The organism is Streptomyces sp. NBC_01551 (genome assembly GCF_026339935.1).
Lineage (GTDB): Bacteria > Actinomycetota > Actinomycetes > Streptomycetales > Streptomycetaceae > Streptomyces.
Genome location: NZ_JAPEPX010000001.1, coordinates 1,222,501 through 1,276,973 on the forward strand (window position 1 = coordinate 1,222,501; position 54,473 = coordinate 1,276,973).

Sequence of the window (54,473 nt, forward strand, 5' to 3'; positions counted from 1 at the left end):
CGCCGTTTCCGGTTTGGATTTGAATTCGGTGGCCGTTGGGGGCCTTTGCCTTTCGGCGCTCCACCACATTAGCGCTTATCCCGTGCGGCTCATAATCGGCCGCTTGGAATCGAATTCGGGCATGCCGAATAAGACCCCGCCAGGGGTAAGTCGTAGGTAGTGGGTTGGCCGCTCTGGGGGTCTGCTGATGGCAGTGCCCCGTTCAAGCGGCTCGGGCTACGTTAGGCGTCCGTCACAGCCGAGTCAAGTTGAGCGACGGCGTGGCGCGTGGGCGCGGTACGGGCTCACCGTCGGGTCGTGAGTGATCCAGTAGCGGTACGGGTGGGCCGCGCCGGCGCCGCCGACTCCGGTGCGGGGGCCCGAGCTCACCAGGTCGGGCGAGGTCGGCGTGCCCGCGAGCAGGGACAAGGGGGAATCGGGGCCACCGCAGAGATCGGTGCCGTCCAGGGAGCGGTCCACGTCCAGCGCGGTGGCCAGGCGAGCGGGACCTTTGGCCAGTTCCCGGTCCGATCTGGCGGAAATACGACGTTTGCGGGCGAGGTCCGCGCCCGTGGTGATCTCGCCCGCGCGCAGCAGGACCCCGCTCGCGTGCTCCGGCGGGCCGCACACCAGGTTGAGGCTGAACCACATGCCGTAGATGAAGTAGACGTACGCGTGTCCGGGCGGACCGAACATCGACGCGTTGCGGGCGGTGCGGCCCCGGTAGGCGTGGGAGCCGGGGTCGGCCTCGCCCTCGTAGGCCTCGACCTCCGTGATGCGGAGTTCGAGGGGGCCTTCCGGAGTACGGCGGACGAGGGTGCGGCCGAGGAGGTCCGGGGCCACGGTGAGGACCGGCCGGTCGAAGAAGGACCGGGGCAGGGGCGTACGGTCGGGGCGCGCGCTCATCCGGTCGAGCGTAGTGGAACCGGGGCGACTCCCCAGGTGGTGCAACCGGGACCTAAGGTTCCGCGTTTGTAAGGGGTAGTCGCACAACAGTCCTTCAGCAGTCCGTTTAGGGGAGTCAGAGCATGGGGTTCAGGAAGCTGTTCGCGAGCCTGGGTGCCGGTGGTGCTTCGGTGGACACGATCATCACCGAGCCGAACGTCGTTCCGGGCGGGATCGTCCAGGGTGAGGTGCGGATCCAGGGCGGATCCGTGGAGCAGCAGATCGAGGGCCTGTCCGTCGGCCTGCAGGCCCGGGTCGAGGTCGAGGGCAACGACGGCGAGTACAAGCAGGACATCGTCTTCAACAAGCAGCGCCTCGGCGGTGCCTTCCAGGTGCAGGCGGGCGCGCTGCACGTCGTCCCGTTCGGGCTGGAGATCCCGTGGGAGACGCCGATCACCCACTTCGGCGGCCAGCACCTGCACGGGATGAACATCGGGGTCAGCACCGAGCTGGAGATCGCCCGTGCGGTGGACGCCGGTGACCTCGACGCGATCAACGTGCACCCGGTGCCGGCGCAGCAGGCGATCCTGGATGCGTTCCGTCAGCTCGGCTTCAGTTTCCGCAGCGCGGACATGGAGCGCGGACACATCCGCGGGACGCGGCAGACGCTGCCGTTCTACCAGGAGATCGAGTTCCTGCCGCCGTCGCAGTACCGCGGGCTGAACCAGGTGGAGCTGACCTTCGTCTCGGACGGCAACGAGATGGACGTCGTCCTGGAGATGGACAAGAAGCCCGGTCTGTTCAGCGAGGGCAGCGACACGTACCGCTGCTTCCAGGTGGGGCTGCAGTCGTACCAGAGCACGGACTGGGCCGCGTACCTGAACCAGTGGATCGCCTCGGTCGGTTCGCAGCGCAACTGGTTCTGAGCGGATCTAGGCTCGGGCCGTAACGGTTCGCGATCAGGAGGTTCAGCAGTGGCCGAGCAGAACAGGGCGCCTCTTCCGCACGACTTCCACCCCGAGGTGCACGCCTTCTCCGTGGTGAGTTCGGACGTCACGCACGGGGCGGACCTGGGTGACGCCCAGGTGCTGCGGGGCGGGAACCTTTCGCCGCACCTGCGGTGGGAGGGCTTCCCGGAGGGCACGAAGAGTTTCGCCGTGACGTGCTTCGATCCGGACGCGCCGACGGGCAGCGGGTTCTGGCACTGGGTGCTCTTCGATCTGCCGGCATCGGTCACCGAGCTGCCCGCCGGTGCGGGCAGCGGGAAGTTCGAGGGGCTGCCGGCCGGCGCGGTGCAGGTACGGAACGACTACGGCACGAAGGACTTCGGCGGGGCGGCTCCGCCGGCCGGGGAGCGGCACCGCTACGTGTTCACCGTGTACGCGGTGGATCAGGAGAAGCTCGGTCCGGGCGATGACGTCTCGCCCGCCGTGGTCGGGTTCAATCTGCGCTTCCACACGCTGGGTCGTGCCCAGCTGATCGCCGAGTACGAGGCTCCCGCGGGCTGATCGTTCGCCGAGCGTTTGCCCGGTCCTGGTCTAAAGGCGACCAGGACCGGGCATTTTTATTGCGTTGTCCCGCGTGGCGCGCGCGGCCAGAGTGGTTGCGGGCCTTGCCGCCAGGGTGGTCGCGGGCCTGCACACGGGAGGTGGGCGAGATGCGGGACACGCTGGTGCTGAATGCGAGCTTCGAGCCGCTGTCGACGGTGACGCTGAACCGGGCTGTGGTCCTGGTGCTCCAGGACAAGGCCGTCGTCGAACAGTCGCACCCCGAACTGCGTGTGCGCGGTGCCTCCATGGATCTTCCGATGCCCCGGGTGATCAGGCTCTGCCGGTACGTCCGGGTGCCGTTCCGAAGACATGCGCCCTGGTCACGGAGGGGGGTGCTGGCCCGGGACCAACACCGGTGCGCGTACTGCGGGAAGCGCGCCACGACCGTGGACCACGTACTGCCGCGGGCCCAGGGGGGTGGGGACACCTGGCTGAACACGGTGGCCTCCTGCGCCGAGGACAACCACCGCAAGGCGGCCCGGACTCCGGAGGAGGCGGGGATGCCGCTCCTCCGGAAGCCGTTCGTGCCGTCCCCGGCGGACGCGATGCTGCTCGCTCTGGGGGTGGGCGCCCGGGAGGCGCTGCCGGAGTGGCTGGAGCGCTCCGCCTAGACCGCACCCTTTGACGGTCCGGCCGCTCCGCTGGGCGACGTAACTTCGCTACGTCGGTCAGCGGAGCAGCAGCTGGACGATCGCGAGGATGCCGACCACCACGATGACCGCGCGGAGCACGGTCGGCGGGAGGCGGCGGCCGACCTTGGCGCCGATTTGGCCACCGATGGTGGAGCCGACGGCGATCAGGAGGACGGCCGTCCAGTCGAAGTCGGCGACGAAGAGGAAGAAGACGGCCGCGATGCCGTTGACGAGGGCCGCGATCACGTTCTTGACGGCGTTGATCCGTTGCAGGTCGTCGCGGAGCAGCAGGCCCATGAGGCCGAGGTAGAGCACGCCCTGGGCGGCGCCGAAGTAGCCTCCGTACGCGCTGGAGAACAGCATTCCGGTGAGCAGGGCCGGTCCGCCGTCGGGGTGTCCGGTGTCTCCTCCGGCGGCCTCCTGGCGCTTGCGCAGGGCGGCGGCCAGCCGGGGCTGGAGGACGACGAGCACGAGGGCCAGTCCGATGAGGATCGGCACGATCGTGTCGAAGGAGTCGGACGGCAGGGTGAGGAGCAGGATCGCTCCCGCGAGTCCGCCGACGAGGGAGACGGCGCCGAGTCGGATGACGCGGGCGCGCTGGCCCTTGAGTTCCTTGCGGTAGCCGATGGCTCCGCTGATGGAACCGGGCACCAGGCCGAGGGTGTTGGACACGTTGGCGGTGACCGGGGGCAGGCCGGTGGCGAGGAGCACCGGGAAGGTGATCAGGGTGCCGGAGCCGACGATGGTGTTGATGGTTCCGGCGCCGATGCCGGCGGCGAAGACCGCGAGTGATTCCCAGATGGACATGGACATGGACTGGGCCATCCCCTTTGCATGAGTGAGTCGCCTCCCCGCCATGAAGGTCGAGGGGCCTCACTGATCATGCAGGAGGGGACGGGCCGTTCAGTCGATGGGGGGCTGTTCGCGGCGGTCGGCCGCGCCCGTGTCGCCGGCGGTCTTGCCGGGGTTCTGCGGGTTGAAGCCCGAACCGCCGCCCATGGGGCCGAAGTTGCCCATGGCGCCGGAGAGGCCCTTGAGGGCGTCGCCGATCTCGCTGGGCACGATCCAGAGCTTGTTGGCGTCGCCCTCTGCGATCTTCGGGAGCATCTGGAGGTACTGGTAGGCCAGGAGCTTCTGGTCGGCGTCCCCGGCGTGGATGGACTCGAAGACCGTACGGATGGCCTGCGCCTCGCCCTCGGCACGCAGGGCGGCGGCCTTGGCGTCACCTTCGGCGCGCAGGATCGAGGACTGCTTCTCGCCCTCGGCGCGCAGGATCTCGGACTGGCGGACACCCTCGGCCTGGAGGATCGCGGCGCGCTTGTCGCGGTCGGCGCGCATCTGCTTCTCCATCGAGTCCTGGATGGAGGTCGGCGGCTCGATGGCCTTGAGCTCGACGCGGTTGACGCGGATGCCCCACTTGCCGGTGGCCTCGTCGAGGACACCGCGCAGCGCGGCGTTGATCTCCTCGCGGGAGGTGAGGGTCCGCTCCAGGTCCATGCCGCCGATGATGTTGCGCAGGGTGGTGACGGTGAGCTGCTCGATGGCCTGGATGTAGCTGGCCACTTCGTACGTCGCGGCGCGGGCGTCGGTCACCTGGTAGTAGATGACGGTGTCGATGTTGACGACCAGGTTGTCCTGGGTGATGACCGGCTGCGGCGGGAAGGGGACGACCTGTTCGCGGAGGTCGATCCGGTTGCGGATCGAGTCGATGAACGGGACGACGATGTTGAGGCCCGCGTTGAGGGTGCGGGTGTAGCGGCCGAACCGCTCGACGATGGCGGCGCTGGCCTGCGGGATCACCTGGATCGTCTTGACCAGTGCGATGAAGACCAGAACCACCAGAATGATCAGGACGATGATGATCGGTTGCATGCGGTTCCCCGTGCCCTTCCGGCTGTCTGTGCTGCCCCGTTGAGCGGAGTCTCGCAGACCCGGGGGCCGCGAGTCGGCTGCTTAACGCACAAGCTCTTATCGGCTCACATCACGATCGCGGTGGCTCCGTCGATCTCCACGACGTCCACCTGCTGGCCCGGTTCGAAGATGCTGTCCGCGTCGAGCGTGCGCGCCGACCAGATCTCGCCGGCGAGTTTGATGCGGCCGCCGCTGCCGTCGACGCGTTCGAGCACGACGGCGCTTCTGCCCTTCAACGCGTCGATTCCGCTGCGGTGTTGGGGCCGCTGGTCGCGGTGCCGGTTCGCGATGGGCCGTACGACGGCGATCAGCGCCACCGACACGATGACGAACACCAGGACCTGCGCCACCACTCCCCCGCCGAGCGCGGCGGTGATCGCGGCGGCGACGGCGCCCACGGCGAACATGCCGAACTCCGGCAGTGCCGTCAGGACGAGGGGGATGCCCAGTCCGACCGCGCCGATGAGCCACCACACCCATGCGTCGATGTTCACATGGTCATGGTAGGTCGGGCGGGCGCGGTCCGGACAGGGTGCGGGGCGCGCGTACCGCTCGTACGAGCCGTCCTAGCGCAGGGGGAGGCCCTGGGCGGTCCAGCGGTCGTGCTCGGTGCGCTCGACGACGAGCGGGAGGCCGAAGCACAGGGAGAGGTTCCGCGAGGTCAGTTCGAGGTCGATGGGACCGGCGGTGACGACCTTGCCCTGCCGGATCATCAGCACGTGGGTGAAGCCGGGGGCGATCTCCTCGACGTGGTGCGTGACCATGGCCATCGACGGCGCGAGCGGGTCGCGGGCGAGGCGGCCGAGGCGGCGTACGAGGTCCTCGCGGCCGCCGAGGTCCAGGCCGGCGGCGGGCTCGTCGAGGAGCAGCAGCTCGGGGTCGGTCATCAGGGCGCGGGCGATCAGGGTGCGCTTGCGCTCGCCCTCGGAGAGGGTGCCGAACTTCCGGTCGAGGTACTCGGTCATGCCGAGGCGGTCGAGGAAGGCGCGGGCGCGCTGCTCGTCGATCTCCTCGTACTCCTCCTGCCAGGTCGCCGTCATGCCGTAGGCGGCGGTGAGGACGGTCTGGAGGACGGTCTGCCGCTTCGGCAGCTTGTCGGCCATGGCGATGCCGGCCACGCCGATGCGCGGGCGCAGCTCGAACACGTCCACCTTGCCGAGGGTGCTGCCGAGGATGGTGGCGGTGCCCTTGGTGGGGAAGAGGTAGCTGGAGGCGACGTTGAGCAGGGTGGTCTTCCCGGCGCCGTTGGGGCCGAGGATCACCCAGCGTTCCCCTTCCTTGACCGACCAGGAGACCTGGTCCACCAGAGCCCGGCCCTCGCGGACCACGGATACGTCCACCAGCTCCAGAACATCGCTCATGAGCGTGTTGTCTCCCCTTGCAGTCTCGGTTCGCTGTGTGCACCTGTAGGCGCAGCCCCAGGGGAAAACCTACGCCACTCGCGGAGCGGTCCGGGCGCCAGGCCGGGTGCCGGGGGCCGCGGGGGCCGATCCGTAAAGTGGGGGGATGCTTTTCGAACCACGTTCAGGGCGGCTGGCCGCCTGGGGGAACGCGCTGCTGGCAGGTCTGGTCTCGCCCGACGAGGCCGTGTTGTCGATCGTGGGCGAGGACGCCGTGCACCGTGTGGCGGGGCTGCCGGGGGAATCGGGTCCGGTGGGGCTCACGCTCGCGCTCGGGCGGATGCGGGCGCTGGGGGTGACGGGGCTGCGGGTCGCGCTGCCGGCGCCGGGGCATCCGCTGGGGCTGAGCGGGCCGCCGGAGTTCAACGCGCGGGCGCTGGAGGCCGAGGAGGCGGTGGTCGCGGTGGGGGCGGCGCTGGGCCTGGTGCCGGAGGTGGCCGAGGCCGGGCCGGAGGGGGACGTGCACATCTCGGTGACGTGGCACGTACTGCCGGTACGGGAGGCTCCGCCGGCGGACGTGCCGTCGCTGAGCGAGGCGGAGCGGGAGCTGGCGGAGGCGCTGCGCGAGGCGACGGTGGTGCTGACGCGGCTGGACGTGGCGGCGTCGGGGCCGGTGGCTGAGGCGGCGCTGTCGGCGTACCGGGCGCGGGCGGAGGCGGGGCGGGAGGCGTTGGCGCCGGGGTATCCGGCGCGGGCGGTACGGGTGCTGGCGCTGGCGCAGCGGGTGGACCTGATGGTGTCGCTGGCGTACGAGAACGGGCACGGGGGTGCGGTGGCCGCCTCGGAGATGGCGGCGCGGGCCGAGGCGTTGCGGCCGGTCGAGCGGGTCGCCCGGCGGGCGTTGGTCGCGGCGTACAACTCGGCCGTGGAGGAGCGGGAGCGGGGTTAGCGCCGACCCGGCCCGGCCCGGACCGCGGCCCCGGGCTGCGAGCGGCCCCGGGCTGCGAGCGGCCCCGGGCTGCGAGCGGCCCCGGGCTGCGAGCGGTCTTCCTGGGGCTCCGCCCCAGATCCCGTCCGGGGGTACCCCCGCGCCTCGAACGCCGGCGGGGCTGGGTCGTGCCGCGGCCCCGCTTCCCGGGGAGAGGTGGGGGGAAGCGGGGCCGCGGGTGTTGCGGGCCGGGCTCGGTGCGACGGGGGTCGGCGGCGGGCGTCTCGTGGACGGTCCGACGCGGTGGGCCCGGCGTCCGGCGCGGCGGGGGTCCGGCCGGTTAGGCGTTCACGCCCGTGTTGCCCCAGACGCCGTTCAGCAGGCCGATCACGGTGACCGTGTTGCCGACCACGTTCACGGGGACGTGGACCGGGGCCTGGATGAGGTTGCCGGAGACGACGCCCGGGGAGCCCGCGGCCTCGCCCTCGGCCGACGCGCCGCCGTGCGCCGAGGAGACGCCGGCGCCCGCGGCAAGGAGGCCGCCCGCGATCATGGTGACGGCAGTGGCCTTCTTGATGTTCTTCACGTTCTTCGTCCTCCAGTACGTCCGCCGCGGCCAGCCGCCGCGGCACGCACTGGAGAACGGTCGCCGCGCGGTCGGGATACGCCATGTGGGCGACATACACCCGACCGTATGAATCTCGGATCGGAACTGGACGGAACCGGATGGTCCAGGATGGTCCGGTCTGGTCCGCGATGATCCGGGATGGTCCGCTTCGGACCGGGTCAGTCTCCGATGCCGTGTCTGACCGCCCACAGCGCCGCCTGGGTACGGTCCGCCACGTCCAGCTTCATCAGGATGTTCGAGACGTGCGTCTTGACGGTCTTCTCCGACAGGACGAGCGCCCGGGCGATCTCCCGGTTCGAGCGGCCGTCCGCTATGTGCGACAGCACCTCGCGCTCGCGGTCCGTCAGCGTGCCGCCGCGGCTCGACGACGGGGACTGGTCGTCCTGCGTGAGCAGGGCCACCGCCACCTCCGGCTGGAGCAGGACGTGGCCCGCGTGGACGGAGCGGATGGCACCGGCCAGGGCGTCGGGGTCGATGTCCTTGTAGACGTACCCGGCCGCGCCGGCCCGCAGGGCGGGAACCACCGTGCGCTGCTCCGTGAAGCTGGTGACGATCAGCACCCGCGCCGGGTTCTCCAGCTCGCGCAGCCGCCGCAGCGCCTCGATGCCGTCGGTGCCCGGCATCTTGATGTCCATGAGGATCACGTCGGGCCGCAGTTCCTCGGCGCGGGCGATGCCCTCCTCGCCGTCGGAGGCCTCGCCGACCACCTCGATGTCGTCCTGCACCTCCAGGAAGGTGCGCAGGCCGCGCCGGACCACCTGGTGGTCGTCGACGAGCAGGACGCGGACCTTGCCGGGTGTGTCAGCCACCGGGGACCTCCATCTCGATCGTGGTGCCCGTTCCGGGCTCCGAGTGCACGGTGAGCCGGCCGCCGACGCCGCTCGCGCGGTCCCGCATGGAGACCAGGCCGAGGTGGCGCCCCGCCCGGCGGACCGCGGAGGGGACGAAGCCCTTGCCGTTGTCCGTCACGCGGAGGGTCGCGCCGCCGGCCACGCGGGCCAGGGTGACCTCGACGAGGTCGGCGTCCGAGTGGCGCAGGGCGTTGTGGAGGGCCTCCTGGGCGACCCGGAGCAGCGCCTCCTCCTGGGTCGCGGGCAGGGCCCGTACGCCGTCACAGGTGAAGGTGACGCGCGCGGTGTGCGCCCGGTCGAGTACGCGTACGTGGTTGCGCAGGGTCGCCACCAGCCCGTCCTCGTCGAGGGCGGTGGGGCGCAGCTCGGTCACGGCGGCGCGCAGTTCGTCGGCGGCCTCCGCGGCGAGGGCCGCGACCTGCTGGAGCTCGCCCTTGGCCCGGGCCGGGTCGCGGTCCACGAGGGCGGCGGCGGCCTGGGCGGTGAGGCGGAGCGAGAACAGCTTCTGGCTGACGGCGTCGTGGAGCTCGTGGGCGAGCCGGGAGCGCTCCTCGGCGATGGTGAGCTCGCGGCTGCGCTCGTAGAGCCGGGCGTTGGTGAGGGCGATCGCCGCGTGCTGGGCGAGGAGGCCGAGGAGGTCCTCGTCCTCGTCGGTGAAGCCGCGGCCGTCGCCCCTCTTGTTGGCGAGGAAGAGGGCGCCGAGGGTCTCCTCGCCGTCCCGGACGGGTACGCCGAGGAAATCGGACATCTCGGGGTGGCCGGGGGGCCAGCCCTCGAAGCGCGGGTCCTGGCGTACGTCGGCCAGTCGCTCGGGGCCGTCGTCGTGGAGCATCGCGGCGAGGATGCCGTGCTGGCGGGGCAGCGGGCCGATGCGGCGCCACTGCTCGTCCGTGATGCCGTCGACGACGAACTGGGCGAAGCCGCCGTGGTCGTCCGGGACGCCGAGGGCCGCGTACTCGGCGTCCAGCAGCTCTCGGGCCGAGACGACGATCGTGCGCAGGACGTCGCGGACCTCCAGACGGCGGCTCATGGCGAGCAGCGCCGTGCTCACGGCGGCGAGGCCGGTGCGGGGTCCGTGTCGTCCGGTGTGCATGGGATCACCGTACCGGCGGGGTTGATCACGCGGATCGGACCGCAGGCGTAGGGCGAAGGGCCCGGTGGGAGTGGGGCGGGCGGCCGAGGCGGCGGGGCGGGGCGCCTTCCTAGGTTGGGGGCATCTGCTCATGAGGACGAAAGGTGGGGGTGCGGTCATGTCGGTGGCGATGGTGACGGGGGCTTCGCGGGGGCTGGGCCGGGCACTGGCCGGGGAGCTGGCGGCGCGCGGCTGGGACCTGGTGGTGACCGCTCGGGGCGCGGACGCCTTGGCGGACGCGGCGCGGGAGCTGGCGCGGACGGCGGGGGTGCGGGTCACGGCGCTGGCCGGGGACGTGTCCTCGGCGGAGCACCGGGCGGCGCTGGTGGCGGCGGCGCGGGGGCTCGGTGGGCTGGACCTGCTGGTGAACAACGCGGGGGTGCTCGGGGCGGAGCCGCTGGTGCCGTTGGCGTCGCACTCGCTGGAGGGGTTGCGGGAGGCGTTCGAGGTGAACGTGGTGGGGCCGCTGGGGCTGGTGCAGGAGGCGCTGGCGCTGTTGCGGGCCTCGGAGGCGGGCGCCGTGCTGAACATCAGCTCGGACGCGGCGGTGGTGGCGTACGAGACGTGGGGGGCGTACGGGGCGACGAAGGCGGCGGGGGACCTGCTGTCGGCCGCCTTGGCGGTGGAGGAGCCGGGGCTGCGGGTGTGGTGGGCGGACCCGGGGTCGATGCGGACGCGGATGATGGCGGCGGCGGAGCCCGGGGAGGACCTGGCGGGGCTGCCGACGCCGGAGGAGGTGGCTCCGGTGCTCCTGCGCCTAGTGGCGGACGGCCTGCCGAGCGGCCGCTACACGGCCGAGGGCCTGGCGGCGGCTCGCGTGGGGGGTGGGCGATGAGCGGGGGTCGGGGGGCTCGGGAGACGAGTCTGTATATAAAGGACATTCCGCCGGATCTGGTGGCCCGGGTCCCCGCCGAGCAGCGGGGGCCCGGCCGCGGGCGGGATTCCGTGCGGCTGCTGGTCTCGCCGGGCTCCGGCGCGGTGTCGCTGCACGCATTCCGGGAGCTGCCGGGGCTGCTGCGGGCCGGGGACGTCCTGGTGGTGAACACCTCGGCCACACTGCCGGCCGCGCTGGACGCGCGCTTGGGCGGCGAGGACGTGGTGGTGCACTTCTCGACGCGGGGTGAGGACCGCCGCTGGGCGGTGGAGCTGCGGGACCGGGCCGCAGGGGGGACGACCCGGCCCCGCGCCGGGGGGCCCGCCGGGGCGGTGGTGGAGCTGCCGGGCGGGCGGGCCCTCGTACTGGAGGAGCCGCTCGCGGCGGGGGCGGAGCGGCTGTGGTGGGCGCGGCCCTCGCTGGACGACGTACCGGGGCTGCTGCGGGCGTACGGGCGGCCGATCCGCTACGCGTACACGGAGCGGGACCAGCCGTTGTCGGCGTACCAGACGGTGTTCGCGGTGCCGGCCGCCGACGGGTCGGGGTCGGCGGAGATGCCGAGCGCGGCGCGTCCCTTCACGGCGGAGCTGGTGGCGACGCTGGTGAGCCGGGGCGTGCAGTTCGCGCCGCTGACGCTGCACACCGGGGTGGCCTCGCAGGAGGCGCACGAACCGCCGTACCCCGAGCGGTACGAGGTGCCGGGGACGACGGCGTGGCTGGTGAACGCGGCGCGGGCGGCCGGGGGCCGGGTGATCGCGGTGGGGACGACGGCGGTGCGGGCGCTGGAGTCGGCCACCGGGCCGGACGGGGTGGTCCGGGCGGCCGGGGGCTGGACCGGCCTGGTGGTCACGCCCGAGCGCGGGGTACGCGTGGTGGACGGGCTGCTGACCGGGCTGCACGAGCCCGAGGCCTCGCACCTGCTGATGCTGGAGGCGGTCGCGGGGGCCGACGCCGTACGGCGCGGGTACGCCGAGGCGAGGGCCCGTCTCTGCCTCTGGCATGAGTTCGGGGACGTCCATCTGCTACTCAAGGATGAGAACAGTGACTGATTGCATTGCGTACGCAACGCATGGTGAGACCGTTACGTGGCCGATGTGAGCCCGCGCATAGGACCCACGTCACTTACGAAGTTCCCTAGTGGATAAATAAAGGCTGTGTCAGCGCTGCTGCGCCTAGAGCCATGCCCCGAAATCGGTCTTCTTCGGGCGGCCCTGATCCACTAAGCAGGATCGTACGTCACACCTTTGCCAGGCGATTTTGCCACCGCTAAGAATGGCCGTCGTCGCACAGCGCCGCAGATCCCGGATCATCGCGGCGCTTTCCTGCGGCTCCCGCTATTCGAAGAGGTTGCCACTCATGACCGAGACCACCACTCCCGGCCACAGTCGTCGTCTGACGAAGGCGCACAAGCTGTCGATCGCCGGTGTCGCCACCCTTGGTGCCGCCGCGCTCGCCTTCTCCCTCGTCCCCGGCACGGCCGGCGAGCAGAGCGGGACGGCCATCTCCGCCGCCCCCGTGGCCTGGACCCAGGTCGTGAACGGCACGCAGACGAAGGCCGTGCAGGCGCACCTCGGTGCCCAGCACGCCATCGCCGACAAGGTGGCGAAGGCCGACGCCAAGGCGAAGGCCGACGCGGACGCCAAGGCCAAGGCCGCCGCGGCCGCGAAGAAGGCGCGCGACGAGAAGGCGGCCGCCAGCCGCTCCGCCGTCCGCACCCCCGTCTTCGCGAACAACCTGGACGGCTGGATCAAGGAAGCCCTCTCCATCATGAAGAAGGAGGGCATCCCCGGCTCGTACGCGGGGATCCACCGCAACATCATGCGCGAGTCGAGCGGCAACCCCCGCGCGATCAACAACTGGGACATCAACGCCCAGAACGGCATTCCGTCGAAGGGCCTGCTCCAGGTCATTCAGCCGACCTTCGCCGCCTACCACGTCAAGGGCACGAAGTTCGACCTGTACGACCCGGTCGCCAACATCGTCGCCGCCTGCAACTACGCGGCCGACCGCTACGGCTCGATGGACAACGTCAACAGCGCCTACTGAGAGCGGCTGACGTCCTCGCCACGCGAAGACCCCCCATGCGCCTCAGGGCGGCACCCGGTATCCGGGTGCCGCCCTGAGGCGTTTCGTGCGTACGCGGCCTTGCCCGCGGGCCGCTGCTTGCGGGGCCGTTGCTCGCGGGCCGTTACTTGCCGGCGCGCATGACCTCGGGCTCGTGGCGGCGCAGCAGGCGCTGCACCAGGAAGCCGCAGGCGATGCCGAGGAGCACCAGGATGGTGATGTTCAGGCTCCACTGGCCGACCGTGGCGTCCCAGAGCGGGTCGGTGTTGGTCGGGTTGTCGGCGTCCCACGGCGGCATGAGCACGCCGAGGTTCAGCGTGGTGCCGGCGGCCGCGATGGCCCAGCGGGACGGCATCAGCCAGGCGAACTGCTCCAGGCCCGGGGAGTCGTACACCTGGAAGAGGATGCCGGTGAAGACGACCTGGACGATCGCGAACATGACGAGCAGCGGCATGGTCTTCTCGGCGGTCTTCACCAGCGAGGAGATCACCAGGCCGAACATCATCGAGGTGAAGCCGAGCGCGATGACCGACAGGCAGATCTCGACGGCCGGCGGCATGAGCAGGCCCTCGGCGGGCAGGTCGCGCGGGTAGAAGCCGATCCCGCAGATGATCACGCCCTGGACGGCCGTGATGACACCGAGGACGATCACCTTGGACATGAGGTACGCCGAGCGGGACAGGCCCGTCGCGCGCTCACGCTCGTAGATGACGCGTTCCTTGATCAGCTCACGGACCGAGTTGGCGGCGCCCGAGAAGCACATGCCGACCGCGAGGATCAGCATGATCGTGCCGGCGTCACCGTTGAAGCGGGACGGCGCCACGGGCGGCGCGAGGCCGAACTTGGCGGGGATGACCGTGGAAACCACGCCCAGGACCGCGGGCAGGATCAGCATCAGGCCGATGAAGCCCTTGTCGGACGCGATGACCGAGACGTAGCGGCGGATCAGCGTCCAGAGCTGCGAGCCCCAGCCCTGCGGCTTGGGCGGCATCATCTGCTGCGGCGAGGGCATCGCGACGGACTGCGGGGCGACCGCGTCGATGTCGGCGGCGTACATCTGGTAGTGCCGCGAGCCCTTCCAGCGGCCGGCCCAGTCGTAGTCGCGGTAGTCCTCGAACGCCGAGAAGACGTCCGCCCACGTGGCGTAGCCGAAGAAGTTCAGCGCATCGTCCGGCGGGCCGAAGTAGGCGACCGAACCGCCCGGGGCCATCACCAGAAGCTTGTCGCAGATGCCCAGCTCGGCAACCGAGTGGGTGACGACGAGGACCGTGCGGCCGTCGTCGGCGAGGCCGCGCAGCAGCTGCATGACGTCGCGGTCCATGCCCGGGTCGAGGCCGGAGGTCGGCTCGTCCAGGAAGATCAGCGACGGCTTGGTCAGCAGCTCCAGGGCCACGGACACGCGCTTGCGCTGACCGCCCGAGAGCGCGGTGATCTTCTTGTCCTTGTGGATGTCGAGCTTGAGCTCGCGCAGCACCTCGTCGATGCGGGCGGCGCGCTCGGACTCGGCGGTGTCGCCGGGGAAGCGGAGCTTGGCCGCGTACTTGAGGGCCGTGCTGACCTTCAGGTCCTTGTGCAGGATGTCGTCCTGCGGGACGAGGCCGATGCGCTGGCGGAGCTCCGCGAACTGCTTGTACAGGTTGCGGTTGTCGTAGAGGACGTCACCCTGGTCGGCGGGCCGGTAGCCGGTCAGCGCCTTGAGGAGGGTCGACTTGCCGGAGCCGGAGGGGCCGATGACGCCGATGAGCGACTTCTCCGGGACACCGAAGGTGACGTCCTTGAGGATCTGCTTGCCGCCGTCGACGGTGACCGTGAGGTGGCGGGCCGAGAAGGAGACGTCACCGGTGTCGACGAACTCCTCGAGGCGGTCACCGACGATCCGGAACGTCGAGTGGCCGACGCCGACGATGTCGTTCGGGCCGAGCATCGCGCTGCCGGACTTGGCGAGCGGCTGACCGTTGACGTAGGTGCCGTTGTGGCTGCCGAGGTCGTGGATCTCGAAGCGGCCGCCGGGCATCGAGCGGAACTCGGCGTGGTGGCGGGAGACCTGGAGGTCGGAGACCACCAGTTCGTTCTCCAGCGCACGGCCGATCCGCATGACGTGGCCCAGCGAGAACTGGTGGAACGTCGTCGGGCTGCGGTCGTCGTAGCCGGGGGTCGCGCCGTGCGCGGGGCGGGGCGCGGCCTGGCCGCCGCCCTGCTGGTGCGGGAGGTGCGGCTGCGGCGGCTGCTGGTGCTGCTGCGGGGCCTGCTGCTGCCAGGCCTGCTGCGGGGCCGGGGCTTCGTAGCCCGGGGCCTGGTAGGCGGGGGCCGCGGCCTGCGCCTGGTGGGCCACGGGCTGCGGCGCGGCGGCGGCGCTCAGATTCAGCCGCGGGCCGTCGGTGGCGTTGCCCAGGTGCACCGGCGTGCCGGGCACGAGCTCGGCCTGCTGGACCCGCGCTCCGTGCACGTACGTGCCGTTGGTGCTGCCGTGGTCCTCGATGCCCCAACCACGGCCGTTCCAGCTGATGGTGGCGTGTCGCCACGACACCCGTGCGTCATCGATCACCACGTCTCCCTGGGGGTCACGCCCCAGGGAGTACGACCTGGACGGATCGAGCGTCCAGGTCCTGCCATTCAATTCCAGTACGAGTTCCGGCACTCCAGCCCCACTTAAGTCCCCCGAGAATCCCCCTGATGCCAGGGAGTCTAGGGATGGCGAACATCCGGGGGAACTATTTCAGGCCTGCGCCCACATGTGGAATCGGGGCTGCTGGGTGGCGTCTACGTCTGCCCGTTGACGGGGTCGAAAGTCACCCGGAGAGTGAGATACGGGACTTCTCGCCCGGTGTCCCACCCACAGACGGGGGGCACGCATGCGCCGCATTCGCTGGGGAGACGTGGTCCTGTCCGGGGTCTGCGCCGTGGGCTGGTCCCTGATCGTGATGGCGGCGGTGGCCGCGCTCGGGCTGCGGCTGCTGGGCGCCGACGCGGCGGGGGGCTCGCTGGGGGCGATGACCGCGGCGGTGGTGGTGCTGGCGGTGGGCGGAACCGTGACGCCCTCGGGTGACGTCTCGGCCTTCGGGTCACCGGGGAGGCCGCCGAAACCTCCCTGGACGTCATGCCGTTGGGAGTCGCGCTGGCCGGGGCGCTGGTGCTGGCCGGCGTCTTCCTGCGCTCGCTGCGGGCCGGGGCGCCCGCCGGTGAGCTCGTGGCGCGGGCGGGGGTGGTGGCGGCGCTGTTCGTCGCCGCGGCGGGCGGGCCGGCGTGGGCCGGGCACGACGTGGTCACCCTGGACGGGGCCCGGCTGCCGGGAGCGGCGAGGGTGCCGGAGAAGGTGGAGATCCCCGGGATCGGGGACATCGGCGGGCTGCTCCCGGACCGCATCGGGGACCTGATCGAGACCCGGGCCCGGGTGGGGTTCTCCGTGGAGGCCGGGCCGACCCTGCTGGGCGCGGCGGTGTGGGTGGTGGCCGTACTGGCGGTGGCGCTGCTGGCCTCGCGGCGCGGTCCGGCGGCGTTCGCGCGGGTGCGGCCGGCGGTGTCGGCGGTGGTGGCGCTGCTGCTGGTCGCGGTCGCGGCCGGGCTCGCGGCGGCGGGGTGGGCTGCGGCCGGGGACGAGCGTCCGGGGCGGGTGCTGGGAGCCGCGCTGCTCGGGGCGCCGAACGGGAGCTGGACCGGGGTGCTGCTGGGGGCGTTCGTCCCGCTGTCCGGCCGGGCGTGGGGGGAGCCGGCGCGGCTGCTGCCGGATCCGCTGGACGACGTACTGGGGGTGGCGGGGCGGGAGCCGGTGACGGTGGCGCGGCTCGCGGAGTACGACGAGCGGGTCTGGCTGCTGGTCGCGGGCGTGGGCCTGCTGATGCTGTACGCGGGGGTGCTGGCGGCCGTACGGACTCCGGGGCGCGGGATCCTGGGGTGCGCGGGGCGCCTCTCGGCGGTGACCGGCGTGACGTTCGCGGCGCTGGTGTGGCTGACGGGCCTGTCGGCGGACGCCGCCCTGACGGTGCTCGGGGTGGACACGGTGGACGCCGGGGTGGAACTCCGCGGGGACCCGGTGACGGCGCTCCTGACCGGCGCGGCGTGGGGCGCCGCGGCGGGGGCGACGGGCGCGGCCCTGACCCGCCGTCGCCGCCGGGCGGCCTGGTCGGCGCGGTCAGCCCCGAGCCCGGCCGCCTGGCCGAACCCGGCCAACCCACCCGCCCGTGGGCCGTACGGGCCGCCGCCGCCCGAGTGGGATCCTCCGCCCCTCGATCCGGACGGGTCCTGGGACGTGACGATCACGGGCCTGCCGCCGAAGCCGCGTCGGCCCGCCCGACGCCCGCCCTTCACCCCGCCACCTCCCCCACCTCCGCCTCCCCCACCGCGTCCGCCGTCCTGACCACCGCGTGACCGCCCCGACGGGGGCAGCGGCCGCCCTGGGCCAAGACGCGCGGGCGGGGCGGCGGGGAGGGTGTGGAGGCTCGGGCGTTCGCAGGGTGGGACGGGGGTCCGCCGCCGGGGGCGGGGAAGATACGGTGAGGTCACCATGAGCGCTTCGCAGACCTCCGACGTCCCCACCCTCCTCGTCAAGATCTTCGGCAAGGACCGTCCCGGGATCACCGCCGGGCTGTTCGACACCCTCGCCGCCTACTCCGTCGATGTCGTCGACATCGAGCAGGTCGTCACCCGCGGCCGCATCGTCCTGTGCGCCCTCGTCACCCAGCCCACCGCCAGCACGGAGGGTGAGCTGCGGGCCACCGTCCACAGCTGGGCCGAGTCGCTCAAGCTCCAGGCCGAGATCCTCTCCGGTACCGGCGACAACCGGCCGCGCGGCAGCGGCCGTTCCCACGTCACCGTGCTCGGCCACCCCCTGACCGCCGAGTCCACGGCGGCCATCGCCTCCCGGATCACCTCGACCGGCGGCAACATCGACCGTATCTTCCGGCTCGCGAAGTACCCGGTGACGGCGGTCGAGTTCGCCGTGTCCGGCACCGAGACCGGGCCGCTGCGCACCGCGCTGGCCACCGAGGCCGCGCACATCGGCGTCGACGTGGCCGTGGTGTCGGCGGGGCTGCACCGCCGGGCCCAGCGGCTCGTCGTGATGGACGTGGACTCGACCCTGATCCAGGACGAGGTCATCGAGCTGTTCGCGGCGCACGCCGGCTGCGAGGCCGAGGTCGCCGAGGTGACCGAGCGGGCCATGCGCGGCGAGCTGGACTTCGAGCAGTCGCTGCACGCCCGTGTGGCGCTGCTGGCCGGGCTCGACGCCTCCGTGGTGGACAAGGTGCGCGCCGAGGTGCGCCTGACGCCGGGCGCGCGGACCCTGATCCGTACCCTCAAGCGGCTCGGCTACCAGGTCGGTGTGGTCTCCGGCGGGTTCACCCAGGTGACGGACGACCTCCAGGAGCGGCTGGGGCTGGACTTCGCCTCCGCCAACACGCTGGAGATCGTGGACGGGAAGCTGACCGGCCGGGTCACCGGCGAGATCGTGGACCGGGCGGGCAAGGCCCGGCTGCTGCGCCGTTTCGCGGCGGAGGCCGGGGTGCCGCTGGACCAGACGGTGGCGATCGGCGACGGCGCCAATGACCTGGACATGCTGAACGCGGCCGGTCTGGGCGTGGCCTTCAACGCCAAGCCGGTGGTCCGCGAGGCCGCGCACACCGCCGTGAACGTGCCGTTCCTGGACGCGGTGCTGTACCTGCTGGGGATCACCCGGGAAGAGGTCGAGGCCGCGGGCCTCACGTGACCCGCAGCCCCCGCGTCCCGCGCGCGTACAGAGGACGGGCCCCGGCGGATCATCCGCGCCGGGGCCCGTCCTCGTAGGCATGCGCTAGGCATGCGGTGGGCATCCGTCGGTGCCGGTCAGTGTTCCTTGGGCGTCCAGTAGTCCAGCAGCGTGCCGACCCCGTGCTCCAGCGACTTCCACGAGCCGGTGAAGGAGACGATCGCGAGCGCCGCGGTCGGGAAGCCGGTGCGGTGCATTCTCTTCGCGGTGTCCGCCTCGGCGCGCCCGGCCAGGGCGTCGGCGAGGGCGTGCATGCCGGGGTTGTGGCCGATGACGAGGAGGTCGCGGACCTCGTCCGAGGTCTCGTTCAGCAGGGCGATGAGTTCGCCCAGCGAGGCGTCGTACAGCCTCTCCTCGTAGTGGGTCTTCGGCCGGTGCGGCAGTTCCTGGACGGCGAGCTTCCAGGTTTCGCGGGTACGGGCGGCGGTGGAGCAGAGGGCCAGGTCGAAGGCGATGCCGGTCTCGGCCAGCTTCAGACCGACGGCCGGCGCGTCCTTGCGGCCTCGCTCCGCCAGCGGGCGTTCGTGGTCGGCCACCTCGGGCCAGTCGGCCTTGGCGTGCCGGAGGAGGACGATCCTGCGGGGTGTGTCGGCGCTCATGACCCCCAGCTTCGCACGAATTGAGCCACGGGGCCCGGGGTGTTGGGGTGCTCGTACGGCGGGATCCGGAGCGGATCAGCCGACGACGCGGAGCAGCTGTTCGGTGACCTGGAGCAGCGCGGAGACCTCGCCGGTGGCGGCGTGGGCCTCGGTCGATCCGGCGAGGAGGAGAAGCAGGAGCCCGAACGCGAGCGCGGGCAGGGCCAGCGCCCACCAGTGCAGCCGGGCGTTCGCGCCGGCGGCGGCCGGGCGGTGGCGGGAGGGGACGGCGGTCGGGAAGTGGCGGGTGTGCGTGGGGGCCGACATGGCCGCCTCCGTGGGTGTTCGGGCGGGACTGGCTCGCTGGCTTCGAATCTATGGATTCGAAGCGGCGGCTCCCATCCGGGGGACACCCCAGTTCTCCCTGAGCCTTGCCCCCTAGGGGTTGGTGGGGTTAGCCCTACCAACCCCGGGGGGCCTTCCGTCAGGGGGAGGCGAGCGTCGCGATGACGGAGATGATCACGGTCACGACGAGCATCGCGCCGAGCACGAGGCTGAGCTTCTTGTGGCTGTCCTGCGGGTTCGGATCAAGTACGGGCGACATGTTCCTCAGTCTCGCACGCCGCATTCGCCCTCGATCGTGCGGTCCCGGCCCGCGAGCACACCGAGCGCGATCTGCGGGACGAGCAGGCAGGCCATCACCACGAGGGGCAGGTCCCAGCCGCCGCTGTGCTGGTAGAGGGTGCCGATGAGGATCGGTCCGGGGATGGAGATGAGGTAGCCGGTGCTCTGGGCGAAGGCGGAGAGCTTGACGACGCCGGCCGGGGACTTGGCGCGCAGCCCGATCATCGTGATGACGAGGGGGAAGGCGCAGTTGGAGATGCCGAGGAGGAGCGCCCAGGCCCAGGCGCCCGCGGCGGGGGCGAGGTAGAGCCCGAGGTAGCCGGCGAGGCCGAAGAGGCCGAGGGTGACGGCGATGGGGCCCTGGTTGCGCATCCGGCCGGCGAGGCCCGGGATGACGAAGGCCAGGGGCACGCCCATGACCATGGTGACGGCGAGCAGGACGCCGGCCGTCCCGGCGGAGACGCCCGCGTCGCGGAAGATCTGCGGGAGCCAGCCCATGGTGACGTAGGCGCCGGTGGCCTGGAGGCCGAAGTAGCAGGCCAGGGCCCAGGCGGTACGGCTGCGCACGACGCGCGGGCCGGAGTCCGCCCGTACGGCCGGGGCCGGGGCGGCGGGCGAAGCGGCCTCGGCGGCGGCCCGCTCGCGGCGGCTCACCGCGGCGACGGGCAGCCACGGCAGTACGGCGGCCAGCGCGAGGACGGCCCAGATCAGCAGGCCGGTGCGCCAGCTGCCGCCGAGGGCGGAGGTCAGCGGGACGGTCGCGGCGGCGGCGAGCGAGGTGCCGGCGGCCAGGGCCATGGAGTAGAGGCCGGTCATGGTGCCGACCCGGTCGGGGAACCAGCGCTTGACGATGACCGGGAGCAGCACGTTGGTCAGGGCTATGCCGGCCAGGGACAGGGCGCTGGCGGCGAGGAACCCCGCGGCGTTGGACGCGAACGGCCGGATCAGCAGGCCGGCGGCGATCGCGGCCATGCCGGCGCAGACGACGGCGGCCGGGCCGAAGCGGCGGGAGAGCCGGGGCGCGGTGACGCCGAAGACGGCGAAGCAGAGCGTGGGGACGGAGGTGATCAGTCCGGCGACGGTGCCGCTCATGCCGAGGCCGGTGCGGGTCTCCTCGAAGAGCGCGCCGAGGCTGGTGATGGCGGGCCGCAGGTTGAGGGCGGCGAGCACGATGCCGACGATGAGGACCGGGCCGAGCCACGCGGGTTGCCGGGCCGCGGCGGCGGGGACGGGGACGCGGGCGGGCCGCGAGGGCTCCGTGCGCGGGGCCCTCGGCCGGTTCAGTGTCTGGATTTCATCGTCGAGCATTCAGCCATCATAGAATCATGGGATGATTGGTTGTCCAATCGTCTGACGGTTCCGGAGAGGACCCGCACCCATGCCGCTGACCTCGCCCCGGCGATCCGCGCTCGTCGACCAGGTGATCGCCCAGCTCAGGAATCAGATCACCTCCGGCGAGTGGCCGGTCGGCTCCCGCATCCCCACCGAGCCGGAGCTGGTGGAGCTGCTGGGCGTCGCCCGCAACACCGTGCGGGAGGCCGTCCGGGCCCTCGCGCACAACGGGCTGCTCGACATCCGCCAGGGCTCGGGCACGTACGTGCTGGCCACCAGCGAGCTGGCCGGGGTGATGCACCGCCGTTTCGCCGGGGCCGATCCCCGCGACATCGCGGAGCTGCGCTCGACGCTGGAGTCCTCGGCGGCGCGGCTCGCGGCCGAGCGCCGCAGCGCGCGGGACCTCGTACAGCTGGACGCGCTGCTGGCCCGGCGCGAGGAGGCGTGGGAGAGCGGGGACGCCGAGCGGTTCGTCGCGGCGGACGTGGCGCTGCACATGGCGGTGGTGGCCGCCTCGCACAACGAGGTGCTGATCGAGCTGTACGCGGACCTCGGCGACCTGGTGGCGGACTGGCTGCGCACGGACGTCGGCACGGTGCTGGATCCCGCCTCACACGTGGACCACGCCCGGCTGATCGAGGCGGTCCGGCGCGGGGACGCGGACGCGGCGGCCTCGGAGGCCGCGGGCTACCCGTTCGTCTGCCTGGGCAGGGGCTGAAGGAGCCTCAGGGCCGCTCGTGGGTCACCCAGGCCGAGCGGACCTCCTTCCAGCAGCGGCCGGTGAGCTCGACCCGGCCGGCGGGTCCGACGGCGACGGCGGCGCCGTCCCCGTCCACGTCCCACCAGCGGTCGCACTCCACGTGCAGCCGGATCAGGTCGGTCTCGGGGTAGCTGTTGTGGCAGTACGACGTCACCCGCGAGCCCTCGATCTCGGTGTCGCAGTCGGCGCCGAAGAGCTCCCGGGCGGCGCGCGGCGCGGGCTGTACGGGCGGCTCGGCGGGAATCTCCGCCAGGTCCACGACGGCCCGGTCGCCCGCGACCCGGTCCCCCGCCACCCAGTCCCCCGCGATCCGGTCGCCCGCGGCCCGGTCCCCGGCGGCCCAGTCCCCAGCCGCCCGGTCCCCCGGGGCCTGCGCGACGGCTCCGGGGATCAGGAATCCGGTGAGAACCATCGAGGTGACCAGCAGCGATACCGCCCGGCTCCGCCTCGCGCGCACTCCCGTACCTCCTCCCCGCAGGAGCCGGGAAGATCCCGACGAGGTCAGTTTGCAGGCAAATGTCCGCCATTTCGACTCGGGAAGATCCCGTCGGGCGGCGAACATCCGATCGACCGTTCGGGCTCGCTCCCCGAAAACGGCGGCGGCCGCGCCTCCCGGAAGGGGAAGCGCGGCCGCCGCCGTACGGAGTCGGGGCCCTGGATCAGGCACCCATCGCGTGCAGGCCGCCGTCCACGTGGACGATCTCGCCGGTGGTCTTCGGGAACCAGTCCGACAGCAGGGCCACGACGCCCTTGCCCGCCGGCTCCGGGTCGCTCATGTCCCACTCCAGCATGGAGCGCGAGTTCCAGACGTCCGCCAGCTCCGAGAAGCCCGGGATGGACTTCGCGGCCATCGAGCCGATCGGGCCGGCCGAGACCAGGTTGCAGCGGATGTTCTCCTTGCCCAGGTCGCGGGCGAGGTAGCGGCTGGTGGCCTCCAGCGCGGCCTTGGCCGGGCCCATCCAGTCGTACTGCGGCCAGGCGAACTGCGCGTCGAAGGTGAGGCCGACGACGGCCGCGCCCTCCGCCGGGAACAGCGGCTTGCAGGCCATGGTCAGCGACTTCAGCGAGAACGCCGAGACGTGCATGGCGGTGGCCACGGACTCGAACGGGGTGTTCAGGAAGTTGCCGCCGAGGGCGTCCTGCGGCGCGAAGCCGATCGAGTGGACGACGCCGTCGAGGCCCCCGAGCTCGTCACGGACGAGACCCTCCAGGCGGGCCAGGTGCTCGTCGTTGGTGACGTCGAGCTCGATCACCTTGACCGGCTTGGGCAGCTTCTTGGCGATGCGCTCGGTCAGCGTCGGGCGCGGGAACGCCGTCAGGATGACCTCGGCGCCCTGCTCCTGGGCCAGCTTGGCGGTGTGGAAGGCGATGGACGACTCCATCAGCACACCCGTGATGAGGATGCGCTTGCCGTCGAGAATTCCGCTCATGGTGATCAGTGACCCATGCCCAATCCGCCGTCAACGGGAATGACGGCTCCGGTGATGTACGCGGCGTCGTCGGACGCCAGGAAGCTCACGGCTGCCGCGATCTCCTCGGGCTGCGCGTAACGGGCCAGCGGCACCTGGGCCACGATGGCCGCACGCTGCTCGTCGGTGAGCACCTTCGTCATGTCGGTGTCCACGAACCCGGGGGCGACCACGTTGAACGTGATGTTGCGGGAGCCCAGCTCACGGGCCAGCGAACGGGCGAAGCCGACCAGCGCCGCCTTGGAGGCGGCGTAGTTGGACTGGCCGCCCGCGCCCAGCAGGCCGACGACCGAGGAGATCAGGACGACGCGGCCCTTCTTGGCACGGAGCATGCCGCGGTTCGCGCGCTTGACCACCCGGAAGGTGCCGGTGAGGTTGGTGTCGACGACCGACGCGAAGTCCTCCTCGGACATGCGCATCAGCAGCGTGTCCTTGGTGATGCCGGCGTTGGCCACCAGCACCTCCACCGCTCCGTGCTTGTCCTCGATCTCCTTGTAGGCCTGCTCCACCTGCTCGGAGTCCGTGATGTCGCAGCGGACGGCCAGCACACCGCGCTCGGTGAGCTCCTGCGGCGGCTCGCCGGACCGGTACGTGATCGCGACCTTGTCTCCGGCCTCCGCGAAGGCTCGGGCGATGGCGAGGCCGATGCCCCGGTTTCCTCCGGTGACGAGAACCGAGCGGCTCAACAGATCACCCTTTCGCTTGGCGGTATGAGTACCGAAAACCTATAGGTCTTGTCCGCCATACAAAGAATCCGGCTCCGACAGGGCCTCGCGACGGGCTCTGTCGAGTCCCTACAGAAAGATGTAGGCACAAAGCCCCCGAGCGCGACATGATCGGGGCGACCGGCCCCGACCCCGGGAGGAACTCCGTGCCCCATTCCATCGACGCGGCCTTCACCGCGCTGCCCTTGCGGGCGCTCGCCGACGCGGCGCTCGCGCGGGCCCGTGCGCTGGGCGCCGACCATGCCGATTTCCGGCTGGAGCGGATCCGTAGCGCCTCCTGGCGGCTGCGCGACGCCAAGCCGTCCGGGGGGTCGGACACCACCGACCTCGGTTACGCGGTCCGGGTGGTGCACGGAGGCAGCTGGGGGTTCGCCTCCGGCGTGGACCTCACGATGGACGGCGCCGCCAAGGTGGCCTCGCAGGCCGTGGCCATGGCGAAGCTCTCCGCCCAGGTGATCAAGGCGGCCGGCTCGGACGAGCGCGTGGAGCTCGCCGACGAGCCGGTGCACGCCGACAAGACGTGGATCTCCGCCTACGACGTGAACCCGTTCGAGGTTCCCGACGCGGAGAAGGCGGCGCTGCTCGCCGACTGGAGCTCCCGGCTGCTGGCGGCCGACGGAGTGGCGCACGTGGACGCCTCCCTGCTCGCCGTCCACGAGAACAAGTTCTACGCCGACACCGCGGGCACCGTGACCACCCAGCAGCGGGTCCGGATCCACCCGCAGCTCACCGCCGTCGCCGTGGACGCCACCACCGGCGAGTTCGACTCTATGCGCACCGTCGCCCCGCCGGCCGGCCGCGGCTGGGAGTACCTGACGGGCACCGGCTGGGACTGGAACGCCGAGCTGGAGCAGATGCCCGTACTGCTCGCCGAGAAGATGCGGGCGCCGAGCGTCGAGGCCGGGCGCTACGACCTGGTGGTGGACCCGTCCAACCTGTGGCTCACCATCCACGAGTCCATCGGCCACGCCACCGAGCTGGACCGGGCGCTGGGCTACGAGGCGGCGTACGCGGGCACCTCCTTCGCCACCTTCGACCAGCTGGGCACGCTCAAGTACGGCTCCCCGATCATGAACGTGACGGGTGACCGCACGGCGCCTCACGGACTGGCCACCATCGGGTACGACGACGAGGGCGTCGAGGCGCAGAGCTGGGACCTGGTCAAGGACGGCACCCTGACGGGCTACCAGACGGACCGCCGGATCGCGAAGCTGACCGGCCTGGGCCGCTCCAACGGCTGCGCGTACGCCGACTCCCCCGGGCACGTCCCGGTGCAGCGGATGGCGAACGTCTCCCTCCAGCCGGACCCGGGCGGGCTGTCCACGGAGGACCTGATCGGCGGGGTGGAGCGCGGGATCTACGTGGTCGGCGACCGCTCCTGGTCGATCGACATGCAGCGCTACAACTTCCAGTTCACGCAGCAGAGGGCGTACAGGATCGAGAACGGCCGGCTGGCCGGGCAGCTGCGCGACGTCGCGTACCAGGCGACGACCACCGACTTCTGGGGCTCGATGGAGAAGGTCGGCGGCCCGCAGACGTACGTGCTGGGCGGCGCCTTCAACTGCGGGAAGGCCCAGCCGGGCCAGGTCGCGGCGGTCTCCCACGGCTGCCCGTCCGCGCTGTTCCGCGACGTGAACATCTTGAACACCACGCAGGAGGCCGGCCGATGAGCGCGCTTTCCAACGGACGTACGAAGCCCCACGAGATCGTCGAGCGGGCACTGGAGCTGTCCACCGCCGACGGCTGTGTCGTCATCGCCGACGAGGAGTCGACGGCGAACCTGCGCTGGGCGGGCAACGCCCTGACGACCAACGGTGTCACCCGCGGCCGCACCCTGACCGTGATCGCCACCGTCGACGGCAAGGAGGGCACGGCCTCGGGGGTCGTGTCGCGCGCCGCCGTCACCGCCGCCGACCTGGAACCGCTGGTACGGGCCGCCGAGGCGGCCGCGCGCGGGGCCGGCCCGGCGGAGGACGCCCGGCCGCTGGTCACCGGGACCCCCGCCTCCCCGGACTTCGCGGACGCCCCGGCCGAGACCTCCTCGGCGGTGTTCGCGGACTTCGCCCCGGCTCTCGGCGAGGCCTTCGCCCGGGCCCGGGCGGGCGGGCGGGAACTGTACGGCTTCGCCAACCACGAGCTGGTCTCCACGTACGTCGGCACCTCGACGGGGCTGCGGCTGCGCCACGACCAGCCCAACGGCACGCTGGAGCTCAACGCGAAGTCCCCCGACCGGCAGCGCTCGGCCTGGGCCGGCCGCGCCACCCGGGACTTCAAGGACGTGGACCCGACCGCGCTGGACGCGGAGCTCGCCGTACGCCTGGGCTGGGCGCAGCGGAAGATCGACCTGCCCGCCGGGCGGTACGAGACCCTGCTGCCGCCGACGGCCGTGGCCGACCTCCTCATCTACCAGATGTGGTCGGCGGCGGCCCGGGACGCGACCGAGGGCCGGACCGTCTTCTCCAAGCCCGGCGGCGGCACCCGGCTCGGCGAGAAGCTCTCCGAGCTGCCGCTGACCCTGCGCAGCGACCCGAACGCCGCGGGGCTCGAGTCCGCGCCGTTCGTGATCGCGCACAGCTCCGGCGACGACGCCTCGGTCTTCGACAACGGCCTCCCGGTCCCCGCGACCGAGTGGATCCTGGACGGCGAGCTGAACCGGCTGACCACGACCCGGCACAGCGCGCACCTGACGGGGATGCCGCTCTCCCCCGGCTTCGGCAACCTGATCCTGGACGCCGGCGGCGAGAAGTCGCTGGAGGAGATGGTGGCCTCCACCGAGCGGGGTCTGCTGCTGACCTGCCTCTGGTACATCCGCGAGGTGGACCCTGCGACGCTGCTTCTCACGGGCCTGACCCGGGACGGCGTCTACCTGGTGGAGAACGGGCAGGTCGTCGGCGAGGTCAACAACTTCCGGTTCAACGAGTCCCCGGTGGACCTGCTCTCGCGGGCCTCGGAGGCCGGCCGGACCGAGAAGACCCTGCCGCGCGAGTGGAGCGACTGGTTCACCCGGACCGCGATGCCGGCCCTGCGGATCCCGGACTTCAACATGAGCTCGGTCAGCCGAGGGGTCTGAGCGGGCGCGGTCCGAGGGCCGGCCCAAGGGCCGGTCCAAGGGGCCGCGGGCACCTGGAGTTCACCCGGCCCACCTAGACTGGGCCGGACACCCCTCTCCGCCATCCACCACAAGGAGACACAGAACCGTGACGGACATCGTCGACGAACTGAAGTGGCGCGGGCTCTTCGCCCTGTCCACCGACGAAGAAGCGCTGCGCAAGGCGTTCGCGGACGGTCCTGTCACCTTCTATTGCGGGTTCGACCCGACCGCCGCCTCGCTGCACGTCGGCCACCTGGTGCAGGTGCTCACCGTGCGCCGGCTCCAGCAGGCCGGGCACCGGCCGCTGGCCCTGGTCGGCGGGGCCACGGGCCAGATCGGTGACCCGCGGCCCACCGCCGAGCGCACCCTGAACGACCCGGAGACGGTCGCGAACTGGGTGAACCGGCTGCGTTCGCAGATCGAGCCGTTCCTGTCCTTCGAGGGCGAGAACGCGGCGGTCATGGTGAACAACCTGGACTGGACGGCGGGCCTGTCCGCCATCGAGTTCCTGCGGGACATCGGCAAGCACTTCCGGGTCAACAAGATGCTGACGAAGGACTCCGTCGCCCGCCGGCTGGAGTCCGACCAGGGCATCAGCTACACGGAGTTCAGCTACCAGCTGCTCCAGGGCATGGACTTCCTGGAGCTGTACCGCCGCTACGGCTGCACCCTCCAGCAGGGCGGGTCCGACCAGTGGGGCAACCTCACGGCCGGTCTCGACCTGATCCACCGCCTGGAGCCGCACGCGAACGTGCACGCCATGGCGACCCCGCTGATGGTCAAGGCGGACGGCACCAAGTTCGGCAAGTCCGAGAGCGGGGCCGTCTGGCTGGACCCGGAGATGACCACGCCGTACGCGTTCTACCAGTTCTGGCTGAACGTGGACGACCGGGACATCTCCACCTACATGCGGATCCTCTCCTTCAGGTCCCGCGAGGAGCTGGAGGAGCTGGAGGCGCAGACCGCCGAGCGGCCGCAGGCGCGCGCCGCCCAGCGCGCGCTCGCGGAGGAGCTGACCACGCTGGTGCACGGCGCCGGCCAGTGCGCCGCCGTGATCGCCGCGTCGAAGGCGCTGTTCGGCCAGGGCGACCTGGCCGAGCTGGACGAGGCCACGCTCGCCGCGGCCCTGTCCGAGCTGCCGCACGCCAAGGTCGCCGAGGCGGGCCTGGTCGTGGACCTGCTCGCGGAGACCGGGCTGGTCGCCAGCAAGTCGGCCGCCCGCCGGACCGTGAAGGAGGGCGGTGCCTACGTGAACAACGCGAAGGTCACCGCCGAGGACGCGGTGCCCGCCAAGGAGGACCTGCTGCACGGGCGCTGGCTGGTGCTGCGCCGCGGCAAGAAGAACCTGGCGGCGGTCGAGGTCACCGGCTGACGGTACCCGTCACCCGGGCGGCCAGACAGACAGGCAGACACGGCGCGGGGGCCGGTACGGACGCATCGTCCGGCCGGCCCCTTCGCTGTGCCCGCAGCCCGCGGCCCGGCGCTACGCCGTCCGCTTCTTGCCCCACAGGGCCATGTACGCCATGTCGCCCAGCCCGACGATCAGGACGGCACCGGCGAGCTGCAGCAAGTGCCGGATCCAGTCGATGCCCTTGGTGTCCTCCACGCCGATCCACCGCGAGACCGCGTTGCCGAGAAGGGCGCCGACGATGCCGAACAGCGTCGTCAGCCAGAGCGGCTGGTGCTGCTTGCCCGGCAGGATGGCCCGGGCTATCAGGCCCAGCACGAATCCGACGATGATCGCCCACAACCATTCCATGTCGAGCCTCCTCGTGGCGCGTTGTGCGCATGTGCGCCCAGCTTCGGCCCGGCCGACCCGGCCCGCATGCCGGGTACCGCCATCCGGGCGACACCCCCCTCTCCTCGTTCCCCGACGAGGCGGCGTACCGTGGAAGCCTCCGGGCCGGGGAGTGTCCGGCGGACGAATCGGGTGGTGGAGCGTGCAGCGGACGAAGCGGAACGGGGCCGAGGTCTTCCGGATCACCGGGGCGCGGATGGGTCTCGCGGAGGACGTCCGCGGACGGCAGCGCCGGTACGTGATCTCGATGACGATCAGAACACTGTCGGTCATCGCAACGGTGCTCCTGTGGAACGTGGAACGTCATGTGGCGATCGTGACGCTCATCGCGGGGGCCTTGCTGCCCTACGTGGCCGTGGTCATCGCCAACGCGGGGCGCGAGTCGACGCCCTCGCTGCCCTCGCACTTCATCCCCGCCCCTGTGCACCCCGCACTGGGCCCGGGAAACCTCAAGAAAAGCTCAGATCAATCATGAAGTTCCGGTGCACCGCACCGGGTCCTGCGTGACATACTGCCTACGCGCTCCGCATCCCCCGTCGGAGCGACGGACCGACGCCGGGCAGCTCCCCCCGTGGCTGCTCGGCGTCGCCCTTCCGTTTGTAGGGTTGAGGCTGTGAACTCCCCTGATACGGACACGAACGCCGCCGACCCCGCCCCCACCTGCTCCGCCAAGGGCTGCCGTGACGCGGCGGTGTGGGTCCTCGCCTGGAACAACCCGAAGCTGCACACGCCGGAGCGGCGCAAGACGTGGCTGGCGTGCGAGGAGCACCGCGAGCACCTCTCCCAGTTCCTGGGCGTACGGGGCTTCCTCAAGGACGTCGTGAAGCTCGACGAGTGGGTCCAGCCGGAGGGCTCGGAGCGGCCCTAGGGGCGCGGCCCGGGGTGGCTATCCGCCGATCGCCGACATCGGGCGGTCGGGCTGCAGGAAGGACGGGTCGTCGAGGCCGGACCCGGCCTTCTTGCCCCACATGGCCACCTTCCACAGCCGGGCGATCTCCTCGTCCGGGGCCCCCGAGCGCAGGGCGCCGCGCAGGTCCGACTCCTCGGTGGCGAAGAGGCACGTACGGACCTGGCCGTCGGCCGTGAGCCGGGTGCGGTCGCAGGCGGAGCAGAACGGGCGGGTGACGGAGGCGATGACGCCGACGGTGGCCGGGCCGCCGTCGACGAGCCAGCGCTCGGCGGGGGCGGAGCCGCGTTCCTCGGCGCCTTCCTCGGTGAGCGTGAAGCGGGTGCGCAGGGACTGCAGGATGTCCCCGGCGGTGATCATGCCGTCGCGCTTCCAGCCGTGCTGGGCGTCGAGGGGCATCTGCTCGATGAAGCGGAGCTCGTACTCGTTCTCCACGGCCCAGGCGAGCAGGTCGGGGGCCTCGTCGTCGTTGAGCCCCGGCATCAGGACGGCGTTGACCTTGACCGGGGTCAGGCCGGCGTCGCGGGCCGCGGCCATGCCGTCGACGACGTCGTGGTGGCGGTCGCGGCGGGTGAGGGTCTTGAAGACCTCGGGCCGCAGGGTGTCCAGGGAAACGTTCACCCGGTCCAGGCCGGCGGCCTTGAGCGCCTGTGCGGTGCGCTTGAGGCCGATGCCGTTGGTGGTGAGCGACATCTTCGGGCGGGGCTCCAGGGCCGCGCACTGCTCGACTATCCCGACGAGGCCGGGGCGCAGCAGCGGCTCGCCGCCGGTGAAGCGGACCTCGGTGATCCCGAGTCGGGTGACGGCGATGCGGATCAGCCGGACGATCTCCTCGTCGCTCAGCAGGTCGGACTTGCCGAGCCACTGCAGACCCTCCTCGGGCATGCAGTACGTACAGCGCAGATTGCACCGGTCGGTGAGTGAGACGCGCAGGTCAGTGGCCACGCGCCCGTACGTGTCGAGAAGCACTGTGGGCCCCCTCCCCTGTCCGGTTCCATAGAGGTTCGCGCGGCGTCGGACGGACGCCTCCGCTGGTTTCGAGCCTACGCGACAGCTGTGGCATGTAGAGGTGCCCGAATGAACGAGACGCGACGCGGCCGCGTCGTAGGGAAGTACGACGCGGCCACGCTGGGTGTTCGGTGGAACTCGGTGAGGCGCGGTCCGTCAGTGGGCGCCGGTTCCCGTGAGGGAGCGGACCTCCAGCTCCGCGAACTTCTCGGGGTCGGCCTTCTCCTTCGACAGGACGGTGCCCAGCCAGCCGAGGAGGAAGCCGAGCGGGATGGAGATGATCCCGGGGTTCTCCAGCGGGAACCAGTAGAAGTCGGCGTCCTTGAACATCGAGGTGGGCTTCCCGGAGACGACCGGGGAGAACAGCACCAGGACGACCGAGGAGACCAGGCCGCCGTAGATGGACCACAGGGCGCCCTGGGTGGTGAAGCGCTTCCAGAACAGGCTGTAGAGGATCGTCGGCAGGTTGGCGGAGGCGGCGACCGCGAAGGCGAGGGCGACGAGGCCTGCCACGTTCAGGTCGCGGGCGAGGGCCCCGAGGCCGATGGCGACGGCGCCGATGACCACGGTGGACCAGCGGGCGGCCCGGACCTCCTCCTTCTCGGTGGCCTGTCCCTTGCGGATCACGTTCACGTAGATGTCGTGCGCGAAGGAGGAGGACGAGGCCAGCGTCAGGCCCGCTACCACCGCGAGGATGGTGGCGAAGGCGACGGCGGAGATGACGGCGAGCAGGATCGCACCACCGGTGGAGTCGGCGCCGCCGCCGACGGCCTGGGCGAGCAGCGGGGCGGCGGTGTTGCCCGCCTTGTTGGACTTGATGATCTCGTCGCGGTTGAGCAGCGCCGCGGCGCCGAAGCCGAGGGCGATCGTCATCAGGTAGAAGCCGCCGATGATGCCGATGGCCCACAGGACGGACTTACGGGCGGCCTGCGCGGTGGGCACCGTGTAGAAGCGGATCAGGATGTGCGGCAGGCCGGCGGTGCCGAGGACCAGGGCGAGGCCGAGCGAGATGAAGTCGAGCTTGGTCGTGGGGTCCTTGCCGTACTTGAGACCGGGCTCCAGGAACTTGGTCCCCTGGCCGCTGTTCTCGGCTGCCTTGCCCAGCAGGTCGGAGACGTTGAAGTTGAACTTCACCAGCACCAGGAAGGTGATCAGCAGGGCGCCCGCGATGAGCAGGACGGCCTTGACCATCTGGACCCAGGTGGTGCCCTTCATGCCGCCGATGGTCACGTAGAGGATCATCAGAAGGCCGACCAGGGCGACGATGGCCACCTTGCCGCTGTCGCTGGTGATGCCGAGGAGCAGCGAGACGAGCACGCCGGCGCCGGCCATCTGGGCGAGCAGGTAGAAGATCGAGACCACGATGGTGGAGGTGCCCGCGGCGGTGCGGACGGGCCGCTGGCGCATCCGGTACGCGAGGACGTCGCCCATCGTGTAGCGGCCGGAGTTGCGCAGCGGCTCGGCCACGAGCAGCAGGGCGACCAGCCAGGCCACGAGGAAGCCGATGGAGTAGAGGAAGCCGTCGTACCCGAACAGGGCGATGGCTCCGGCGATGCCGAGGAAGGACGCGGCGGACATGTAGTCGCCGGAGATGGCGAGGCCGTTCTGGAAGCCGGTGAACTGGCGGCCGCCCGCGTAGAAGTCGGCGGCGCCCTTGGTCTGGCGGCCGGCCCAGACCGTGATGATCAGGGTGGCGACGACGAAGAGCCCGAACAGGGTGATGATCAGCGGCCGGTGCTCGGTGGCCCCGGCGGCCGTCGTGAAGTGCAGGGGGGTGAGGGAGGCGCTCATGCTCCGGCCTCCATGCGCTTCTTGATGGCCTCCGCCTTGGGGTCGAGCTTGGCGGCGGCGTGCCGCGCGTACAGCCAGGCGATCAGGAACGTCGTCGCGAACTGGGCGAGGCCGAGCGCGAGGGCGACGTTGATGTTGCCGAAGAGCTTGGTCCCCATGAAGTCGCCCGCGTAGCTGGACAGCAGGACGTAGAGCAGGTACCAGGCGATGAAGGCCACGGTGAGCGGGAAGGCGAACGAGCGGTGGGCGGTGCGCAGCCCGGCGAATTCGGCGCTCTGCTGGACGCTCACGAACTCTTCGGCCGCGGGGCTCGCCACGGATGTTCCCGCGCTGCCCGGAGGCGGCGCTGCTTCGGTGGTCACGGGGGGTTCTCCTTGTGACGCGGGTGCGGTGGGGACGACGGACAAAACAACCTCCGTGTGGGGGGCGGTGGTGCTGAGCCCCCCTGTCAACGGCACGGCCGGCGTGTCGGGATGGTTCAACACCCGCTGTTTCTTTGGAAACTGATTTCTCGAACTGATGGCGCGATCACGAACACGCGCACTAGGTTCACCTGTCATGAACCCGTTCATCGCGGACCGCGCTGGACGGCTTTTTCACGACGGATGATGTGGAGAACCCATGGCTCATCTGGGATCCGGCCGCCGGCGAGTGATCGCTGTTCCGGTCGGCCTGGCGCTCACCGCCTCCCTCGCCCTCCTTCCCTCGGTCGCGGCCTCGGCCGCCCCGCTGGGCAACACGGCGGACACCGCGAAGGTCTCCAAGCCCGACACGTCGGGCCCGAAGCTCTCGTACGTGGCGAACCTGACCGCGTACGGGACGGTGAAGCAGGCGAAGAAGGCCATCGAGCGTGCCGGCGGAACGGTGGTGACGTCCTATGAGCAGATCGGGGTCGTCGTCGCACATTCCCAGAACCCGGAGTTCGCCAAGCAGCTGCGGGGCCAGCGCAGCTTGTTCGTGTCGGTCGGTGCCACCCGGACGGCCCCGCTCTCGCCGGTGGCGACCACCGAGGAGGGCACGACGCAGAAGCTGAGCGCGGCCGACGCCGCCAAGGCTGCGGCGCGGGCCACCGCGGGCGAGGAGCCGCTGGAGCCCAACCAGTGGGACCTGCGGGCGATCAAGGCCGACCAGGCTCACAAGATCAACGATGGCAGCCGGGACGTCACGGTGGGCGTCATCGACACGGGCGTGGACGACACCCACCCCGATCTCGCGCCGAACTTCTCCGCGGGCCAGTCCGCCAACTGCGTCGGCGGTGTCGCGGACACCTCCGAGGGCGCCTGGCGCCCGTACGCCGACGGCAGCGACCACGGCACGCACGTGGCCGGCACCATCGCCGCCGCGCGCAACGGCATCGGCGTCAGCGGTGTCGCGCCGGGCGTGAAGGTCGCCGCGATCAAGGTGAGTGAGCCCGCGACCAGCCTCTTCTACACCGAGGCGGTCGTCTGCGGCTTCATGTTCGCCGCCGAGAAGGGGATCGAGGTGACCAACAACAGCTACTTCGTCGACCCGTGGAACTACACGTGCAAGAACGACGACGACCAGAAGGCGCTGGTGGAGTCCCTCGCCCGGGCGACGAAGTACGCCGAGCGCAAGGGCGTCCTCAGCGTGGCCTCGGCCGGCAACTCGAACCACGACCTGGCGTCGAGCGCGATCGAGGACACCACCAGCCCCAACGACACCACCCCGGTGCCGCGCACCATCGACCCCAAGGTCTGCCTGGACCTGCCGACCCAGCTGCCGGGCGTGGTCACGGTCAGCGCGACCGGTGACCAGGGCTTCAAGTCGTACTACTCCAGCTACGGCCTGGGCGTCGTCGACGTCGCGGCCCCCGGCGGCGACAAGTACCAGGTCCCGGGCACCCCTGACGCGAACGGCCGCGTGCTGTCCACCGTCCCGGGCGGCGGCTACGGCTACAAGCAGGGCACCTCGATGGCCGGCCCGCACGTCGCCGGCGTCGCGGCGCTGCTCAAGAGCGCGCACCCGCACGCCACGCCGTCGCAGCTCCAGGCGATGCTGAAGGCCCAGGCCACGAAGGTGGCGTGCCCCGACAAGATCTACGACGGCGCGGGCGCGCTGATCGACGCCACCACCTGCAACAGCAAGTGGGGCCAGACCGGCTACTACGGCTACGGCGTGGTCGACGCGCTGAAGGCCGTGAAGTAACCGGGGCACCGGACGGAACGCACCGAGGGGCCGCGGGGATGTCTCCCGCGGCCCCTCGGCCGGTGTCCAGGGCTCGCGGTCAGGGCTTGATGAGCACCTTCAGCGCGCTGCGGTCGTCCATGGCCCGGTAGCCCTCGGGGACCTCGTCCAGGGACACCGCGCGGTCGAACACCGGCGCCGGGTCGATCGCGCCGCTCAGCACGTCTTCCAGCAGCTCCGGGATGTACGCGCGGACCGGGGCGACGCCACCGCGCAGGGTGATGTTGCGGTCGAACATCACCCCGAGGTCGAGGCCGGTGCCGCTGCCGTGCGGGACGCCGACGTAGCCGATGGCGCCGCCGTCGCGGGTGATGTTCACGGCGGTCCGCATGGACTGCTCGGTGCCGACGGCCTCGATGACCGCGTGGGCTCCCTGGCCGCCGGTCAGCTCGCGGACGGCCGCCTCGGCGGCCTCGCCGCGCTCGGCGACGACGTCGGTGGCGCCGAAGAGCTTCGCGATGTCGGTGCGGACGGTGTGCCGGCCCAGGGCGATGATCCGATCGGCGCCCAGCCGCTTGGCGGCGAGGACGCCGCACAGGCCGACCGCGCCGTCGCCGACGACCGCGACGGTGGAGCCCTGGCGGACCCCCGCGCCCAGCGCCGCGTGGTGGCCGGTGCCCATCACGTCGGAGAGGGCGAGCAGGCCGGTCAGCAGGTGCTCGTCGGAGGCCGCGTCGGCGGGCAGCTTCACGAGGGTGCCGTCGGCGTGCGGGACCCGGACGGCCTCGCCCTGGCCGCCGTCGTGGCCGACCGAGCCCCAGAAGCCGCCGTGCACGCAGGAGGTGTACAGACCCTCGGAGCAGTAGTCGCAGGTGCCGTCGGACCACATGAACGGGGCGACGACGAGGTCACCGGCGCGCAGGCCCGAGACCGCGGAGCCGGTCTCCTCGACTATGCCGAGGAACTCGTGCCCGATCCGCTGGCCGGGCTGACGCGCGGCCTCGCCGCGGTAGGCCCACAGATCGCTGCCGCAGATGCAGGCGCGCAGGACGCGGACGACGGCGTCCTCGGGGCGCTGGATCGCAGCGTCGGGCACCTCCTCCACGCGGATGTCGTGCGGGGCGTGGATGACGGTGGCGCGCATGGTGGTGCAGTCCTCCGGCTCGGGGATGACGGGGTCTTTTTGGGACCCGCCTACCGTACGCCTGTCCGACGGGCGGGCGTACCGGTGGCCAGCAGGTACTGGGCCGCCAGGTAGGTGGCCATGATCCACAGGTCGGGGCGGGGCAGCTGCGGCCACTCGGCGACCCCGGACGCGATGAGCGTGTCGGAGAGCAGGAACAGCGCGCCGCCGATGCCGGCCCGTGCGCCGAGGGCGCTGGAGCGGTAGGCCATGGCGGTGAGCAGCAGGCTGTAGCCGGCGACGGGGATGCGCAGGTCGGCGGGCAGGTCGCCCCAGAGCAGGCCGATGGTGGCGAGCAGCGCGACGGCGTACGCGGCTCCGAGCAGCGGGTTCGTGGCGCGCCGGCCGAAGAGCACGAGGTAGCAGACGTGCCCGGCGGCGAAGGAGCCCATGCCGACGAGGAAGGCGGGCTCGGCGTCGAAGAGCAGGGCCAGGTCGCCGCCCCACCCGAACAGCAGGGCGGCGATCAGCAGGCGGGGCGCTCGGCGGGTGATCACGTAGGCGACGAGCAGCGGCATCAGCAGCGGCTTGGCGAGGACGTGCCCGAGGTGCCAGTCGGCCAGCAGCGAGCCGAGGTCGACGGCGGTCGCGGCGGCGAAGGCGCCGAGCAGGGCCCGGGCGCCGACGGCGTCGGCGGCGGAGACCACGGGGCGGGCCCAGGAGGGCGTACGGGACTCGGTGGCGCTCACGCGGCGTGCTCCGCGGCCTTCGCGCCGGCCTGCGTGCCGGTGTCCGCGGCGGTCTTCGCGGCGGCGTCGACAGCGGTCTTCGCGTCGGCGTTCACGTCGGTGTCCGCGGCGGCGTTCGCAGCGGTGGCCGCAGCGGTGGCCGCAGCGGTGTCCGCGTCGGCGTTCGCGTCGGCGTCGACAGCTGGGGCCGCCGCCGGGGCCGCCTTCGCCGGCTGCCAGCCGGGGCCGCGGAAGACGCGTCCGGCGCGCTCGCTCCAGCTGTCGGCGGCCCGGACGTCGCGGGCGATGGCGGCGTACTCGTGGGTGGCCACGCGCAGCGGGTTGTGGGTGGCGATGTTCTTCGTGAGCCCGTAGACGGGCTTGTCGGTCTCCCCCACCCAGGAACCGAACATCCGGTCCCAGACGATCAGGATGCCGCCGAAGTTGCGGTCCAGGTAGCCGCCCTGGGAGGCGTGGTGGACGCGGTGGTGGGAGGGCGTGTTGAAGACGTACTCGTAGGGCCGCGGCAGCTTGCCGATGCGCTCGGTGTGGACCCAGAACTGGTACAGGAGGTTGAGGCCGTAGCAGAACGGGATCGCGGCGGGGTGCACGCCGAGGGCGACCATCGGCAGGTAGAACCACCAGGTGGTGGCGCTGGTCCAGGGCTGGCGCAGGGCGGTGGTGAGGTTGAACCGCTTGCTGCTGTGGTGCACCACGTGGCAGGCCCACAGGATGCGGATGACGTGGTGGAGCCGGTGCTGCCAGTAGTAGAGGAAGTCCTGGACGAGCAGCATCAGCAGGGCGGTCCACCACAGGAACGGCACGCGCAGCGGGGTCAGTTCGTAGACCGCCGTGAAGACCGCGACGACCGGGAGCTTCCAGAGCAGGTCGAAGCCGATGCTGCCGAGACCCATGGTGACGCTCGTGACCGCGTCCTTGGTGTCGTAGCCGGCGGCGTCCTCGTCGGGATGGAGCCGGTAGCTCACCACCTCGATGACGGTGAGCAGCACGAAGGCAGGTATGGACCACAGCACGACATCGGGCAGGTTCGGCATGCCCGCACCATAGAGGCGCCCTCCGGGGCGCCGCTAGGGGTTGTTACCGATCGGTATCCATCGATGTTACCGACGGTTCGCCCGAGGCCCCCGCGGCGGGCCCGGACGGGGAAACGCGCCCGCCGGGACGGCCCGGGCTCAGCGGTACCCGGGCCGTCCCGGCGGAGTCAGCCGCTCACCCCGTCACCAGACGCGGACCGAGCCGCCGCGCGCGAAGGCCGGGCTGGTGGCCTGCGGCGGGACCTCCGTCAGCGGGGCGGCGATCTCCGAGACGAGCGGGCCGTGCTTCGCGGCGACCGCGTCCAGCAGCGACAGGTCGAATCCGTAGACGCGGGCCGCGTTGCCGCCGGCCATCGCCGCGACCTCGGCCCGCGGCAGGCCGGCGTACGCGACGCGCAGGCCCTCGCGGGAGAACGGGGTGGTGCCCTCGTCGTGGGGGTAGTCGCTGCCCCACATGATCTTGTCGAGGCCGATCCGCTCCCGCAGCGGGACCTCGTGCGGGCGCATGAAGCTGGCTCCCACGAAGCAGTTGTCCCGCCAGACCTCGCTCGGCCCCTTGCCCATGGACTCCGCCAGGCCCGCCCCGAACTTGGCCTCCGCCGTGGCCGACCCCGCGACCAGCCGGCCGTGGTAGTAGTCCAGCATGTCGAGCACGCCCGGGATCCAGCCGGAGCCCTGCTCGGTCAGCACCAGCTTCAGGCCGGGGTGGCGGCGGAAGGCGCCGCCGAAGACGAGGTGCCACAGGGCCCGGTGCGAGAACCAGGTCGTCTCGACCATGAAGACGGCCCGCGCGGCCGGTTCGTCGCCGAGCGGCGGGGACGCCGAGCCGCCGTGGTGGTTGACCGGCACGTCCAGCTCGTCGCACACCGCCCAGATCGGGTCGTACGCGGCCGAGTACAGCTCGGGGACGCTCGACCCGGGCGGGACGCCCGGCAGCAGGATGCCGCCCGTCAGGCCGGCCTCCCGCGTGCGGCGGATCTCCTTCACCGCCGCTTCCACGTCGTTGAGCAGGATCTGGACCACGCCCGCCCGGCGGCCCGGCGCCTGCGCGCAGAAGTCCGCCAGCCAGCGGTTGTGCGCCTGGAGCCCGGCCCATCGCATCTCGTACTCCGCGGCCGTCGGCGGCTGCGCCATCAGGGAGGCCTTGGGGAAGAACGGCGGGATGGTGTTGGGGAAGAGCACCTCGGCGACGATGCCGTCCGCCTCCAGCTCCGCCAGCCGGCGCCGGGAGTTCCAGTTTCGGTCCGCCGTGTCCGCGAGGAGGTCCTCGTACGGGTTGACGTACGTGGCGGCCCAGGCGTCGAACGCGTCGTGGTACCGCTTCTCCAGGTACGGCTTGTAGTCCAGCAGGTCCGCGCCCGCGTGGCAGTCCGCCGAGATGACCGTGTAGCGGTCGTCGCCCGTCACCGCGACACCCCCAGGACCGGGAAGTCGTGCTCGGTCAGCCAGTGCCGGCCCACCTCGCGCGAGCGCGCCCAGGACGCCTCCACCCCGGCCTGGTCGGCCGGCTGTCCGAGCTCGGCGGGCGTCGGGCCGATCCGGCGGGCGATCGGGGCCAGCTTCGCGGTGTCGAAGCCGAAGACCTCCGCCGCCGCCAGGCCCAGCATCCGCCGGGTCTCCGCGACCGGGATGTCGTGGAAGGTGTTGCGCAGCCAGTTGCGGGTGTCGGGCCAGGTCCCCTCGGGGTGCGGGAAGTCCGAGCCCCACAGGATGTTGTCGACGCCGATCTCGTAGCGCTGTGCCAGCTCCCGCCGTTTGGTGTTCGTCGCGCAGACGAACACCTGGCGGTCCAGGTACTCACTCGGCGGGCGCTTCAGCTCCGCGAACGGGGACAGCTTCTTGCCGCCGTGCGCGCCCAGGTAGAGCCGGTCCATGAACCACAGCTGGTTCGGCAGCCACCAGCAGCCCGACTCGGCGACGCCGAACTTCAGGCCGGGGTGGCGCTCGAAGACCCCGGACCAGAGCAGGAACCACAGCGGGCGGGCCGGCCACCACGTGACCTCGGAGACGTAGATGCCGAGGTGGTCCCCGTACTCGTGGCGCGGGGCGGCGCCCGAGTGCGTGACGATCGGCATCGCCGTCTCGGCGGCCGCCGCCCACACGGGGTCGTAGCGGCGGTCGTGGTAGGGCGCCCGGTCCACCCACATCGAGGGGATCATCAGCGCGCCGAGCCCGGACTCCTTGGCCCGGTAGACCTCGGCGACCACCTTCGAGGGCTCGCCCGTGATCGGCAGCAGGGCGACCCCGCAGTGGCGTTCGGGGTTCTCGCCGACGAACTCGGCCAGCCAGCGGTTGTGCGCCTGCGCGCCCGCCATGCCGAGCTCGGGGTCCTGGTCGCCGGAGAGGCCGAGGCCCACCCCGAAGGGGGCGGCGGTCTGGCTGTCGACGGCGTCCGCGTCGGGGAAGACGACCTCGGCCGCCACTCCGTCGCCGTCGAGTTCCTTGAGCCGCTGCCCGGTGTCCCAGCCGCCCTTGAGGCCCTCCTCGTGGTCGTGGAACCACTTCTGGGCGAAGGCCTCGTTGCGGACGCCGAGGCGGGTGGCCTCCTCGCGGCGGGCGTCGCGCTGGCCGAGGAACTCGTCGAACTGGGGGTGGAAGCGGGAGTCGAGGTAGGGGCGGTACCGCTCGGTGGGCAGTCCCGCGTGGCAGTCGGAGGAGATGATCAAGTACGGGTCTTCGTACGCACTGCTGTCGTTCAACGGTCGCTCCTCAGTCGAGGATGAAGCTCTCCAGGTAGGCGGGGTTGGCGCGGTCGAGCATCGACCGCGACCGGGCGCGGATCTGCCGGTCGCTGTGCTCGCTCGCCGGCAGCATCCAGAAGCGGTCGGCGCGGATGCCGTCGACCACGTGCTCGGCGACCTCCTCGACCGGGGTGAAGTCCACCGCGTGGCCGGCCTCGCGCATCGCGGCCTCGTACTGGTCGAGGCTGCGGTACGGGGTCTTGCGCGGCCGCTCCTTCGCGTACCGCTCGGGCCGGTTGCGGTGCGACTCCCACAGCCCGGTGCGCAGCATGTGCGGGCCGGGGAACAGGACGGAGGCGCCGACGGCCGCGCCCTCCGCCTTGAGGTGCGCGTACAGGGACTCGGTCATGGTGACCACGGCCGCCTTGGTGACGGCGTAGACCGAGGCGGTGGGCAGCGGGGCGATGCCGCCGTCGCCGGAGGAGGTGTTGACGACATGGCCGGGGCCGCCGCCCGCGATCATGCGCGGGACGAAGGCCTGGATGCCGTGGAAGACGCCCCAGACGTTGACGGAGAAGGCCCATTTCCAGTCGTTGGGCTCGTGCTCCCACATCCGCCCCTCGGCGCCGGAGCCGACGCCCGCGTTGTTGCAGAGCACGTGGACGGCGCCGAAGGCCTCGTACGCGGCGTCCGCGAGGGCGATGACCGAGTCGCGGTCGCTGACGTCGACGCGCCGGGCGAGCACCTGGGCGCCGTCGGCGGTCAGCTCGTCGGCCGCCTTGCGCAGGGCGCCCTCCTCGACGTCGGCGAGGACCACCTTCAGCCCCTCGGCGGCGAAGCGGCGGGCCATGGCGAGGCCGATGCCGCTCGCGGCTCCGGTGACGACGGCCACCTGTCCGGGTTCGAGCCGCATCTCAGACGCTCCCCTCGGGCGGGCCGTCCAGGATCTGGAGCGGGTCGTCGTAGCGCTGGTGGATGTACGGGAGCAGGGCCTGGGCGCTGACCCGTTCGGCGACCTTCCCCTTCTGGTCGGTGGTCTTCTCGCCGATGGTGATCTCCACGATCCGGCGTACGGGGAGGTCGGCGACGGGGTCGAACATCGACTCGCGCAGCACGACGTCACCGGTGATGTGCTCCAGCTTGCGGACCTTCTCGTTGCGGGTGACGTGCACGAGCACCGGATCGGCGTCGAAACCCGAACTGTCCACCGCCGGAAGGAACTTGAAGTAGAAGTCGGTCTTGGCGGCGGGCTCGGGCAGTGGCAGCGCGCGGTCCACCGCGCCCCGCACCTCCACGAAGGCGATCCCGTGCCGGGCGAGCGCGGCCCGCACGACGAGCCCCTCGCGCTCCACGGTGACCTCGCCCAGCTTCTTCGGCTCGCCGAAGACCTCGCGGCCGCCGATCAGGGCGCGCTCGTGGGTCATCGGCATCACCAGCGGGTACCAGCCCTCGACCCCGCCGTGCCGGGCGGCGACCGCCACCGAGCCGGCGCCGAGCGGGTAGCCGGGCAGGTCGACCTTGCTGATGTTGGCCCGCACGAGGGGCCGTTCGGCGGGCTTGAGCGGCGGCGGCAGGACCGCCGCGATCACGTCCGGATCGCTCTCCCAGACGGCCACCACTCCGGTGGACCAGATGTCGGGGAGCTTGGCGCTCTTCTCGCGCGACGCCGCGATCTCGGCCTCGGTCCGCGCTCCGTACCGTACGCGTGCCATGTCTCGCACCACCTCTCGGTTCGGTTCTGTAACACAGTTACACCGCCACCGATGAAGGGTAAAGACCCCTGCACGGACCAGAACTGACGATCCGACAGATTGGCGGCCCGGCCATGGCCAGAACCACGCTCACCCGTGACGAGGTACTGGCGGCGGCCGCCTCCCTGGTCAAGCAGCACGGCCCGGCCGCCCTCACGATGCGGGGGCTCGCCGCCGAGCTGGGTACCGCCGTCACCTCCATCTACTGGCACGTCGGCAACCGCGAGTCGCTGCTGGACGCCCTGGTCGAGCGGACCGTTCAGGACATGGGCGCGATCCGGCCGGCCGGCCGCACCCCCGCCGAGCGGATCGTGTCCGTGGCCCGGATCCTGCGCCGGGAACTGCGCGAGCGGCCGCACCTGATCGCGATGGTCCACGAACGCGGGCTCACCGAGCGGATGTTCCTGCCCGCCCAGCAGGCCTTGGTCCACGAGGTGCACGCCGCCGGGCTGCGCGGGGCCCGGGCGGCCGACGCGGTGCGCGCGGTCCAGTTCCAGATCGTCGGGTTCCTGCTCGTGGAGCGCAACCGTGAGCGCTCCCCGGCCCAGTCCCCCGCCGAGGGCGACCTCTGGGACCCTCCCCCCGGCTCCGCCGGGGGCACCCCCGCCGCAGCCCCCGACGACCCGGAACTGGCCCGCGCCCTGGCCCGCCCGGCGGATCCGGAACGGCTGTTCCTGCTGTCCGTACGGGCCCTCGTACAGACCCTGCTGACCCGTGGCGCGGCTTCCCCGCCGGTCTCCCGGTAATCGGTTGGGGCCCCCGGGCCCGTGGTTGTATCTGCCGCGCGGGGGCGGCTCCGCGACGTGCTTCCTTCTCGCGTGCGCTCCCTGCCGCGGCCGCTGCGGCGCGAGCTGCTCGCCGTACTGGACGCGCTGGATCCGGCGCTGCTCGTGGAGGACGTGCTGCGCCACGGCGACCCGTGGAAGCGCGCCGCCGAGATCCTGCACCCCTTCGAGCGCTACGAGCGCCATCCGCGAGCCGCTCTCGCCTTCGCCGTGCTGCGCGAGAGCGACACCTCCGGTCCCGGGCTCGGCGCCGCGCTGCGGGCGACCGCCGCCGCGTACCCGCAGGCGGTGCGGGTCGACGGCGTGCGGCTGCGGGCGGCCACCTGGACCGGGCGCGCCGAGGAGGCGCTGCGCGGCCAGGACCCCGACCGGGCCCTGGCCGTCCTCGCCGAGCGGCCCGGCGAACTCGTACGGCGCCTCGACCACCTGCTGCGGCTGTACGCGGCCGACGCGTTGCCCCCGCAGGTGGCGGAGGTACTGGCCGAGCGGCTCGCGAAGGCCGGCCCCGGCCCGGTGCTGTCCGCGCTCGGGCGGCTGCGGATCCGCCATCTGGCCGGCACCCGGCGGGTGTTCTTCCCGCGCGGCCAGGTCGCGCACTCGTACACCCGGGACGAGGACCGGGCCCCGCTCGCCGAGGCGGTGACCCGCTCGGTGTGCGAGCTGTTCGAGCGCGAGGTGCTGCGCCGGCTGGCCGCGGCCGAGCCGTACGAGGTGGCCGTCCTCGACTCCCGCCTCGCCCACCTCCATGTGCCCTCCGCCGAACGGGCCGCGGCCAAGGCGCTGGTCACCGTACCCAAGGGCAGCTTCCAGGCACTGCCCGAGGGCGAGGTGCCGCGGATGTTCCTGCACTGGATGCAGCCGCCGAAGAAGCGGGTGGACCTCGACCTGTCGGTGGTGCTGTTCGACGCCGACTGGAACTACGCGGGTCTGTGCGACTTCACGAACCTGGTGTACCGCGACCGGGCCGTCGTCCACTCCGGGGACCTCACCTGCGCCCCCGCGCCCCACGGGGCGAGCGAGTACGTGGACATCGACCTGGACCGGCTCGCGGACACCGGCGTGCGCTTCGCCATGCCCGTGGTCTTCAGCTACAACAACATCCCGTTCGAGCTGCTGCCCGACGCCTTCGCCGGGTTCATGGCCCTGCCCCGCCGCTCCGGGCGCACCTCCCGCTACGACCCGCGGACCGTACGGCAGCGCTACGACCTGGTCGGGAACTCGCGGATCCACGTACCGCTCCTCGTCGACCTGGAGCGGCGCGGGTTCCTGTGGACCGACGTGCACCTGCCGGACGACGAGGGCTACCACAGCGTGTGGGCGCACCAGGAGGACCTGGCCCGCATCGGGCGCGACCTGTTCCAGTACTTCTCGACGGGCCGCACCACCCTGTGGGAGCTGGCGGCCTGGCACGCCGCCGCGCGCTGCCCCGAGGTGGCGGTGCTGCGCCGCACCCCGCGACCGAGCGACCCGGACGAGCTCTGGACGTTCCGGCGGGGGCCGGACGAGGACACCGCGGCCTTCGCCGCCCGGCTCGTCGGGCTGCGCGATCCGGACGGTCTGCGGCCCTCGGCGGACGTCGACGCCCTCGCGGGCGCCGCGGCCTCGGGGCGGTCGGCGTTCCTCGCGCTGGTGGAGGGCGACGTCGCGCCGGCCGGGTCGAGCGGGTCCGTATACCGGTTGCTGCCGGGGCCCGTTGACGGCTGCGGGCTCGAACAGCTCGCGGCGGGCGACCTCGTCGCGGCACTGGGGTGAGCGGCGGGAGTGGCCGGCGCAGGACGGCCCGCGGGCGCTCGGCGGACGGCCGGTGAAAGCCCATCGGGCTCCGGGTGTCAGTCCGTGCCGATATCCTCTGTGACCATGCTCGACGACCGTACGACCGCAGAGACGATCTGGCCGACCGCGTATCCCCAGGGGTACGCGGTCGTCGACGTGGAGACCACCGGGCTCGCGCGCGACGACCGGATAGTCTCCGCCGCCGTCTACCGGCTCGACGCCCAGGGCAACGTGGAGGACCACTGGTACACGCTGGTCAATCCGCAGCGGGATCCGGGCCCGGTGTGGATCCACGGGCTGACGAGCACGATGCTCGCCGACGCACCGCTCTTCAAGGACATCGCCGAGGAGTTCGCGGGGCGGCTCGCGGACCGGGTGCTGGTCGCGCACAACGCCATCTTCGACTGGCAGATGATCGCCCGGGAGTACGCCCGCGCCGAGGAGACCGCGCCGGTCCGTCAGCGGCTGTGCACCATCGCCCTGTCGAAGGAACTGAACCTTCCGCTGCCCAACCACAAGCTGGAGTCGCTCGCCGCGCACTTCGGCGTGGTCCAGCAGCGCGCCCACCACGCGCTCGACGATGCCCGCGTGCTGGCGGAGGCGTTCCGTCCGTCACTGCACGCCGCCGCGCGGGACGGCGTACGGCTGCCCCTGCTGGAGTGCCGTCCGCTGACGGAGTGGTCGGATTCCCCGGTCACCCCGCGGGTGGGGTACCAGAGCTCGTACCAGGGCGGCAGCTGGCGGCCCTCGCGCAAGCGGCCGGCCTGCCCGCACCCGAACCCGGGGCGCTACGAGGACGGCAAGCCGCTGAAGCAGGGCATGCGGATCGCCTTCTCGGGTGACACCTCGGTGGAGCGGGAACTGCTGGAGGACCGCGCGATCGAGGCCGGGCTGCACGTCGCGACGAGCGTGTCGCGGCTCACCAGCCTGCTGGTGACGAACGACCCCGACTCGGCGACGTCGAAGACGGTGAAGGCGAAGTCCTTCGGAACGCCGGTCGTCGACGAGGCGGCCTTCACCCAGCTGCTGCGGGACGTGGCTGCGGCAGACGAGTGAGCGACGGGCGACTCGCCCGGCGACCGCTTGGGCGGCCGCGCGTCGGGTCCCACCCTGTGGCGCATGGCACGTTGTGAGGTCTGCGGAAACGATTACGGCATGTCCTTCGAGGTGCACGCGCAGGGCGCCGTGCACGTCTTCGACTGCTTCTCCTGCGCCATTCACCGCATGGCGCCCATCTGCGAGCACTGCCGGGTCCAGATCATCGGGCAGGGCGTCGAGGTCGAGGGCCAGTGGTTCTGCGGCGGGCACTGCGCCCGCGCGGAGGGGAAGGTGGGCATCGTCGACCACGTCTGATCACCCGCCCCCTCCCCGCTCCCCCGCCCTCTCCCCTTGGCCCTCCCCCCTCTCTCCGTCCCTCCGGCCCCGGACGGCCACCCGGCCGCCGGGGCCTTCGCGGCTGGGGGTACCGTCGTGGGCGTGTACCGCTTTGTGCTGACCCGGCAGTGGGTGTGCCTCACTCTCGTCACCCTCGCCCTCATCCCCGCGATGATCAAGCTGGGGTTCTGGCAGTTCCACCGGCATGAGCACCGGGTCGCGCAGAACGAGCTGATCGCGCGGAACCTGAGCGCGAAGCCGGTGCCGATGACGGACGTCACCTCCCCCGGGCACGTCGTCCCGCGCGCCGACTACTGGCGGGCGGTCACCGCCAGCGGTACGTACGACTCCGCGCACGAGGTCGTCGTACGGATGCGCACCGACAACGACGACAAGGTCGGCTTCCACGTCCTGACCCCGTTGGTGCTGGCCGACGGCCGGGTGGTGCTGGTCAACCGCGGCTGGGTGGCGGGCGGCGACGACCCGCGCGCGTATCCGCCGGTGCCGGCCGCGCCGTCGGGCGAGGTGACGGTCACCGGGCGACTGAAGGCCGACGAGACGAGCGGCGGCAGCGGGATCAAGGACCGCAAGGGTCTGCCGGACCGCCAGGTGATGCTGATCAACAGCGGGCAGCAGGCGGAGTACCTGGGCAAGCCGGTGCTCGGCGGCTATCTGGAACTCACCGCCCCGGTGCCGCCGGACGGCAGCCCCGAGGCGGTCGCCGACCCCGACCACGACTCGATCGGCCCGCACATGGCGTACGCCGTGCAGTGGTGGCTGTTCGCCGCGGCGGTGCCGGTGGGGTGGGTGATCCTGGTGCGACGCGAGAAGCGCGACCGCGAGGCCGCGGCGGCGGCCGGCGAGGCCGGATCCGTTGAACGGGAGCCGGCTCCGACGGCGTAGCGTGTCGGGCATGGATCTTGGACTGAAAGACCGTGTGTACGTCGTCACCGGAGCCACCCGGGGCCTGGGTTACGCCTCCGCGCGCGAGCTGACGGCCGACGGCGCGAAGGTCGTCGTGACGGGGCGGGACGCGGCGCGGGCGGCGCGGGCGGCGGCCTCGCTCGGCCCGAACGCGGTGGGCGTGGCGGCGGACAACGCCGATCCGGCGGGCCCGGACAGGCTCGTCTCGACGGCGAGGGAACGCTTCGGGCGCTTCGACGGCATCCTGATCAGCGTCGGCGGCCCGGCGCCGGGCACGGCGGCCGACAACACGGACGAACAGTGGACGGCCGCGTTCGAGTCGGTCTTCCTGGGCGCGGTCCGGCTGGCGCGGGCGGCCGCCACCGAGCTGGGCGAGGGCGGGGTCATCGGCTTCGTCCTGTCGGGCTCGGTGCACGAGCCGATCCCGGGCCTGACCATCTCCAACGGCCTCCGCCCGGGCCTGGCGGGCTTCGCGAAGTCCCTCTCGGTCGAGCTCGGCCCGCGCGGCATCCGCGTCATCGGCCTCCTCCCGTCCCGCATCGACACCGACCGGGTGCGCGAGCTCGACACCCTGTCCGGGGACGCGGATGCCGCGCGGGCGGCGAACGAGTCCCGCATCCCGCTGCGGCGGTACGGCACCCCGGAGGAGTTCGGCCGCACGGCGGCGTTCCTGCTCTCCCCGGCGGCGTCCTACCTCACGGGCCTGATGCTCCCCGTCGACGGCGGCGCCCGCCACGGCTTCTGACCCGGCTCCCCCTCCACCTGGCCCCGCCCCGCGGTGAGGGCGGGTCAGGTGACGCGGGCGGCGCGGTGGGAGGTCACGCGGAGGCGGGCCTCCGTGGGAAGGGCCGCCAAGCCCGTCGAGGTGCGGGCGTGGGCCAGGACCGGGCCGGCCAGCGCGGCCAGCGCATCGGCGGGGACCGCGTGCGGTTCCAGCTCCAGCGCGACCCGCAGGGTCGGGGAACCCCGCCGCCCCCGCAGGGCGACCCGGCACGAGGCGACGCCGTCCACCGCCCCCGCCTCCGCCGCGACCGCGGCTTCCAGCGCCCGCCCCCGCAGCGACGCGAACGCCCCGTCACCCGTGTCCACGACCACCGCCGCCAGCCGCGAGCGCCGCAGCTGCGCCAGCAGCCACCACAGCGCCAGCACCACGCACACCACCAGCCCCGCCAGCAGCGCCCACCACCACCAGCCGTCGGCGTGCCAGTACCGCCGCCTCGCCTCCGCCGTCAGCAGCGGCGCGTGCCGCCCGCCCAGCGGCCGGGAGCCCGTCAGCGTCGCGACGCCGGCCGCGAGCAGCAGCACCCCGAAGATCCCGAGCAGGATCCGGTTCACCACCCCGAGCATCGTGTGGCCCCTTTCACCGGCGGACCCGCACCCGCGGCGGCGCCGCGTGCGCGAGGCCCAGTTCCTCGACGCCGACGGCGAGCACCGCGTCCAGGTCGGCCCGTACGTCGTCCAGTTCCCGGAAGTGCGAAGTGGCCCGGACCCTGATGCGCCGACGGCCCACCTTGACCCGAGCCGACCGCACCCCGGAGACCTCCATCGCCCGGTCCCGCAGCACCAGCGCGGCGTCCTTGCGGCCGAGGCCGGCGCGTACCCCGGGCTCCGGCGTCCGCATCGGCAGGATCCCCCGCAGCCCCGGCGCCACCGCCAGCACCAGCAGGACCGCCCCCACCAGCGCCAGCACCCCGGCGCCGATCAGGACGCCCGGGTCCGCCGGAGTGTGCCGCTCCAGCTGGTGCGCCAGCTCCCGGCGCCAGCCCATCCCGGGCCGGTGCGCCCGTACCGCCGCCAGGTCGTACAGGAACAACCCGGCCACCCCGAGCACCACGAGCGCGGTGAGCGCGGCAGGCACCCGCCGGGCCGACCGGAACCGGTGCGGGGACGGGGAGCGGGCCGAGGACGGGGAGGGGGCCGACGGGGACTCCGTCGGCGCCGTCACCGCAGCCCCCGGTCCCGCCCGGCGGCCGGCCGGGTGTGCGCGGAGTGCAGGTGCTCGATGTCGATGTCCACCTCGGGCACCGTCATGCCGGCGCACTGCTCGACCCGGTCGGCGACCTGGCGCCGTACGGCCGCGCACTGGGCGGCGAGGTCGGAGGGGTAGTCGAGCTCCAGGCTCATCCGTACCCGTGCGATGTCATGGTGCACCGTGACGGTGGCGTGCGGCGGGGCGCCCTCCCCCGTCGAGGAACCGGCGAGTGCCTCGCGGGCCGCCTGCGCGGCGATCTTCGCCACGACCCGGTCGGCGATCCGCGTCGCCCCGCGCTCGCCGGGCGGCACGCGGGGCGGCGTGGCGCGTGGGGTGCTCATCGGCGCCTCACCTCAGCCTGTCGCCGCGCTCGCCCCGGTCACCCCGGTCACCGCGGTCACCACGGCCGCGCGGACGGAACAGATCACCGGGTTCCAGGTCCCCGTCGAGGAACCGGCCGCCGATGAAGCCGATGGCGCCGAGCGCCGCCACCAGCAGAAAGGCCCCGAACCCGCCGAAGTACCCGGCGAACCCCAGTGCCATGCCGGCCAACAGGCCGACGACCGCCATGCTCATGCGGGCTCCTCCGACTCCTCTTGCCCTCGTGGCTACTGGAGCCGGGACTCCGGCTCGTCTTCCGCCTCGTCGGGCAGCTTGACGTCGCTGACCGCGATGTTGACCTCGACGACCTCCAGGCTCGTCATCCGCTCGACCGCCGAGATGACGTTCTCACGGACCGCCCGGGCCACGTCGCGGATCGACACTCCGTAGTCGACGACGATCTCCAGGTCGAGGGCGGTCTGGACCTCGCCGACCTCGGCCTTGACCCCACGGGTGACAGAGGATTTCGCCCCTCCGGGCACCCGGTCGCGGACGGCGCCGAAGGTACGGGAGAGGCCGCTGCCGCTGCCCATGGCGTGGACGCCGACCACCTCGCGGGCGGCGAGTCCGGCGATTTTCTCGACCACGCCGTCGGAGATGGAGGTGCGCCCGCGGTCGGCGGGTGCCTTGAGGTCCTTGGCGGGCTTGGCTGCGCCGCCGGATACGGATTCGGTCATCGCCTGTCCCTTCGCGCGGATGGGCTCCTTGACCACGGTAAGCGCCCGGCGCTTCCGGCGCGTCGGGGACTACGCCGGTCGGCCCGGCCAATCCGGTCGCGCCGCGCTCTTGACCTCAACCACGGTCGAGGTCGGAGAGTGGCTACGTGATCAAGGCCGCGGGGCCTTGGCGCCGGTACGGGTAACAAGCCGGTACGAGTAACAGTACGAGCGCGAGACGGGGGAAGCCATGCGGGCGATACGGGTGGACGGGTACGGCGGTCCGGAGGTCCTGGCCGCGGTGGAGCTGGCGGATCCGGTCCCGGGGCCGGGCGAGGTGGTGCTCCGGGCCGAGGCCGTGGACACGATCTACGTGGAGACCCAGATCCGCGGCGGCTGGGGCGAAGCGTTCGGGATCGCACCGCCGTACGTGCCGGGCGGCGCCGCCGCGGGCACCGTCGTCGCGGTGGGCGAGGGCGTGGACCCGGACTGGCTGGGCCGGCGGGCGGTGGCCGGGCCGGGCACGAAGGGGACGTACGCGGAACTCGTGCGGGCGCCGCTGGAGCTGCTGGTCCCGGTACCGGACGGGCTCGGCCTGTGGGAGGCGGCGGCGCTGGCGCACGACGGGGTGACGGGGACGGGCATCACCGAGGCGGCGGGGATCAAGCCGGGCGAGCGCGTACTCATCCTGGGCGCGGCGGGCGGCATGGGCACGTTGCTGGTGCAGCTCGCGGTGGCGGCGGGCGCGGTGGTGGTGGGCGCGGCGCGGGGTGAGCGGAAGCTGGCGCTGGTCCGGGAACTGGGCGCGGAGCCGGTGGACTACACGGAAGCCGGCTGGACCGAACGGGTCGGCGGGCCGGTGGACGTCCTGCTGGACGGGGTCGGGGGCGAGCTGGGCCTGGCGGCGTTCGCGCTGGTCCGCGACGGGGGCCGGGTCTCGGCGCACGGCGCGCCGAGCGGCGGGTTCACGGAGCTGGACCTCGCGGAGGCCGAGCGGCGGGACATCGCGGTGCGGGGGATCGCGGACGTGCAGTTTCCGCCGGAGGAGATCGTCCGACTGGCCGGATCCGCCTTCGCGGAAGCCGCGGCGGGCCGCCTGCGGCCGGTCATCGCCCGCACCTTCCCGCTCGCGGACGCGGCCGAGGCCCACCGCGCGATGGAAGCCCGCACCATCCCGGGCAAGGCGCTCCTGATCCCGTAACGCGAGGGGCGCCCCTCCCGCGACAGGGCGGAAACGGCCCCCCCTCCCCCGGGACGGGGGTCCGGGGGGAGGCGGCCGGAAGCCGGGGGCCAATGTCAGTCCGAGAGGCCCGCCAGGTCGCGCAGGCGACGCGCCTGGGCCGCGCGTTCGGCGGCGCGCTGGGCGTCGTACAGGCGCGACGGCGCGTCGCGGAGCAGCGCCTTGGTCTCGATCACCGCGTCGCGCGGCGGAGCCACCAGCGCCGTGGTGAGGTCCGCCACCGCCGCGTCGAGTTCCGCCGCCGGGACGACCAGGTTGGCGAGGCCGATCCGCTCGGCCTCCTCGGCGTGCACGAAACGGCCCGTCGCACAGATCTCCAGCGCGCGGGCGTAGCCCACCAGCGAGGTGAGCGGCTGGGTGCCCGCCAGGTCCGGGACCAGGCCCAGGCTGGTCTCGCGCATGGCGAACTGCACGTCCTCCGCGACGACGCGCAGGTCGCACGCGAGCGCGAGCTGGAAGCCGGCGCCGATCGCATGCCCCTGCACGGCGGCGACGGAGATGATGTCATTGCGCCGCCACCAGGTGAACGCCTCCTGGTACTCGGCGATGGTGGAGTCGAGCAGCTCGTCGGAACCATGCGCGAGCTCGATGAAGGACGGCTCGCCCTCGAAGCCCTCGGGCGTGAACGCCTGCCGGTCGAGGCCCGCGGAGAAGGACATGCCTTCGGCGCGCAGCACGACGACCCGGACCGTTCCCGGCAACGACCGTCCGGCCTCCGCCAACGCCCGCCAGAGCGCGGGGGATTGAGCGTTTCGCTTGGCCGGATTGGTCAGTGTCACCGTGGCGACCGTGTCATCGACGGTGAGTCGTACGCCGTCCTTGTCGAGCAGAGCCATCTCTACGCCTCCGGTGTGCGGTCGGCCGCGGACACGGCCTAAGTGACTGCACAGTAACCACCCGGTCGGCCACGGAGCCGACCGGGGGTCACCGAAGGAACGCGTTGACGCCTGGATAACGAGCGTGGAGCCATAGCTGTAGCTGGAGCTGGTGCCTTGAGTCGGCCTGGGCGGACCTCGGCCCGGCCCCGACCCCTGGCCTGACGGCCAGGGCCTGGGTCAGAGCGAAGCCGCCTTCTTGCCGCGCGTCGCGCCACCGCGGCCGCGCAACACGACTCCGGACTCGCTGAGCATCCGGTGGACGAATCCATAGGACCGGCCGGTCTCTTCGGCCAGCGCCCGGATACTCGCACCGGAGTCGTACTTCTTCTTCAGGTCTGCCGCGAGCTTGTCGCGCGCGGCGCCGGTTACCCGGCTGCCCTTCTTCAGAGTCTCGGCCACCCGTGCCTCCTCATGGGAAGTGCGCTCTGGACTTCTCATGATCACCCCTCCCCGGCTTCCTGGCCACCCATTCAGCAAGGTCGGTACGGCGGCAATTCACGGGGAGTGGACACACGAGCAGAACGGAATCTCCTCTTCCGCCGCATGACTTCCGTCACACTTCCGCGACCTCGCGGGGAATCACCAGGTCAGGGGCTGGACGCCGGAAAAACAGCGGCCCCGGTCGCGTACCCGAGGGGGTACGGCCGGGGCCGTCGTACGGCGTGCGACGGTATGAGACCGCCTCACTCAGATGATGGATCACGCGTGGGCCGAATGATCCATAAGGAACTGGATCAACCCCCCGGCCGGATCAGGCGGGGGTCAGGCGCTGATCAGGCGAGGGCCACCAGGTCCCGGTAGTCCGGGCCCCACAGGTCCTCCACGCCGTCCGGGAGCAGGATGATCCGCTCCGGCTCCAGCGCCTCCACCGCACCCTCGTCGTGCGTGACGAGGATGACGGCGCCCTTGTACGTGCGCAGCGCGCCCAGGATCTCCTCGCGGCTGGCGGGGTCGAGGTTGTTGGTGGGCTCGTCGAGCAGCAGCACGTTCGCCGAGGAGACGACCAGCGTGGCCAGGGCCAGCCGGGTCTTCTCACCGCCGGACAGCACGCCCGCCGGCTTGTCGACGTCGTCGCCGGAGAACAGGAAGGAGCCCAGCGTCTTGCGTACGGCGACCAGGTCCAGGTCGGGCGCGGAGGAGCGCATGTTCTCCAGGACCGTGCGCTCCGGGTCCAGCGTCTCGTGCTCCTGGGCGTAGTAGCCGAGCTTGAGGCCGTGGCCGGGGACGACCGAGCCGGTGTCCGGCTTCTCGGTGCCCGACAGCAGGCGCAGCAGCGTGGTCTTGCCGGCGCCGTTGAGGCCGAGGATGACGACGCGGGAGCCCTTGTCGATGGCCAGGTCGACGTCGGTGAAGATCTCCAGCGAGCCGTAGGACTTGGAGAGGCCCTCGGCGGTCAGCGGGGTCTTCCCGCAGGGCGCCGGGTCCGGGAAGCGCAGCTTGGCGACCTTGTCGGAGACGCGGACGGCGTCCAGGCCGGCGAGCAGCCGGTCGGCGCGCTTGGCCATGTTCTGCGCGGCGACCGTCTTGGTGGCCTTGGCGCGCATCTTGTCGGCCTGCGAGTTCAGGGCCGCGGCCTTCTTCTCGGCGTTCTGGCGCTCGCGCTTGCGGCGCTTCTCGTCGGCCTCGCGCTGCTGCTGGTAGAGCTTCCAGCCCATGTTGTAGACGTCGATCTGGGCGCGGTTGGCGTCCAGGTAGAACACCTTGTTCACGACGGTCTCGACGAGGTCGACGTCGTGGGAGATCACGATGAAGCCGCCGCGGTAGTTCTTGAGGTAGTCGCGCAGCCACACGATCGAGTCGGCGTCGAGGTGGTTGGTCGGCTCGTCGAGGAGCAGGGTGTCGGCGTCCGAGAACAGGATCCGGGCGAGCTCGACACGGCGGCGCTGACCACCGGAGAGGGTGTGCAGCGGCTGGCCGAGCACCCGGTCGGGGAGGCTGAGGGCGGCCGAGATGGTCGCGGCCTCGGACTCGGCGGCGTACCCGCCCTTGGTGAGGAACTCGGTCTCCTGGCGCTCGTACTGCCGCAGCGCCTTCTCGCGGGTGGCGCCGGCGCCGGTGGCGATGCGCTCCTCGTTGGCGCGCATCTTCTTGATCAGTACGTCGAGCCCGCGCGCGGAGAGGATCCGGTCGCGGGCGAGCACGTCGAGGTCACCGGTGCGCGGGTCCTGCGGCAGGTAGCCGACCTCGCCCGAACGGGTGATGGAGCCGGCGGCGGGCATGCCCTCGCCCGCGAGGCACTTGGTGAGCGTGGTCTTGCCCGCTCCGTTGCGGCCGACCAGGCCGATGCGGTCGCCCTTGGCGACGCGGAAGGAGGCGGACTCGATGAGGACGCGGGCGCCGGCGCGCAGCTCGATGCCGGTGGCGGTGATCACGGAAATACTCCAGGGCGGGGGTGGGGACGGCGGAAGGC

At 72.1% G+C, this 54,473-nt stretch carries 58 protein-coding genes and 1 pseudogene; 24 read left to right on the plus strand and 35 right to left on the minus strand.

The window, feature by feature from the left end; translation table 11 throughout:
* Positions 1–243 precede the first annotated feature (243 nt).
* Positions 244–885: a DNA-3-methyladenine glycosylase gene (locus tag OG982_RS05360; protein WP_266789262.1), complete on the minus strand. Its 642-nt coding sequence runs from the start codon at positions 883–885 to the stop codon at positions 244–246.
* Positions 886–1,007: 122 nt separating this feature from the next.
* Between OG982_RS05360 and OG982_RS05365 the strand changes: the two genes are divergently transcribed.
* From OG982_RS05365 to OG982_RS05375, 3 genes are all read left to right on the plus strand, one after another.
* A complete protein-coding gene (locus OG982_RS05365) occupies positions 1,008–1,790 on the plus strand; it encodes a sporulation protein (RefSeq protein WP_266789260.1) in 783 nt (260 codons plus the stop codon).
* A gap of 48 nt (positions 1,791–1,838) precedes the next feature.
* On the plus strand, positions 1,839–2,372 hold the full coding sequence (locus OG982_RS05370) for a YbhB/YbcL family Raf kinase inhibitor-like protein (RefSeq protein ID WP_266789258.1): 534 nt from the start codon (positions 1,839–1,841) through the stop codon (positions 2,370–2,372).
* Positions 2,373–2,521: 149 nt separating this feature from the next.
* Positions 2,522–3,025 (plus strand): HNH endonuclease, encoded by a 504-nt coding sequence (locus tag OG982_RS05375; RefSeq protein ID WP_266789256.1) that lies wholly within the window; start codon positions 2,522–2,524, stop codon positions 3,023–3,025.
* Positions 3,026–3,082: 57 nt separating this feature from the next.
* Here the strand turns inward: OG982_RS05375 and OG982_RS05380 are convergent, their stop codons facing one another.
* From OG982_RS05380 to OG982_RS05395, 4 genes are all read right to left on the minus strand, one after another.
* The gene (locus OG982_RS05380; RefSeq protein ID WP_266789255.1) at positions 3,083–3,859 is read right to left on the minus strand and encodes a sulfite exporter TauE/SafE family protein; all 777 of its coding nucleotides are present in this window, start codon (positions 3,857–3,859) and stop codon (positions 3,083–3,085) included.
* 90 nt (positions 3,860–3,949) lie between these two features.
* On the minus strand, positions 3,950–4,918 hold the full coding sequence (locus OG982_RS05385; protein WP_266789253.1) for an SPFH domain-containing protein: 969 nt from the start codon (positions 4,916–4,918) through the stop codon (positions 3,950–3,952).
* 104 nt (positions 4,919–5,022) lie between these two features.
* Positions 5,023–5,451: an NfeD family protein gene (locus OG982_RS05390; protein ID WP_266789251.1), complete on the minus strand. Its 429-nt coding sequence runs from the start codon at positions 5,449–5,451 to the stop codon at positions 5,023–5,025.
* Between the two features lie 72 nt (positions 5,452–5,523).
* Positions 5,524–6,318: an ABC transporter ATP-binding protein gene (locus OG982_RS05395; protein ID WP_266789250.1), complete on the minus strand. Its 795-nt coding sequence runs from the start codon at positions 6,316–6,318 to the stop codon at positions 5,524–5,526.
* A 145-nt stretch (positions 6,319–6,463) separates the two neighbouring features.
* Between OG982_RS05395 and OG982_RS05400 the strand changes: the two genes are divergently transcribed.
* Positions 6,464–7,246, plus strand: coding sequence for a hypothetical protein (locus OG982_RS05400; RefSeq protein WP_266789248.1), 783 nt, complete (start codon positions 6,464–6,466; stop codon positions 7,244–7,246).
* A gap of 319 nt (positions 7,247–7,565) precedes the next feature.
* On the opposite strand, the gene OG982_RS05405 is transcribed toward OG982_RS05400, so the two are convergent.
* From OG982_RS05405 to OG982_RS05415, 3 genes are all read right to left on the minus strand, one after another.
* Positions 7,566–7,811: a chaplin gene (locus tag OG982_RS05405; protein ID WP_323139229.1), complete on the minus strand. Its 246-nt coding sequence runs from the start codon at positions 7,809–7,811 to the stop codon at positions 7,566–7,568.
* Positions 7,812–8,011: 200 nt separating this feature from the next.
* Positions 8,012–8,662 carry a response regulator transcription factor gene (locus OG982_RS05410; RefSeq protein ID WP_266789247.1) on the minus strand — a complete coding sequence of 217 codons (651 nt, stop codon included), beginning with the start codon at positions 8,660–8,662 and terminating at the stop codon, positions 8,012–8,014.
* Complete coding sequence (locus OG982_RS05415) at positions 8,655–9,797, minus strand: GAF domain-containing sensor histidine kinase (protein ID WP_266789245.1); 1,143 nt, start codon at positions 9,795–9,797, stop codon at positions 8,655–8,657. The genes OG982_RS05410 and OG982_RS05415 overlap by 8 nt, the downstream gene beginning before the upstream one ends.
* Before the next feature lie 157 nt (positions 9,798–9,954).
* On the opposite strand from OG982_RS05415, the gene OG982_RS05420 reads away from it, so the two are divergent.
* The 3 genes from OG982_RS05420 (at position 9,955) to OG982_RS05430 (ending at position 12,756) form a co-directional block, all read left to right on the plus strand.
* Positions 9,955–10,671, plus strand: a complete 717-nt coding sequence (locus tag OG982_RS05420) for an SDR family oxidoreductase (RefSeq protein ID WP_266789243.1) — start codon at positions 9,955–9,957, stop codon at positions 10,669–10,671.
* Positions 10,668–11,759 carry an S-adenosylmethionine:tRNA ribosyltransferase-isomerase gene (locus tag OG982_RS05425; protein ID WP_266948002.1) on the plus strand — a complete coding sequence of 364 codons (1,092 nt, stop codon included), beginning with the start codon at positions 10,668–10,670 and terminating at the stop codon, positions 11,757–11,759. The genes OG982_RS05420 and OG982_RS05425 overlap by 4 nt, the downstream gene beginning before the upstream one ends.
* Positions 11,760–12,066: 307 nt before the next feature.
* Complete coding sequence (locus tag OG982_RS05430; protein ID WP_266789239.1) at positions 12,067–12,756, plus strand: transglycosylase SLT domain-containing protein; 690 nt, start codon at positions 12,067–12,069, stop codon at positions 12,754–12,756.
* Positions 12,757–12,898: 142 nt separating this feature from the next.
* Here the strand turns inward: OG982_RS05430 and OG982_RS05435 are convergent, their stop codons facing one another.
* Complete coding sequence (locus tag OG982_RS05435) at positions 12,899–15,412, minus strand: FHA domain-containing protein (protein WP_266789237.1); 2,514 nt, start codon at positions 15,410–15,412, stop codon at positions 12,899–12,901.
* Positions 15,413–15,695: 283 nt separating this feature from the next.
* Between OG982_RS05435 and OG982_RS30945 the strand changes: the two are divergent.
* The 3 genes and pseudogenes from OG982_RS30945 to serB form a co-directional block, all read left to right on the plus strand.
* Positions 15,696–15,779 (plus strand): annotated as a pseudogene (locus OG982_RS30945) (hypothetical protein); the annotation flags it as partial.
* Between the two features lie 92 nt (positions 15,780–15,871).
* Complete coding sequence (locus OG982_RS05440; RefSeq protein ID WP_323139230.1) at positions 15,872–17,128, plus strand: streptophobe family protein; 1,257 nt, start codon at positions 15,872–15,874, stop codon at positions 17,126–17,128.
* Positions 17,129–17,275: 147 nt separating this feature from the next.
* Positions 17,276–18,475, plus strand: a complete 1,200-nt coding sequence (gene serB / locus OG982_RS05445) for a phosphoserine phosphatase SerB (RefSeq protein WP_266789235.1) — start codon at positions 17,276–17,278, stop codon at positions 18,473–18,475.
* 116 nt (positions 18,476–18,591) lie between these two features.
* Here serB and OG982_RS05450 read toward each other — a convergent pair whose 3' ends face one another.
* The 4 genes from OG982_RS05450 to OG982_RS05465 form a co-directional block, all read right to left on the minus strand.
* Positions 18,592–19,113 carry a histidine phosphatase family protein gene (locus OG982_RS05450; RefSeq protein WP_266789234.1) on the minus strand — a complete coding sequence of 174 codons (522 nt, stop codon included), beginning with the start codon at positions 19,111–19,113 and terminating at the stop codon, positions 18,592–18,594.
* Between the two features lie 75 nt (positions 19,114–19,188).
* On the minus strand, positions 19,189–19,419 hold the full coding sequence (locus tag OG982_RS05455) for a hypothetical protein (RefSeq protein WP_266789232.1): 231 nt from the start codon (positions 19,417–19,419) through the stop codon (positions 19,189–19,191).
* A 157-nt stretch (positions 19,420–19,576) separates the two neighbouring features.
* Positions 19,577–19,696: an SGM_5486 family transporter-associated protein gene (locus OG982_RS05460; RefSeq protein WP_266789230.1), complete on the minus strand. Its 120-nt coding sequence runs from the start codon at positions 19,694–19,696 to the stop codon at positions 19,577–19,579.
* Between the two features lie 5 nt (positions 19,697–19,701).
* Positions 19,702–21,024: an MFS transporter gene (locus OG982_RS05465; protein WP_266789228.1), complete on the minus strand. Its 1,323-nt coding sequence runs from the start codon at positions 21,022–21,024 to the stop codon at positions 19,702–19,704.
* Positions 21,025–21,094: 70 nt separating this feature from the next.
* On the opposite strand from OG982_RS05465, the gene OG982_RS05470 reads away from it, so the two are divergent.
* A complete protein-coding gene (locus OG982_RS05470) occupies positions 21,095–21,766 on the plus strand; it encodes a FadR/GntR family transcriptional regulator (RefSeq protein ID WP_266789226.1) in 672 nt (223 codons plus the stop codon).
* A gap of 7 nt (positions 21,767–21,773) precedes the next feature.
* On the opposite strand, the gene OG982_RS05475 is transcribed toward OG982_RS05470, so the two are convergent.
* The 3 genes from OG982_RS05475 to fabG all read right to left on the minus strand — a co-directional run bounded on the left by OG982_RS05475 (position 21,774) and on the right by fabG (position 23,963).
* Positions 21,774–22,265: a hypothetical protein gene (locus tag OG982_RS05475; protein WP_266789225.1), complete on the minus strand. Its 492-nt coding sequence runs from the start codon at positions 22,263–22,265 to the stop codon at positions 21,774–21,776.
* A gap of 202 nt (positions 22,266–22,467) precedes the next feature.
* On the minus strand, positions 22,468–23,238 hold the full coding sequence (gene fabI / locus OG982_RS05480; RefSeq protein WP_266789223.1) for an enoyl-ACP reductase FabI: 771 nt from the start codon (positions 23,236–23,238) through the stop codon (positions 22,468–22,470).
* A gap of 5 nt (positions 23,239–23,243) precedes the next feature.
* Positions 23,244–23,963, minus strand: a complete 720-nt coding sequence (gene fabG / locus OG982_RS05485; RefSeq protein WP_266789221.1) for a 3-oxoacyl-[acyl-carrier-protein] reductase — start codon at positions 23,961–23,963, stop codon at positions 23,244–23,246.
* Between the two features lie 185 nt (positions 23,964–24,148).
* Between fabG and OG982_RS05490 the strand changes: the two genes are divergently transcribed.
* The 3 genes from OG982_RS05490 to tyrS all read left to right on the plus strand — a co-directional run bounded on the left by OG982_RS05490 (position 24,149) and on the right by tyrS (position 28,465).
* Positions 24,149–25,672: a TldD/PmbA family protein gene (locus OG982_RS05490; protein WP_266789219.1), complete on the plus strand. Its 1,524-nt coding sequence runs from the start codon at positions 24,149–24,151 to the stop codon at positions 25,670–25,672.
* A complete protein-coding gene (locus OG982_RS05495) occupies positions 25,669–27,072 on the plus strand; it encodes a metallopeptidase TldD-related protein (RefSeq protein ID WP_266789217.1) in 1,404 nt (467 codons plus the stop codon). Before OG982_RS05490 ends, OG982_RS05495 begins: the two co-directional genes overlap by 4 nt.
* 127 nt (positions 27,073–27,199) lie before the next feature.
* Positions 27,200–28,465: a tyrosine--tRNA ligase gene (gene tyrS, locus OG982_RS05500; protein WP_266789215.1), complete on the plus strand. Its 1,266-nt coding sequence runs from the start codon at positions 27,200–27,202 to the stop codon at positions 28,463–28,465.
* A gap of 111 nt (positions 28,466–28,576) precedes the next feature.
* Here the strand turns inward: tyrS and OG982_RS05505 are convergent, their stop codons facing one another.
* On the minus strand, positions 28,577–28,852 hold the full coding sequence (locus OG982_RS05505) for a GlsB/YeaQ/YmgE family stress response membrane protein (protein ID WP_266789213.1): 276 nt from the start codon (positions 28,850–28,852) through the stop codon (positions 28,577–28,579).
* 235 nt (positions 28,853–29,087) lie between these two features.
* On the opposite strand from OG982_RS05505, the gene OG982_RS05510 reads away from it, so the two are divergent.
* Complete coding sequence (locus OG982_RS05510; RefSeq protein WP_266792190.1) at positions 29,088–29,366, plus strand: DUF3099 domain-containing protein; 279 nt, start codon at positions 29,088–29,090, stop codon at positions 29,364–29,366.
* Between the two features lie 138 nt (positions 29,367–29,504).
* Complete coding sequence (locus OG982_RS05515; RefSeq protein ID WP_266789211.1) at positions 29,505–29,759, plus strand: hypothetical protein; 255 nt, start codon at positions 29,505–29,507, stop codon at positions 29,757–29,759.
* A gap of 18 nt (positions 29,760–29,777) precedes the next feature.
* Here OG982_RS05515 and moaA read toward each other — a convergent pair whose 3' ends face one another.
* From moaA to OG982_RS05530, 3 genes are all read right to left on the minus strand, one after another.
* Positions 29,778–30,767 (minus strand): GTP 3',8-cyclase MoaA, encoded by a 990-nt coding sequence (gene moaA / locus OG982_RS05520; RefSeq protein WP_266789209.1) that lies wholly within the window; start codon positions 30,765–30,767, stop codon positions 29,778–29,780.
* A gap of 195 nt (positions 30,768–30,962) precedes the next feature.
* On the minus strand, positions 30,963–32,597 hold the full coding sequence (locus OG982_RS05525) for a cation acetate symporter (protein ID WP_266789207.1): 1,635 nt from the start codon (positions 32,595–32,597) through the stop codon (positions 30,963–30,965).
* A complete protein-coding gene (locus tag OG982_RS05530; RefSeq protein WP_266789206.1) occupies positions 32,594–32,959 on the minus strand; it encodes a DUF485 domain-containing protein in 366 nt (121 codons plus the stop codon). The genes OG982_RS05525 and OG982_RS05530 overlap by 4 nt, the downstream gene beginning before the upstream one ends.
* A 259-nt stretch (positions 32,960–33,218) precedes the next feature.
* Between OG982_RS05530 and OG982_RS05535 the strand changes: the two genes are divergently transcribed.
* Positions 33,219–34,763 (plus strand): S8 family serine peptidase, encoded by a 1,545-nt coding sequence (locus OG982_RS05535; protein ID WP_266789204.1) that lies wholly within the window; start codon positions 33,219–33,221, stop codon positions 34,761–34,763.
* Between the two features lie 79 nt (positions 34,764–34,842).
* On the opposite strand, the gene OG982_RS05540 is transcribed toward OG982_RS05535, so the two are convergent.
* The 7 genes from OG982_RS05540 to OG982_RS05570 form a co-directional block, all read right to left on the minus strand.
* Positions 34,843–35,886 carry a zinc-dependent alcohol dehydrogenase family protein gene (locus OG982_RS05540; protein ID WP_266789202.1) on the minus strand — a complete coding sequence of 348 codons (1,044 nt, stop codon included), beginning with the start codon at positions 35,884–35,886 and terminating at the stop codon, positions 34,843–34,845.
* A gap of 50 nt (positions 35,887–35,936) precedes the next feature.
* A complete protein-coding gene (locus OG982_RS05545; protein WP_266792188.1) occupies positions 35,937–36,572 on the minus strand; it encodes a lysoplasmalogenase in 636 nt (211 codons plus the stop codon).
* A gap of 38 nt (positions 36,573–36,610) precedes the next feature.
* A complete protein-coding gene (locus OG982_RS05550; RefSeq protein ID WP_266789200.1) occupies positions 36,611–37,648 on the minus strand; it encodes a sterol desaturase family protein in 1,038 nt (345 codons plus the stop codon).
* A gap of 183 nt (positions 37,649–37,831) precedes the next feature.
* Complete coding sequence (locus OG982_RS05555; protein ID WP_266789198.1) at positions 37,832–39,055, minus strand: amidohydrolase family protein; 1,224 nt, start codon at positions 39,053–39,055, stop codon at positions 37,832–37,834.
* Complete coding sequence (locus OG982_RS05560) at positions 39,052–40,347, minus strand: amidohydrolase family protein (RefSeq protein WP_266789196.1); 1,296 nt, start codon at positions 40,345–40,347, stop codon at positions 39,052–39,054. Before OG982_RS05560 ends, OG982_RS05555 begins: the two co-directional genes overlap by 4 nt.
* Positions 40,348–40,357: 10 nt before the next feature.
* Entirely contained in the window at positions 40,358–41,242 is an 885-nt protein-coding gene (locus OG982_RS05565) for an SDR family NAD(P)-dependent oxidoreductase (RefSeq protein WP_266789194.1), read from the minus strand.
* Between the two features lies 1 nt (position 41,243).
* Positions 41,244–42,041 (minus strand): acetoacetate decarboxylase family protein, encoded by a 798-nt coding sequence (locus OG982_RS05570; RefSeq protein WP_266789192.1) that lies wholly within the window; start codon positions 42,039–42,041, stop codon positions 41,244–41,246.
* A gap of 113 nt (positions 42,042–42,154) precedes the next feature.
* Here OG982_RS05570 and OG982_RS05575 point away from each other — a divergent pair, with 113 nt between their 5' ends.
* From OG982_RS05575 to OG982_RS05600, 6 genes are all read left to right on the plus strand, one after another.
* A complete protein-coding gene (locus OG982_RS05575; protein WP_266789190.1) occupies positions 42,155–42,826 on the plus strand; it encodes a TetR/AcrR family transcriptional regulator in 672 nt (223 codons plus the stop codon).
* Positions 42,827–42,898: 72 nt separating this feature from the next.
* Positions 42,899–44,617, plus strand: a complete 1,719-nt coding sequence (locus tag OG982_RS05580; RefSeq protein WP_266789188.1) for an MXAN_6230/SCO0854 family RING domain-containing protein — start codon at positions 42,899–42,901, stop codon at positions 44,615–44,617.
* A 99-nt stretch (positions 44,618–44,716) separates the two neighbouring features.
* The gene (locus OG982_RS05585) at positions 44,717–45,694 is read left to right on the plus strand and encodes a DEDDh family exonuclease (protein WP_266792186.1); all 978 of its coding nucleotides are present in this window, start codon (positions 44,717–44,719) and stop codon (positions 45,692–45,694) included.
* 63 nt (positions 45,695–45,757) lie between these two features.
* Entirely contained in the window at positions 45,758–45,991 is a 234-nt protein-coding gene (locus OG982_RS05590; RefSeq protein WP_075972011.1) for a hypothetical protein, read from the plus strand.
* A gap of 123 nt (positions 45,992–46,114) precedes the next feature.
* Positions 46,115–46,915, plus strand: a complete 801-nt coding sequence (locus tag OG982_RS05595; protein WP_266789184.1) for an SURF1 family protein — start codon at positions 46,115–46,117, stop codon at positions 46,913–46,915.
* Between the two features lie 10 nt (positions 46,916–46,925).
* Positions 46,926–47,681, plus strand: coding sequence for an SDR family oxidoreductase (locus tag OG982_RS05600; RefSeq protein WP_266789183.1), 756 nt, complete (start codon positions 46,926–46,928; stop codon positions 47,679–47,681).
* A gap of 44 nt (positions 47,682–47,725) precedes the next feature.
* On the opposite strand, the gene amaP is transcribed toward OG982_RS05600, so the two are convergent.
* From amaP to OG982_RS05625, 5 genes are read right to left on the minus strand one after another with little or no spacing between them, the layout of a single operon-like run.
* Entirely contained in the window at positions 47,726–48,283 is a 558-nt protein-coding gene (gene amaP / locus OG982_RS05605) for an alkaline shock response membrane anchor protein AmaP (RefSeq protein ID WP_266789181.1), read from the minus strand.
* A gap of 13 nt (positions 48,284–48,296) precedes the next feature.
* Positions 48,297–48,881 carry a DUF6286 domain-containing protein gene (locus OG982_RS05610; protein WP_266948004.1) on the minus strand — a complete coding sequence of 195 codons (585 nt, stop codon included), beginning with the start codon at positions 48,879–48,881 and terminating at the stop codon, positions 48,297–48,299.
* Positions 48,878–49,249 (minus strand): hypothetical protein, encoded by a 372-nt coding sequence (locus OG982_RS05615; protein WP_266789177.1) that lies wholly within the window; start codon positions 49,247–49,249, stop codon positions 48,878–48,880. Before OG982_RS05615 ends, OG982_RS05610 begins: the two co-directional genes overlap by 4 nt.
* A gap of 7 nt (positions 49,250–49,256) precedes the next feature.
* Complete coding sequence (locus OG982_RS05620) at positions 49,257–49,484, minus strand: hypothetical protein (RefSeq protein WP_266789175.1); 228 nt, start codon at positions 49,482–49,484, stop codon at positions 49,257–49,259.
* 32 nt (positions 49,485–49,516) lie between these two features.
* Entirely contained in the window at positions 49,517–49,966 is a 450-nt protein-coding gene (locus tag OG982_RS05625) for an Asp23/Gls24 family envelope stress response protein (RefSeq protein WP_266789173.1), read from the minus strand.
* 229 nt (positions 49,967–50,195) lie between these two features.
* On the opposite strand from OG982_RS05625, the gene OG982_RS05630 reads away from it, so the two are divergent.
* The gene (locus OG982_RS05630; RefSeq protein WP_266789172.1) at positions 50,196–51,146 is read left to right on the plus strand and encodes a zinc-binding dehydrogenase; all 951 of its coding nucleotides are present in this window, start codon (positions 50,196–50,198) and stop codon (positions 51,144–51,146) included.
* A gap of 95 nt (positions 51,147–51,241) precedes the next feature.
* On the opposite strand, the gene OG982_RS05635 is transcribed toward OG982_RS05630, so the two are convergent.
* The 3 genes from OG982_RS05635 to OG982_RS05645 all read right to left on the minus strand — a co-directional run bounded on the left by OG982_RS05635 (position 51,242) and on the right by OG982_RS05645 (position 54,435).
* Positions 51,242–52,021 carry an enoyl-CoA hydratase/isomerase family protein gene (locus tag OG982_RS05635; protein ID WP_266948005.1) on the minus strand — a complete coding sequence of 260 codons (780 nt, stop codon included), beginning with the start codon at positions 52,019–52,021 and terminating at the stop codon, positions 51,242–51,244.
* Positions 52,022–52,240: 219 nt separating this feature from the next.
* The gene (locus OG982_RS05640; RefSeq protein WP_008743254.1) at positions 52,241–52,462 is read right to left on the minus strand and encodes a helix-turn-helix domain-containing protein; all 222 of its coding nucleotides are present in this window, start codon (positions 52,460–52,462) and stop codon (positions 52,241–52,243) included.
* A 374-nt stretch (positions 52,463–52,836) separates the two neighbouring features.
* Positions 52,837–54,435, minus strand: a complete 1,599-nt coding sequence (locus OG982_RS05645; protein ID WP_266789168.1) for an ABC-F family ATP-binding cassette domain-containing protein — start codon at positions 54,433–54,435, stop codon at positions 52,837–52,839.
* Positions 54,436–54,473: the final 38 nt, after the last annotated feature.

What these genes read in the sequence shown, in the direction of transcription:
- OG982_RS05360 (WP_266789262.1), bottom strand. Translation starts at nt 885, where the DNA reads ATGAGCGCGCGCCCCGACCGTACGCCCCTGCCCCGGTCCTTCTTCGAC.
- OG982_RS05365 (WP_266789260.1), top strand. Translation starts at nt 1,008, where the DNA reads ATGGGGTTCAGGAAGCTGTTCGCGAGCCTGGGTGCCGGTGGTGCTTCG.
- OG982_RS05375 (WP_266789256.1), top strand. Translation starts at nt 2,522, where the DNA reads ATGCGGGACACGCTGGTGCTGAATGCGAGCTTCGAGCCGCTGTCGACG.
- OG982_RS05380 (WP_266789255.1), bottom strand. Translation starts at nt 3,859, where the DNA reads ATGTCCATGTCCATCTGGGAATCACTCGCGGTCTTCGCCGCCGGCATC.
- OG982_RS05385 (WP_266789253.1), bottom strand. Translation starts at nt 4,918, where the DNA reads ATGCAACCGATCATCATCGTCCTGATCATTCTGGTGGTTCTGGTCTTC.
- OG982_RS05395 (WP_266789250.1), bottom strand. Translation starts at nt 6,318, where the DNA reads ATGAGCGATGTTCTGGAGCTGGTGGACGTATCCGTGGTCCGCGAGGGC.
- OG982_RS05400 (WP_266789248.1), top strand. Translation starts at nt 6,464, where the DNA reads ATGCTTTTCGAACCACGTTCAGGGCGGCTGGCCGCCTGGGGGAACGCG.
- OG982_RS05415 (WP_266789245.1), bottom strand. Translation starts at nt 9,797, where the DNA reads ATGCACACCGGACGACACGGACCCCGCACCGGCCTCGCCGCCGTGAGC.
- OG982_RS05420 (WP_266789243.1), top strand. Translation starts at nt 9,955, where the DNA reads ATGTCGGTGGCGATGGTGACGGGGGCTTCGCGGGGGCTGGGCCGGGCA.
- OG982_RS05425 (WP_266948002.1), top strand. Translation starts at nt 10,668, where the DNA reads ATGAGCGGGGGTCGGGGGGCTCGGGAGACGAGTCTGTATATAAAGGAC.
- OG982_RS05430 (WP_266789239.1), top strand. Translation starts at nt 12,067, where the DNA reads ATGACCGAGACCACCACTCCCGGCCACAGTCGTCGTCTGACGAAGGCG.
- OG982_RS05440 (WP_323139230.1), top strand. Translation starts at nt 15,872, where the DNA reads ATGCCGTTGGGAGTCGCGCTGGCCGGGGCGCTGGTGCTGGCCGGCGTC.
- serB (WP_266789235.1), top strand. Translation starts at nt 17,276, where the DNA reads ATGAGCGCTTCGCAGACCTCCGACGTCCCCACCCTCCTCGTCAAGATC.
- OG982_RS05450 (WP_266789234.1), bottom strand. Translation starts at nt 19,113, where the DNA reads ATGAGCGCCGACACACCCCGCAGGATCGTCCTCCTCCGGCACGCCAAG.
- OG982_RS05455 (WP_266789232.1), bottom strand. Translation starts at nt 19,419, where the DNA reads ATGTCGGCCCCCACGCACACCCGCCACTTCCCGACCGCCGTCCCCTCC.
- OG982_RS05460 (WP_266789230.1), bottom strand. Translation starts at nt 19,696, where the DNA reads ATGTCGCCCGTACTTGATCCGAACCCGCAGGACAGCCACAAGAAGCTC.
- OG982_RS05465 (WP_266789228.1), bottom strand. Translation starts at nt 21,024, where the DNA reads ATGCTCGACGATGAAATCCAGACACTGAACCGGCCGAGGGCCCCGCGC.
- OG982_RS05470 (WP_266789226.1), top strand. Translation starts at nt 21,095, where the DNA reads ATGCCGCTGACCTCGCCCCGGCGATCCGCGCTCGTCGACCAGGTGATC.
- fabI (WP_266789223.1), bottom strand. Translation starts at nt 23,238, where the DNA reads ATGAGCGGAATTCTCGACGGCAAGCGCATCCTCATCACGGGTGTGCTG.
- OG982_RS05495 (WP_266789217.1), top strand. Translation starts at nt 25,669, where the DNA reads ATGAGCGCGCTTTCCAACGGACGTACGAAGCCCCACGAGATCGTCGAG.
- OG982_RS05505 (WP_266789213.1), bottom strand. Translation starts at nt 28,852, where the DNA reads ATGGAATGGTTGTGGGCGATCATCGTCGGATTCGTGCTGGGCCTGATA.
- OG982_RS05510 (WP_266792190.1), top strand. Translation starts at nt 29,088, where the DNA reads ATGGGTCTCGCGGAGGACGTCCGCGGACGGCAGCGCCGGTACGTGATC.
- OG982_RS05525 (WP_266789207.1), bottom strand. Translation starts at nt 32,597, where the DNA reads ATGAGCGCCTCCCTCACCCCCCTGCACTTCACGACGGCCGCCGGGGCC.
- OG982_RS05535 (WP_266789204.1), top strand. Translation starts at nt 33,219, where the DNA reads ATGGCTCATCTGGGATCCGGCCGCCGGCGAGTGATCGCTGTTCCGGTC.
- OG982_RS05540 (WP_266789202.1), bottom strand. Translation starts at nt 35,886, where the DNA reads ATGCGCGCCACCGTCATCCACGCCCCGCACGACATCCGCGTGGAGGAG.
- OG982_RS05550 (WP_266789200.1), bottom strand. Translation starts at nt 37,648, where the DNA reads ATGCCGAACCTGCCCGATGTCGTGCTGTGGTCCATACCTGCCTTCGTG.
- OG982_RS05565 (WP_266789194.1), bottom strand. Translation starts at nt 41,242, where the DNA reads ATGCGGCTCGAACCCGGACAGGTGGCCGTCGTCACCGGAGCCGCGAGC.
- OG982_RS05570 (WP_266789192.1), bottom strand. Translation starts at nt 42,041, where the DNA reads ATGGCACGCGTACGGTACGGAGCGCGGACCGAGGCCGAGATCGCGGCG.
- OG982_RS05575 (WP_266789190.1), top strand. Translation starts at nt 42,155, where the DNA reads ATGGCCAGAACCACGCTCACCCGTGACGAGGTACTGGCGGCGGCCGCC.
- OG982_RS05590 (WP_075972011.1), top strand. Translation starts at nt 45,758, where the DNA reads ATGGCACGTTGTGAGGTCTGCGGAAACGATTACGGCATGTCCTTCGAG.
- OG982_RS05600 (WP_266789183.1), top strand. Translation starts at nt 46,926, where the DNA reads ATGGATCTTGGACTGAAAGACCGTGTGTACGTCGTCACCGGAGCCACC.
- amaP (WP_266789181.1), bottom strand. Translation starts at nt 48,283, where the DNA reads ATGCTCGGGGTGGTGAACCGGATCCTGCTCGGGATCTTCGGGGTGCTG.
- OG982_RS05615 (WP_266789177.1), bottom strand. Translation starts at nt 49,249, where the DNA reads ATGAGCACCCCACGCGCCACGCCGCCCCGCGTGCCGCCCGGCGAGCGC.
- OG982_RS05620 (WP_266789175.1), bottom strand. Translation starts at nt 49,484, where the DNA reads ATGAGCATGGCGGTCGTCGGCCTGTTGGCCGGCATGGCACTGGGGTTC.
- OG982_RS05625 (WP_266789173.1), bottom strand. Translation starts at nt 49,966, where the DNA reads ATGACCGAATCCGTATCCGGCGGCGCAGCCAAGCCCGCCAAGGACCTC.
- OG982_RS05630 (WP_266789172.1), top strand. Translation starts at nt 50,196, where the DNA reads ATGCGGGCGATACGGGTGGACGGGTACGGCGGTCCGGAGGTCCTGGCC.
- OG982_RS05635 (WP_266948005.1), bottom strand. Translation starts at nt 52,021, where the DNA reads ATGGCTCTGCTCGACAAGGACGGCGTACGACTCACCGTCGATGACACG.